Origin of the sequence: Sanguibacteroides justesenii (genome assembly GCF_003204205.1) — a bacterium.
In the GTDB taxonomy this organism is placed as follows: domain Bacteria; phylum Bacteroidota; class Bacteroidia; order Bacteroidales; family Marinifilaceae; genus Gabonibacter; species Gabonibacter massiliensis.
In genome coordinates this window covers 519,043-576,713 of sequence record NZ_QJPL01000001.1, presented here as the reverse complement: position 1 = coordinate 576,713, position 57,671 = coordinate 519,043, and the positions used below count along the sequence as shown (strand labels likewise).

Genomic DNA, 57,671 nt, shown 5'->3' with positions numbered 1-57,671 from the left:
CTCCGTCCCCCATGGGTAGAGATATCGTTTCAATTCCGTTTCTCTTTAGAGATGTTGAAAGGATATGACACGCTTCAAAAGCTGAGAGACTTCCCTTGAAGGCGTTGGGTGCTAAGAGAATTTTTGGAGGAAAGGGGTTCATGAGCGGGTTCGTTTGCTAATAATTCTTGAGAGTTTTCTATCGTTTTACAATATTCCGAATCAAAAAGATCCCGTTCGGGCCAGGATTTTACCCGGTTTAGAGCCTGATGCATCATCCGTTCTATTTTGTTCGGGAATTTACTTCCGGTCCAACTGCTTGTATTCGTAATGAAAACCCAACTGAAACCGTCTTTTTGATGTTTCATCATAGCACTCGTTCCGGCTAAGGTCCCTGACCTCCACCAATCACCTCTGGAATTCGTGTTCATCCAGCCGATCGGCAGGGCATTGTAAATATTGGCCGTCATCGTCTTGACGCTTTCGGGAGTTAATACATCGGGATAATTGTCATTTCCGTCTATCGCGGACAGGAATCGTAGTAACTCGGTCGGAGAAGCTACCCATCCTCCGGCGCCGTAAAGTTCTTCGATATTATTTCCCCCGTTGGATCGAAGTACCAATGTATCCCTTCCATCGCATGCCCGTACTAATTCGGCGTTGGTGGGTTCGTAGTATTTTACTTCGTTCGGGTAGCGCCTTTCGCGTAAATTGTTACCCAGGTGCATATCGAAACAGCCGGCAGGGATCAGTATGCTGTCCTGAATGTATTTTTCATAAGATTGTCCGCTTATCTTTTCAATTACTTTGGAAAGAATCCCGTATCCTACATTCGAGTAGCAAGTACTGGTCCCCGGACGGAATCCTAAACGCTTTGATAATACAAACCTGATTATCGTATTCAAATCGGCAGGAGGGGGAACGCCCATTTTTTTAGCAATTTCTACCGGATGAAACATGGGATCTCCGTACCTTAAAGAGAATCCTCCTTTGTGTCGCAGCAACTGTTCTACCGTTATCTCCTTCACCCGCTTGTCCCTGATCGCTTGGTATACGGTATCGTTCAATATTCCGTTTTCTCCGAAAACTTTATCTTCTAAGGATAATTTATCACTTTCTACCAGCTTCATAATACCGGTTGCCGTAATTAATTTAGAAATAGAAGCGATTCTAAAGATATGACTCACATCAACCTTGGTCTGAGATTCCTCGTCGGCATACCCGTATCCCTTGCTGTAAATCAATTTTCCATCCTTCATTATAGCCAAAGAGGCTCCTTTTATTTCCCATTGATTCATAAATCGTTCGATAGTTGCATCTAAACGTTTTGTTTCGGATAAATCGGAATAATAATTATGAATGATATCGTGAATAGGTATAAGGGTATCTTCCATAGGCCGCTCTTCTGTCGTTTCCATCATATCGGCCTGAGTACGGTTGATATTCCAAGGCCTGAACAAAAGAACACCTGATAAAATGATCAAACTTATAATATATTTCATAGGCTCTGTTTCGTAATAAAAAAACGCATTGTATTTCTTTAGATAACAGAAGTATACAATACGTTCGCAATATTAAGAAAAAGATATTCTTATTCAAAGTAAAGCATGTGAAATCAGGTTAAAAATTTAAAGTTAATAATGAAAAATAGCGTTCCATGACTTTTCTCAATAAGGGGTGTGCGGGATTGAAAAACAGGTGATCGATTTTACGTATCGGTAATACGAGAGGAGAAGTTCCTGTAATAAAAGCGGTGTCGTAGTTTTCCAAGTCCGCACAGGACACGCGTTTTTCCACGACAGGGAAATTTTCTTGCCGGCAAATCTCAAGTACCCGTTTTCTGCTTGTACCCGGTAAAACATAAGGTACAGGAGTTGTATAAAAAATGTTGTCGCGTATAAAAAATACGTTGGAACGAGATCCTTCCGTGATACATTCGTCCTGATCTATCAGTAAGATTTCGTAAACTCCATGCGAACGAATGAGTTCGTTGGTCGTTTCGCGCAAGTGAGGATTAATGTATTTTATTTCGGCGTTATCCCTCATGGCATGATAAGTAATCGTATCAACTCCCGAGCGATAAGCTTCTTCTGTAGGATAGGAGTGCCGGATCTGATATATGTATTCGTCAATCGCGTCGGAAGTGATGTGTAGGACATATTTAAGATTACCCTCTTTGATCCCTTCCAAACGAATTAAGTGGTCCAGTTTGTCTTTTATATGGAGCGCATGGATATCGATATTTACGTTCGATTTACGTATGGAATTCTCCAGTCTTAAGAGATTGTCTTCGAGAAAAATGACACTTCCTCTAAAAACCCTGCATACTTCGTAAAGGCTTAGTCCCGTGTTTAAAATATCCTCGGAAAACGACCGTTTCTCTATAGGAACGTTATTGTATAGCATCATATTCGTATTCATTTAACCTGACGCAAAGTTACAGGATAAAACGAATAAGTGATCGTTAAAGTTCTTAAACTTTATATTCTCTTGCATCCATTTTCAACTTTCAATTATTTGCCTTAATTTTGGCTGGAATTATGGAAACAAGCGAACAAATCAATCGGATAGAATATTTCTTGCGGAATGTCATGATAAAAGAGCTCTCGAAGGTAGTGGAACTTGAATTATCGTATATGCAGTTTGTTATTATGGGACAAGCTGTTGAGGTGCTGGGAAGTTTTTTGGATACGAAACCGATGAAGGCTAAAGGGCAGTCTGCTAAAAGATTTGCCTCCGGTGTTACAAAATTGTTCGGAGGACGCTACCGTTTGTTAAATGAGAATTATTACTTGTACGATAAACTACGCAACCAAATGACTCATACCTTTATTCCTGGGGGAGATTTACTGCTAATAAACCGGAATGAAAATAAAAATGGATATAAGCATTTGGAGGTTACGGAGGGAAAGTTGGTATTGATTTCTGAGTTTTTTTATGAAGATATTTGCAAAGCTGTCGATCGTCTTTGCGAGGCGTTGAAAACGGGGAAAATAAAACCGAAAAATATAGGATATCAGGAATGAGACAAGATAAAATCATATTAGTCGGGGCCGGTAACGTGGCACATCATTTAGCCGCCGCTTTATTGAAAGCGGGAGCTAATTTATGTCAGATATACAGCCGTACCATCGAATCCGCAAGAGAATTAGGTCGCAAAACAGGTATCTCTTATACATCTGATCTTTCACAAATTTATCCGGATGGGGATATATATTTTTTTTGTGTAAGTGACGACGTGTTACATCCTCTTTTGAAGTCAATTAGAATACATGATGATGCACTCTTACTGCATACGTCAGGAAGTCTTCCTATGGAGATTCTCAAACCTTTTTCGAAGCAATACGGGGTTATTTATCCTGTTCAGACTTTTTCTAAAGGAAGAGATTTGAATTTCAAGGAAATTCCCCTGTGTATAGAAGGGAATTCTCCTGTTGCAATGGAGAGAATAAGGGAGTTGGCAACTGATTTATCGGATAATATATATCCCGTCCATTCGGATCAGCGTAAAGAGCTACACTTGGCAGCCGTTTTTGCTTGTAATTTTCCTAATTACTTGTATCATATAGCTGAAAAAATGTTGGAAAATAGTGGGTTGCCTTTTTCGGTCTTACGGCCTTTGATCTTCGAAACGGCACACAAAGTCATGTTAATGACTCCTATGGAGGCTCAAACCGGACCGGCTAAACGGGGAGATGAATCTATCCTGAACGGGCATAAGAGTATGTTGAAAGAGAATAAAAATTTATTAAAGCTGTATGCTTTATTGTCGGAAATGATTAAAGAGAGTCAGACGAAAGAGGATAATCCGACGAAGCAAGATGAAATAGCGGATATGCCAACACTTTGGTAAAAAATGAATAATATGAATTTTTTTAAAGAAGAACTTAAAACGATAAAGGCATTTGCCTTTGATGTGGATGGTGTTTTTTCCCGTCACGAGATGAATATTACCCCTGAAGGGGAATTGGTAAGGACATCGTGTACAAAAGACGGCTATGCCATGATGTATTGTATCAAAAAAGGCTATCCGGTATGTATTATATCGGGAGGGTGCGCTCCCGGAATAAGGGAACGTTTTCAAAAACTGGGTATTCAGGATATTTATCTCGGTATCGCAAATAAGGTGGAGGCATTGGACGAATTTCTACAAAAGTATTGTTTGAAAAGGGAAGAGGTGATGTATATGGGGGATGATATACCGGATTACAACGTAATGACTCAAGTCGGTATACCTGTATGTCCCGCTGATGCCTGTGAAGAAATAAAGTCGATTTCCCGTTATATTTCCGATATCCCCGGGGGATTGGGTTGTGTGAGGGATGTAGTATCTCAAGTATTGAAGGCCAAAGGGGAGTGGATGGATACGCAATGTTATGTAAAGTGCATGTAATAAAATGGGCGAAAGTCAGTAACGATCTTAGCGTTTAACTACAAGAATTTATAGATGTTGGAAATTTTTAAATTAATCCGTTTACGAACAATTGCCTTTGCTGCTTTTACCATGTATGCAATGCGTTACTTCGTTATCGTACCGATCTTGGCGCGGGGAGGATTTTCCTTGCAGTTGTCGGATGGAGATTTTTCGTTCCTTGTAGTTTCTGTCTGTTGCCTTGTTTCAGCAGCGTACGTGATCAATGACTATTTTGACACGAAGACAGACCGACTTTCGGGAAACCGGGAGATTATTGTCGGAAAAACGATAAGCAGGCGTATGGCTATCATCTTGCATACTTTTTTAAATATAGTAGCCGTTGTCATTGCATTTTACATGGGAGAACGAGTCGGCCATTGGGAATTCGGGATTTTATTTTTGGCCGTTTCGCTTTTGCTTTGGTTCTACTCTTCACGCTATAAAAAACGTTTTGTTTGGGGAAATCTGATCGTGGCTTTTTTGGCCGGTTGCATTCCGTTGTCCGCGGTATTGTTTGAAATCCCTCTTTTGACTCATACTTATTCGGATGTTATCGCAAAAACGGGAATAAACTTCAATGCCGTATTGTATTGGACGGGATGGTTCTCTTATTTTCTTTTTTTCAACATGTGGATTTATGAAGTCAATAAAGATATATACAGTATAGAGGGAGACCGGGATGACGGAGTGATGACTTTTCCGGTAAAATTGGGAATCAGAAAGACTAAAATTTTTATCTCTATTCTCGTATGCTGGTGCATTGTATCCATGTTCGTACTTTATGCCATAGAATTTTCACATTCGTGGGTCGTATTAGGATATTTTGCAGTTGGTCTATTCATACCCTATTTGTTCTATGTCTATTCGGTTTTAAGGGATGATCGTAAAAAATTTCAATTCTATTTGATACGCCTTATTATGGTTCTGTGTGTGGGATTTAGCTTGTTGTTACAATACTTCTTTAATAGTGTAGCGTGAACATGGATATTATTAACAATTATAAATTGATTTTGGCGTCGTCTTCCCCCCGGAGACAGCAATTAATGAGGGATGCCGGATTCACGTTTGAGGTCCGGACGAAAAACATCGAAGAAAAATATCCGGAGGGTATACCTGTTACGCGGGTACCGGAATTTCTTTCCCGTTTGAAAGCGGAAGCTTTTCGACATGAATTGGAAAAGAATGAATTATTGGTTACTGCAGACACGGTGGTATGCCTCCATGACAAAATTATTGGTAAGCCTCAAAATCGGGATATGGCCATCCGTATGTTGAAGGAATTATCCGGACGTCGACACGTGGTTGTAACAGGTGTTACTTTGACCACGACGATGCGACAACACTCGTTCTCGGTTTTTACGAACGTCTATTTCAACACTCTATCGGATGAAGAGATCATATTTTACGTGGATACGTTTCAACCTTATGATAAGGCGGGAGCCTACGGTATTCAGGAGTGGATCGGGTATATCGGGATTGAGAGAGTAGAAGGATCGTTCTATAATGTAATGGGGTTACCTACGCAGAAGCTTTACGAGACCTTAAAGAATCTGGATTGGTAAATTCGATAAAAATCATTTTAAATCGTTATATATGAGAAAAATTACAGTATGTTTTTTGGCCTTTGTCCTATTGGCCCTGCCCAGTATGGCAGACGAGGGAATGTGGATTCCTATGTTATTAAAGAAGTATAATATCGAAGATATGCAAAAAGCCGGTTTTAAACTTACCGCGGAAGATATTTACGATATTAATCACGCCTCCTTGAAAGATGCAGTTATCGGTTTGGGGCGGGAAGATTCACCGTTCCATCACTTTTGTACGGGGGAAATAGTGAGTAACGAAGGACTCGTTATTACGAACCACCATTGCTCTTTTGGAATGATTCAGGCTCATTCCAGTCTGGAACACAATTACTTGAAAGATGGTTTTTGGGCGCAGGATAAAAAAGCGGAATTGGCCAATCCCAAGATTACGGCTTCTATCCTGGTGCGAATGGAAGACGTTACGGATAAAATCAATGCGGCCGTAAAACCCGGAATGACAGAAGAAGAGAGAATCGAAGCCGTTACGCAAACAGCCCGGAGATTAGAGTCGGAAGCGGTAAAAGGAACGAATTTGAAAGCTAATATTAAACCTTATTTCAACGGGAACCAATATTTTTTGTCGGTATTTAAAATCTATCGGGATGTACGCTTGGTGGGAGCTCCGGCTTCTGCAATAGGTAAGTTCGGAGGAGACACGGATAATTGGGTATGGCCTCGCCATACGGGGGATTTTTCCGTTTTACGGATATATGCCGGAAAAGACAACGAACCGGCCGATTATTCACAAGATAACATACCCTATACTCCGGCCAAATATTTTAAGATTTCAACAGGAGGAGTAAAGGAAGGTGATTTTACCATGGTTTTCGGTTATCCGGGAACTACGCAGGAATACTTAACCTCGTATGCTATCGAACAGATCGCAAACATAGAAGATCCTCATAAAATAAAAATCCGGACGGCGAAATTGAATGTCATTAATGCCGCTATGAATTCGGATGAATTATTACGTATTAAATATGCCGCCAAAGCCGCGAATGTGGCTAATGCCTGGAAAAAGTGGCAGGGTGAGATTAAAGGACTGGAACGTTTCAAAACGGCAGAACAAAAGAAAAAATTGGAACAGCTATTCGATCGATGGGCGCGTGGCGAACAGAAAACGCAATATATCGGATTAACAGACCGCTACCGCGATCTGTACGAGAGAAGAAAGGATTTTGCATTAGCCGGAGCCTATGCCATGGAAGCCGGTTTGCGCGGTGCCGAAATCGTTGGTTTGGCATCCTCTTTATCCAAACTCTTTGATCTTTATGATAAAATTGACGACAAAGAGGAGTATAAAAAATTACTTACGGAAAAGATTGAGGCGTTTTATAAAGATTATGATGTGGCTACCGATCAGAAAATCATGGCAGAGATGCTTCGGTTGTATAATAATGAGGAGTTGGGAGAGGAGTGGATCCCTGGCATGGTCAAATTAAATTCCAAATATATCAAACACGGAGAGAAGAGTTACGATCATTATGCGGCGGATATCTTTAAAAAATCCTTATTCACGCATCGGGAGGCTCTTCTTGATTTTGTAAAACATGTGACGCCTAAGGGTTTGCAGAAAATTAAGAAAGATCCGATATATCAATTCATGAACGGGATTCAGGAGTTGGTCAAAGAAAAGATAAAACCGGAATTAACCCGGATACAGAATGAATTAATAACGCTGGATCGCTTATGGATGGCCGGTTTAATGGAGATGCAACCGGATAAAACGTTTTATCCGGATGCCAATTCAACTTTGCGAATCGCTTATGGTAAGGTTGCAGGGTATACGCCGGGAGATGCCGTGTATTATAAGCATTATACGACTTTAGAGGGAATTATGGAAAAAAACAATCCCGCAATCTATGATTACGATGTTCCTCAGAAATTAAAAGAGTTGTACGAATCCAAAGATTACGGTTCGTATGCTCAGGATGGAGAGATGCCGGTTTGCTTTATTGCAACCAATCATACGACAGGTGGAAATTCCGGAAGCCCCGTGTTGAACGCGGATGGAAATCTGATCGGTCTGAATTTCGACAGGGCTTGGGAAGGGGTAATGTCCGATATGCAATACAGTCCGGAAATATGCCGAAATATTGCGGTAGATATACGTTATGTATTATTTATTATCGATAAGTACGCGGGAGCTAAACATCTGATCGAAGAGATGGAGATTGTACCCTAAAAAAAATCGGGAGATATTCTCCCGATTTTTTATTTTAACCGCTGATTGACAACGTTCCAATCAATGATATTCCAAAAATTTTCTATGTACTTCGGACGGGCGTTTTGAGTGTCCAAATAGTAAGCGTGTTCCCATACGTCTATGGTTAAGATCGGTTTTTTACCGCGTTTCAACGGATTGTCCGCATTTCCGGTTTGTTCGATTTCGAGTTTTCCTTCTTTCGTAAGTATCACCCAAGCCCATCCGGAACCAAATAAGGTCGTGGCGGCTTTTGTGAATGCTTCTTTAAAAGCTTCGAAGCTACCGAAAGATTTATCAATCAACTCTTTTATTTTTCCGGTTGGAACCACTTTGGCCGAATCGTAAGGTTTGAATGCCTCAAAATAAAACGCGTGATTATAAGATTGGGCGGCGTTGTTAAATAAACCGCCTTCCGATTTCATCACGATCCCTTCTAAACACATGTTTTCGTATTCGGTACCGGCAATCAGATTGTTCATATTATTGATGTAAGTAGCCATGTGTTTTCCGTAATGGAATTGAATGGTTTTCTCGCTGATATAAGGCTCCAAACCGTTTTCTTTATAAGGAAGAGGGGGTAATTTGAATTTTTTGTCCTCACCTCTGGCATTTATTACGTTCGATGAAATCAACACATCTAACTCTTTAAATTCTTCTGTTTTCATAATGTATCTTTTTTAATTTGACAGGCTACTGTTATACGTCCGATTCCAAACGAAAGTTGCAATTCAAGCCTTATAAAGTTATACAATTTAAATCTTTTTTTGCCAAATTAGTATCATATATTTGCAATATAATCATTTTTAGAGGGAAACGGATTCCATTACGACACCGATCTCTAAGTCTTCTGTCTTTGATTTAACTTCGTTAAAGATCTGTTTCAGCTGATTGACCACGGCCTGTTGGGCTTGTTCCGGCATAAATTGCCACTGGTCTTTCAGAAGCGTTGCGGCCAACGTGGGAAATAATTGATCTAACATACCGGATACATAGGGTGTATTTAAAAAGCCTTTCAGATAGCTCCAGTTCAAATAGGCCGTCAACTGGTTGTTGATAATTTTATAATCGAAAGAGAGTTGAGGAATATTCAATTCTTTTCCGGTAATCTCTTTTAAACTCTCTTTATCCAATAAGATACCCAACTTGGTTCCTTGAGTTTCATAAGTGGCTTTTAATGTCTTTTGTGTCTGGTCTTTAAATTTCATATTGATATTCATTTCCGATTCGGAAACAAATTGTATACCGACAAAATATTCTCCCATTTTAGTTCCTGCCATGGACTTGAACATCGTCGTTAACTCTTCGGGTTTAAATTGAAGTGTTTGTCCTCCCCAATTCACATCTATGTTTTCCTCGCTATATTCGAACACGAAATAAGGAGCTTTGTAAGCCCATGTTCCTTGCAAAAAGGGTTCCGGTTCTTTGTTGTCATTGCAAGAAACGATAACGAATAACAGGGATAATATCGAAATGATAGAAGTCAATTTGTTTTTCATGATGATTGTTTTATTTAAATTTTAAACGTAATGGAAGCTCCGAATCTTGAAGGGGCTCCGGATTGCCCTGAATGGCGATAAGCGGGTAAATTGGCTCCTACCGGACTGGTAAACATATAGCTGAAAAACGCTTTGTTCAATATGTTTTTTCCCCATATTCTGAAGTCAATGTACTTCCCTGATATACCCCAATCCATGTTCCAGAGGAAATAAGGATTCTGCTTCAAGCGATTTGCTTCGTCAAAATATTGTGTCCCGAAACCGGTTACCGAAGTAGAAGCTGTCAAAGTATTAAAACAGAAAAATTTTATGCGTTTATAGTAAGAGAATCCCGTATTCATCGTGAAGTCGGGGGCCATAACGATTTTATTTCCTTCATACTCTTTGTTCAGGTGATGGTAATACTCCGAATCGCTGTATCCTGCAGATAAGAAATAGGTTAGGCGAGACACAAATTCCCATTTCATATCCATTTCGCCTCCTATGCTTCGGGCATCTCCGGCGTTCTTGATACTTGGTCCCATCATGCCCATGACGAATATCTGCTGATCCTTCCAATCGATATAAAAAAGAGAAGCGTTCAGGTTGAATTTACTGTTTCGGCTAAAATATTTTACTCCCGTCTCGTAATTCCACAGGCTCTCTTTATCATAGCCCAACTTGACTATTTGAGACGTCATTTCATTAGAAATAATATTATAACCTCCCGCTTTATAGCCTTTGGATACACTCGCGTAAACGGACAATTGGTCGCTCCACCTCTGTAAAATAGAAAATTGGGGTAACCACTCCTTGTAATCTTTGGACTCTTTCCAATCATGATAACCGGTAAATTTTTGCTCTCCGTGATAGAGTAGACTGTCGCGATACGACAGTTTTACCTTTTCATAGTCGTATCTCAATCCGATGGTGAGCATTAGTCCGGGAAGTAAATCTTTTACGGTAATCTGACCGTATCCGGCAGCTCCCCAGGTTTTTGTACTGTTATAATACAAAGCCTTGTCCAAATCAATCGGAAGCAACAATTGCCGGTCTTCTCCGAATAATGCCAAATAATTATTCGTTAAGTCTTTGTAAAAACCGAAAGTCCCGACAGTCCAATCTATGCGTTTTGCCTGAGTCGATTGATAATTGATCTCTTGCGTAATCAGATTTTGTTTAGAGCTTTTTTCATTCTGAAAAACATCATAACGAGTGAAATCGGCATCTAATAGCTGCTTGTCTTCCGACCAGGAGTAAGAAGTCACCCACAGGAAAGACGTTCGTTCGAAATTTCTTTTCAGGTTAACGTAAGTAGATACCAGATCTCTTTCATAGGAAGAGGTCGCGTTGTAATTCACGGTATAGCGATGTCGTTTTAACGAATCGATCGCGTGGTAGGCGTATCCGTCGTCGAAGCTATGGTTGTAATTCATACCCAAAGCTATCTTCCAGGTGTTGTTCGTATGTACTAATCCCTGATAACGCAGATTATAAGAGTCGGATTGATTAGGCTTACCTCCCGTATACCTGTTTTTAAAGTATCCGTCCGTGCGGTTATAAGTAAAAGACAGCTTGTTATAAATAACGTTACGGAGAGGCAGATTCGTTAATATCATGTAGTTTTGTGAATTATAACTGGCCACTCCGGCTTTCGCTTCCATGGAAAAAACATTTGAAGGTATATTGGTTGTGATATTGATCAATCCGATAATACTGTTTCTTCCGTAAAGTGTTGTTTGCGGTCCCCGTAAAACCTCAATCTGTTTGACATCGTACAGATCAAAAATAAAAGCATTTTTATCGAAAACGGGAACTCCGTCCACGTATAACCCGACAGGAGGAGTACCGGAAACGGTACCTATTCCGCGTATATACAAGGGGGTTGATAATTTGAGACCGTCCTCCTGTATGTAAAAGTTGGGAACGATTCCCGATAGATTCCTTAAATCCAGATTATTTTCGTTCGGCAGGTTCTTCCCCGTGATGACAGTTAAGGCTATGGGAATACTGTTTATAGGCAATATCCTTTTCTCGGCAGATACGACGACCTCTTTTAATTGTTCAATTATGCTGTAAGTTGAATCTTGCTCGCGAATGGCCGTACTGCTTTGCCCTTTTAGGGCTTTGGATAGGATGCAAAATAGTATTATACAAATAGTTATTCGCATTATAATAAATTTTAGTAAGGTAAATCAGTTCAAAGTGCATTACAAACGGATGTCGTAATAGCGGAAAGCGAAAAAGCTAATTAAGCAGCAGGAGGGGCTCGAAGGGTTTTACTCGACGAAAGAGGATCTTTGTAATTTATGATGTAGGGTAAAACTTTTTTCTTTAAAACTAAAAATTCTGCCGCCTCCGGCTCCTTATGAATCGTATTTTTTATAAAATCTACTATTTTACACGCGGATAATGTCTCGAAAGTCCCTTGGGAGAGAGTAATAATTTTCTCTTCCGGTAAGTTTTCCCGAATTCTTGTTTCGCTTTTTGTATAAAAACAGATAAAGAAAAAGGCTGAAACAAGCAGATATACAAATATATGTACCGATGGGCCTATAAAAAACATGCTACAAAGCTATTAAAAATATAGATACGCTTCATGCTAATATCAAAATTAATCGAAAAATACAATTAATTAGAAACATTCTAAATTTTAAAGAATTATACTTGTAAATAAATTGTTAAAGAAACAATTTTTATATATTTGTACAAGTTTAAAAAATGTAATTATTACAAATAAATAATGAATAAAATACAGGAGATTCAGGCGTATTTAGGTAAATATCATATAAAGCCTTCGGTGCAGAGGATCGCCATAATGGATTATATGATTTCCCATAGAATACATCCTACCGTAGAGGAGATTTATGATGCGTTATCTCCGGAATACCCGACTTTATCCAAAACGACGGTATATAATACGTTGAAATTATTTGTCGGGCAAAAAGCCGTTACTCCGATAGTTATTGACGAGAAAAATATTCGGTTCGATATCCATACCATGCCTCACGCCCATTTCATGTGTATGGGGTGTGGAAAAGTACACGACCTTTCCGTAGAAGATATGGAAAAGTTTTCTTTTAAGGGGGAGGAGGGGTTTGTCGTCACGGAAATTCATCTGTATTATAAAGGATTTTGTAAAAATTGTATAGAGAGAAAAGATAAGTAGTAATTTATTAAAATGAGCGTTATGAAAAAATTTATTTGTACCGTATGTGGTTATGTTCACGAAGGAGATGAAGCTCCTGAATTTTGTCCTCAATGTAAGCAACCGAAAAGTAAATTCAAGGAGTTGGTTGAAACCGAAGGTGCATTGACCTTTGTCGACGAGCACCGGATTGGAGTGGCAAAAGGAGTTGATGCTGAAGTGCTTGAAGGATTAAGAGCTCACTTCAACGGCGAATGTACGGAGGTCGGAATGTACTTGGCCATGAGCCGTCAGGCTGACCGCGAGGGATATCCGGAAATAGCCGAAGCCTTCAAACGCTATGCCTGGGAAGAAGCAGAACATGCTTCGAAATTTGCAGAATTGTTAGGAGAATGCGTGTGGGATACCGAGACAAACTTGAGAAAACGCATGGAAGCTGAAGCCGGAGCATGTGAAGACAAAAAACGTATTGCCACGTTAGCTAAAAAGTTGGATTTAGACGCGATTCACGATACCGTTCACGAAATGTGCAAGGACGAGGCTCGCCACGGTAAAGGTTTTGAAGGGCTTTATAATCGTTATTTTAAAAAATAATTAGATATAACTCTTTTTTTATGAAGGACTTCCCGGTTTAAGGAGGTCCTTTCTTCATTTTTTTTCGATAAAAGTGTAACCTTTGCTTTTGTTTTCCGTAAACGAATCAGGTAATAATATTAAAACAAAGAAGATGATGAGAAGTTATACATGTGAAGACGTGATTTTATCTAATGAAAATACAATAAAAGGATGGTTATGCAATCCTGAAGAGGCAGGAAAAAAGCCGGCCGTGATCGTGTTAGGGCCGCAGAACTCAAAAGATGATAAAATTTCTATGCGATATGCCACGAGACTGGCTAATTACGGTTATGTTACCTTATGCTTGGAAGAGACCGAAAACATTAAAGCCGCCATTGATTACCTGAGCTTCAAAGAAGAGGTAGATGCAGACAAAATGTATGCGGTCGGTATTTGTCACGGAACGAACGAGGTCATTAATCGTAGCGAAGAAGAGCAACGGTTGAGAGCTATTGCTCTCGTATCCGGTTGTTACAAGAAGAAAGAAGCTTCTCAACTGAAAACACCTACGATCATTATCCATGGCGGAGAAAACGAAAGTTTGGAATCGGCACGGGAGATATACGCGACCATTAAGGCGGAAGACAAAATGGCCATTTGGGAAGATTCGGTTTCTCGTGTGCAATACTATGAAGATCCTTTAGTGTTAGATAAAACGGTAAAGAATGTTTACCGGTGGTTCAATACTCACTAAATATTTGAAAAAGAGACTTTATCTTATAGGAGGCTGTCCCGATTTTACGATCGACAGCCTTTTTTACATTCATTCATTCCCGCGTACACGATGAATATGGTCGGTCGTTTATGTATATCGGGTTTTTCATTTTTCCACTCTTTCACCGATCGTGTTTTGACGTACTCGTTCGCCGTTGTTAAATCACAGGCAATGGTCAGTTTCGTTGTCGGAGAGAGAACGGATAACATATCTTCCAATAACGTCAGATTCCGGTAAGGTGTTTCAATAAATATTTGAGTCCTGTTTTCTTGTAAGGATTGCTTCTCGAATATTTTCAACGCTTTGGCCCGGTCTTGTCTGTTTACCGGCAGATAACCGTTAAATGAAAAATTTTGTCCGTTGCAGCCCGAAGCCATTAAAGCTAAAAGGATGGACGAAGGACCGACCAACGGGACGACTTGAAACTGGTGTTGATGAGCTAATGCCACGAGCTCCGCACCCGGATCGGCAATACCCGGACATCCGGCTTCTGAAATAATACCTACATCCTGCACGGCCAAGTAAGGAAGATAAGATTCGATCTCTTCCCGTGTCGAGTGCTCGTTCAGATCCAAAAAAATCAATTCGTCGATGCAAATATTTTTATCTATTTTTTTTAAAAACCGTCTGGTGTTTTTGACGTTTTCCGTTGCGAATACCCTTAGTTTTTTTAAAATGTCGGTCACGTGTTCGGGAAGTACCTGCCGAACTTCCGTATCTCCAAGTAAATTGGGGAGTAAATATAATTTTCCCATGATAAAATGTTTGCTGCAAATATATAGGATTATTTTTATCTTATTAATTTTGTCCGTATTAAAAGAGGCTGACGGGGGAGATTTCCGGAGATTCTTTTATGATATTAAATGCTTAACCGATGAAAATAACGATTTTAGGAAGTGGGACTTCGCAAGGGATACCCGTTATCGGATGCGAATGTGAAGTGTGTCGATCCAGTGATACCCGCGATAAACGATTGAGAAGTTCTGCTCTGATTGAAATAGAAGGGAAAAAATTGTTGATCGATGCCGGTCCTGATTTCAGGTACCAAATGTTAAGGGCACACGTAAAGGACGTGAGGGCCATTCTTTTGACACATGAACACAAAGATCATACCGGGGGACTGGATGATGTAAGAGCTTTTAATTGGATAAAAGGAGGATATGTTGATATCTATTGCGATCAACGAACCTGTGATGCCGTCCATAAGGATTACGATTACGCTTTCATGCCCGTTAAGTATCCGGGTGTCCCCGATATGAGCATGCATGTCATCGATAATCGTCCTTTTTATGTGGACGATATAAAAATTATCCCGCTCACGGTCATGCATTACAAATTGCCCGTTACCGCTTTCAGGATCGGTAATTTTGCGTATGTTACGGATGCAAATTTCATATCTGAAGAGAACAAGAAAAAACTGAAAGGAGTGGAGTATTTGATTATCAATGCACTAAGGAAAGAGCCTCATATATCTCATTTTTCATTGGATCAGGCTTTGGAGGTTATTCGGGAATTACAAGTTAAACAAGCTTATATCACACATATCGGGCATCAGATGGGATTGAGTACCCAAGTCTCTGCAGAATTACCTTCGAACGTACGGTTAGCCCATGATATGCTGACATTTGAAATTTGAATCTCGTCTCGCAAATGTTAATAAAAAAGAGGATAAAATTTCAATTAATCGGTCGTTTTTATTACATTTGTGAAATTTTGGGACAGAAAGGGTTATTTTATACATAATAACTTTATTGCCAATTTGTTAATAGAGTAATTAGATCATATTAAATGGAAAACATCGGAGAAAAAATTATTAAAATCAACATCGAGGAGGAGATGAAATCTTCGTACATTGATTATTCAATGTCGGTGATTGTATCCCGCGCATTACCAGATGTTCGGGACGGCTTAAAGCCGGTGCACAGAAGGGTGTTGTATGGAATGAGTGAATTGGGGGTGACCTCTGGTAAACCATTCAAGAAATCAGCCAGAATAGTTGGAGAAGTATTGGGAAAATATCATCCTCATGGAGATAGTTCCGTGTACATGGCAATGGTACGTATGGCTCAGGAGTGGTCTCTACGATACAGATTGGTAGAAGGGCAGGGTAATTTCGGATCGGTCGACGGGGATAGTCCGGCTGCTATGCGTTATACAGAAGCACGTCTGATGAAGGTTGCCGAAGAGACTTTGGCAGATTTGGAGAAGGATACGGTCGATATGATACCTAATTTTGACGAATCCTTAAAAGAACCGAGTGTATTACCGACCAGGATTCCTATTTTATTAGTAAACGGCGCATCCGGTATCGCCGTCGGGATGGCGACCAATATGCCGCCTCACAATCTTAGAGATACCATCGATGCCATATGCGCGTACATTGACAATAATGATATTGAGATCGATGATCTGATCCGGATCATCAAAGCTCCTGATTTTCCGACAGGAGGTACGATTTACGGATATAGTGGAGTAAAAGAGGCATATCACACGGGAAGAGGACGGGTTATCGTCCGTTCTAAAACTTCCGTAGAAACGACACCTCACGGAAGAGAGAAGATCATTGTGCATGAAATTCCTTATATGGTTAATAAAGCCGAGTTGATCGTTAAGATTGCAGACTTGGTGAATGAAAAAAAGATAGACGGAATTTCAAACATCAATGATGAATCGGATCGTAATGGAATGCGAATCGTTATCGATCTGAAAAAAGATGCGATTGCCAATGTCGTTTTAAATACATTATTGAAACACACGGCATTGCAGACCTCTTTCGGGGTCAATAACATCGCGTTGGTCGGTGGAAGACCCCGGTTGCTGAATTTGAAGGATTTGATTCGGTTATTCGTGGATCACCGTCATGATGTCGTTACCCGTCGTACCCGTTTTGAATTGAAGCAAGCGGAGGATCGTGCCCATATCCTGGAAGGTCTGATTATTGCTTCCGATCACATCGACGAAGTCATTCGTATTATTCGTGCCTCGAAAACCCCCGATGAAGCTAAAAACGGATTGATAGAACGTTTCTCTCTAAGCGAGGTTCAGGCCAGAGCTATTGTCGAAATGAGGTTACGTCAGTTAACAGGCCTGGAACAGGATAAACTAAGGACGGAATACGGAGAGATCATGAAATTGATCGAGCATCTGAAAGCTATTTTGGAAAGCGTGGAACTGAGGATGCAAATCATTAAAGATGAGTTATTGCAGATAAAGGCGCAATACGGAGACGAGCGGCGAACGGATATCGTATACGCATCTGAAGAATTCAACCCCGAAGACTTTTATGCCGACGAAGAGATGGTGATCACCATCTCGCATATGGGATATATCAAACGTACTCCTTTAAGTGAATACAAGGTTCAAAATCGGGGAGGAGTAGGATCAAAAGGATCCGCAACTCGCGATGAAGACTTCCTGGAACACATGATTACGGCAACCATGCATAATACGATGCTGTTCTTCACCGAAAAAGGAAAATGTTTCTGGTTGAAAGTATGGGAAATTCCGGAAGGTACGAAACAATCCAAAGGTAGAGCCATACAGAATCTGTTAAATATTGAACCGGACGATAAAGTCAAAGCTTATATTAACATTTTGGATCTGAAAGATACGGATTATATAAACAGCAACTATATCGTTTTATGTTCCAAACAAGGTATCGTGAAGAAAACGACCTTAGAAGCCTATTCGCGTCCTCGTGCGAATGGTGTAAATGCAATTACGATAAAAGAGGGGGACCAACTTTTGGATGCCAAATTGACAAACGGAGAAAACGATATCATGATAGCCGTCAAATCGGGTAAAGCCATTCGTTTCCCTGAAAATAAGGTTCGTCCGATGGGAAGAACGGCTTCAGGTGTCAGAGGTATAACGCTGGGTAGTGAAGACGATGAGGTTATAGGTATGATATGCGTTGAACCGGGAAAAGCAGATATTTTGGTCGTTTCGGAAAACGGATACGGAAAACGCTCCGATATTGAAGATTATCGTATTACCAATAGGGGAGGAAAAGGTGTGAAGACCATTAATCTAACGGAGAAAACTGGTAACCTGATTTCTTTAATCGATGTAACAGACGATGACAATCTAATGATTATCAATAGATCAGGCCTGACAATACGTCTTGATATATCGACATTAAGGGTAATGGGAAGGAATACGCAGGGTGTGAAATTGATTAATTTAAGAAACGATGATGCTATTGCCGCTGTTGCTAAGGTCTCTTCCGCTAAAGAAGAAGAGGTGGAAGGAGAGAAGCAGGGGGATATCGAAGACGGAACAGAGTAAAACGAAAATAACTGACGATTTGAAAAAACATCTAAATGTAAAACAAATTTTATAACGTATGAGAAAACTATCTTTTATCATTGCACTTCTACTTTGTGCGAATTTCACATTTGCACAAAAGGGGAAAGTTACTTCTGCGGTTAGCTTTTTCACGCAAGGAAAGTTAGACAAAGCCAAAGAATTAATAGATGAAGCTATCGTTCACGAGAATTGTGTAAGCTGGCCCAAAGCCTATTTTGTAAAAGGACAGATTTACCAAGCCATTTACGAGTCTCAAAATCCGGATTATTTGAAGTTGGTAAAAGACCCTCTGAATATCGCGTGGGAAGCTTTTCAACAAGTCATTAAACTGGATGATAAGGGAAAATTTAAAAAAGATTTGATCAATCAATATGCCAACCTGGTTGCTGATTTTCAAAATTATGGTGTCGAAAATTATAATAAAGGAGTGGATAATGATAATAAAGCAAATCCTGACGCCGCAAAAAAAGATTTTGCCCTCGCTTTAGATAATTTTAAACGCGTGTTGGAAATCAATGCCTCGGAATACGGAAGCCAAAGAGTTGATACGGCTATTATTTACAATGCAGGTATTACGGCCCAACGGGCAGGAGACTTGGAACAGGCGTTGGATTTTTATAAAAAATCACTGGAATTGAACTATGACGCCTCAAAAGTATATCCGATGATTATCAGCATCCTGTTTACTCAAAGCAAGAATGCAAATGATGCAGGGGATAGCGTTTTAGGAAAAAATTACCAGGAAGAAGCTGTTCAGTATCTGCTGAAAGGACACGAATTGTTCCCGAATGAATCTTATTTGCTGATTCAGTTGATCAACTATTACCTGCAAGGAGATACCCCGGAAAAAGCAGAACAATTCTTAGATGCGGCTATTGAACAAACACCCGACAATTCGGAGCTCTATCGTGCTAAAGGTGATATGTACGAGATTTTGAAGCAAACGGATAAAGCCGAAGCGATGTATCTTAAAACGTTGGAATTAAATCCGGATGATTTCAGAGCCCAGTACAACTTGGGAAATATTCAGTTGAACAAAGTTATCGAAAAACATAACAAAATAGACGAACTGGATGACGCTAAGTATAAAGTGGCTTATGAACAGATATTGAAAGAATACGAGTCGGTTATTCCTTATTTTGAAAGAGCCTTGGAATTGGAACCGGGAGAGAAAAATACGTTGACCACGTTGAAAGAGTTATATTACCGGTTGAGGGAAAAACCCAATACGGACTACATGAAGAAATATGAAAAAACAAAAGAGATGCTGGAAAGTTTATAAAAGTCCGGTTTCTTCTAAAAAGACGAGATTCAAAAAGTCTCGTCTTTTTTATTGCGGTAGAAGGTATTTTAATTCTTTTTACATATTACACTTAACATAATATAAATTATAGGACAAATTATACAAGCAATTCCCACGAGGCAATTTTTCATTTTTATCGATAAACGATCTGTTTTTCAAATCCACTTTTTATTCTTATTTTTGTAAGTCAAAGTAATGAATAAAATTATCTCATGCGAAATAAAGTGGTAATCATTACCGGAGCTTCTTCCGGAATCGGTAAGGCGTTAGTATATGAATTTACAAAATTCGGGAGTAAAATCGTAATGGCAGCCCGCAATTTGGCGGAACTTCAGCAAATGGAAAAAGAGCTGAACGATAAAGGTATTGAGGTTCTTGCGGTTCAAACGGATGTGACCCGCGAAGACGATTGTAAACATTTGATCGAGCAAACCGTCCAGAAATTCGGGAAAATTGATATTTTAATCAATAATGCCGGGATTTCCATGAGGGCATTATTTGACGAGTTGGATGTGGATGTCATTCGGCGCGTTATGGATGTTAATTTTTGGGGAACTGTCTATTGTTCAAGATATGCTATCCCCTATTTACTTCATTCCAAGGGCAGTTTGGTCGGAATTATCTCTGTGGCCGGTTTTGTAGGTTTACCGGGGAGAACCGGGTATGCAGCAAGTAAATTCGCCGTAAGAGGTTTTTTGAACACCTTGAGGGTAGAAAATTTGAAAAAAGGGTTGCATGTATTGGTTGCAGCTCCCGGTTTTACGGCTTCCAATATTCGTAAAACCGCACTGGTTGCAGATGGAAACCAGCAAGGAGAAAGTCCCCGGGAAGAAAGTAAGATGATGTCTGCAGAGGAGTGTGCTGCAATCATCGTGAAAGGAATAAGAAAACGGAAACGGGAAATTATTATGACATTAGTGGAGGGAAAAATATCCGTATTCTTAAGTAAATGGTGGCCCAGCTTGTTGGATAAACTGGCTTATAATCATATGGCCAAGGAACCTGATTCTCCTTTTAAATAATTGTGAATCGATGAGATTTTATGTATTTGTTTTTATACTGAATTTCCTCTCTTTTTCTCTTTTCGCTCAGGAAAAGGGAATACTGAAAATCATGAAATCTTATCCCATTCCGATAACTGTTTTAAAAATCAGTCGGACGGACTCACTCCGTTTTACCCGTATTCCCGATTTGGTTTATCGATCGGCACAATTAAAAAATGAACATATAGAAAATCCCGCCGTTCGTTACGCGTTGGAAAAACTTACCCGAGACAGATCAAAATATTACGAGTTGAAACAAGCCATAAATACGTTGAGGGGATACGCTGAAAATGAACATATAAAATACATGATAAATTATCTTCGGGCCTATTTTGCAACCATTGAAGAAAAAGAAAAAGCCATTCAACAAATACGGGAACGAATCAAAAAAGATAGCCTGGAATACCGTAAGAGAAATCCTATGGATTCGGCACGTTACGATATACTTTTGAATCAAGATTTGCAATCTCTTCTAACTTTTATGGAAAAAGATGAGAATTATCAATGGATGCGTGAAAAAAGCAGGGATTCCATTCCACTAATCATACTGAACGCTTCGGATAAACCCAATCAGGTTTGGTTGAATAGAGGAAAAACCTATTACTACTATTTTTCGACCAAAAGCGTCGCGGGAGATTCCGTGGGATCCTGGTTAAGAGTCTCTTCCCGTGGAAATCGGGTGAAGTTTTTTGTGGATGAAAACATGTATCAGAAGTACAGTCAAGCCGATAAAATTTCAAAAGATATCAGCTTGAAGATACAGGACTCGGCCTATTTAAAATTAAAACCCCTGACACCTCTTCCGATAAAAAGAAACTACTGGCGGTATTACTGGGATATCAGTTTCGCATTCGGACAAGGATATTTTAGTGACAGTTGGGCTTCTGGGGGTGAAAATTCACTTTCTATTCTTTCCGATTTGAAGTATTTTTTAAATTACAAGAAGAACAGTTTATCCTGGGAGAATGCATTCCGGTATAGATTAGGGGCGCTAAAGAGCGGAAAGGAAGAGTTAAGTAAAAACGAAGATAAATTTGAAGTATTATCCAAATTAGGAGTAAAAGCTTTTAAACACTGGAATTACGCGGCTCAGTTCGATATGAATACGGTACTGTTCAGGACTCACAATTATCCTAAAAACGACCAAATTATCGCTAATTTTCTCTCTCCGGGTTACTTCACCATCTCCTTAGGTCTTGATTATAAACCTAAAAACAATATCTCTCTTTACCTCTCGCCTATTGCCGGACAATGGATCTATGTTCGGGATACGGCCAGAGTTGATCCGACACGTTATGGTGTCGAAAAGGGAAAAAGGTACAGGAGCGATGCCGGAGCCAAAGTGGAATTAAGGAATGAGCATGAATTTTTTAAGTTTTTGAAAATAGATAACCGGTTGATTATTTTTTCCAGTTATTATGAGAAACCGGAATACATAACCGTTGATTGGCGTTTGAGTCTCGATTTCAAAATAAATTATTTTATGAAGACATCCGTTTATATGAATGCCATATACGATCAAAATTATTCGAAAAAAATACAGTTCAAAGAGACGCTGAATCTCGGTATATATTTTAGATTTTAATCTTATGATGAATTTTGAAAATTGTGAAATTGGTAATATCGTTATTCACGATATAGGAAATAAGTATGAAGAAGGAGACATCCGGTTTTCCGAATCTAATTTTGTTCCGGACGAACAGGAAGTTCATAATTTGCTGAAAACTTATTTTCTGACTCCTTTCAAAAGAGATGCCTTTTATCGTTTTTCCGCTTACGAGGGAGAACTTTCCCGCAATCCCGTGTACGCGGCGATACGTTCTGTGTTCGAGGACCCTGCCTCTTTCTATAAGGCATCCATCGACATCGCCCGGCATTTGTTCGAACAATCCAACCATCCGAATATCAAATCCGGAGAACTCTATTTGGTGCATTTTAAAAACTGTTTATTGGAAGACGGAACTTGCGATGCGATCGGTATTTTTAAATCGGAAAATAAAGATACTTTTTTGAAAATCATTGTTAATCAAAATAGTTATCAACTAACCAGTGAGTCCGGTATTAACATTAAAAAGTTAGATAAGGCTTGTCTGATATTTAACATGAACGAGGAGAGCGGCTATCGGGTTACTGTTTTGGATAAAACTAATCATACGGAAGCGGTATATTGGACAACTGATTTTTTGGGATTGGAACAGCAGGAGGATGACTATTTTCAGACTTCCAATTACTTGAAGTTATGTAAAGATTTCGTACAAGAGGTTTATAATCAGGAAAACGATATTCCTAAAGCCGATCAGATCGATATGTTGAATAGATCCATCGATTATTTCAAAAAAGCAGACACTTTTGATGAAGATCGATTTAAAGAAGAGATTGTCATGGATCCGCAAGTCATTCGCGCGTTTGAAGATTTTAAAAATTTCTACGAGGAGAAAAATGAAATAGCCTTGAAGGACTCTTTCGACGTGTCGGATAGCGCCGTAAAAGATGAAAAACGTTATTTTAAACACGTTTTAAAATTGGATAAGAATTTTCATGTTTACATTCACGGCCAAAAAAAATACATCGAGAAAGGATACGATTCGGCCAAAGATATGAATTATTATAAATTATTTTTCCGGGAAGAAAATTGAACCTCCATGATTAAAGCAACGAAAAGAATTATCATACTCTTTGCGGCCTTGTGTATTGCGGGATTAATGGGAGCAGGAATCGGATATTACTATGTATTTTATCCGAATATTACGGTAAAAGACGACGGAATCATTTATGTTCGAAGCTCCGGTTCGATAACGGAGGTGCTGGACACCTTGCGAAGCCGGGGATATGTCAAACATCCCTCTACCCTGCTGCAGGTTGCCCGGTTGAAAAAAGCAAAAGCAAAATCCGGACGTTACCGGATCAGAGAAGGTATGAACAATAACGAATTGATCAATATGTTACGTTCGGGAAATCAATCTCCGGTACAACTGACATTTAATAATATACGTACGTTAGAAGAATTTGCCGGAACGGTATCTCTTCAATTGGCCGTATCGTCCGATGATTTACTCTCTCGGCTTCGTAATCCTGATACGACTATCCGATACGGTTTTTCCCCGGCAACCGTGATCGGTATGTTTATTCCCAATACTTACGAGATATATTGGAATATTTCAACTACTGATTTTTTGAATAGAATGTATAAGGAGTACCAGCGTTTTTGGAATAAACAGCGTCAGAAAAAAGCGGAAGAGATAGGACTTTCTCCACTTGAAGTGACCATATTGGCCTCGATTATTGAAGAAGAGACCGTAAAAAAGGAAGAGTATCCCGTCATCGCCGGGGTTTACCTGAACCGGTTGAAAAAGGGCATCAAGCTGGATGCTTGCCCGACCCTTAAATTCGTGTTGGGAGATTTTACGATTACCCGGATTTTGGATCGCTATTTGGAAATAGATTCTCCCTATAATACTTACAAGTATGCCGGCTTACCCCCCGGTCCTATCCGAATGGCCTCTATTCAGGTTATTGATGGCGTGTTGAATTATCAGAAACATGATTACCTCTATTTCTGTGCCAAAAGCGACTTTTCCGGTTACCATTATTTCTCCAGAACATTGCGACAGCATAACGCTCATGCGCGGGAATACCACCGGGAATTGGATAGAAGGAAAATTTGGAGATAATTAAGAACGATGTCCAAGCAGAGAGGATAAAACAAATGGCAAAAAACTCAAAATTAAATACTTACTTTCTTTGCAAATTCGGAGTAAAGTAGTAACTTTGCGGGCGATAAAATAATTTTTATTATTTAATTTATTAATAAACAAACAGTTATGTTGAATCATTACGAAACCGTTTTCATCACAACTCCCGTTTTATCTGAAATACAGGTAAAGGAAGCGGTAGAAAAATTCAAAAACGTTATTACCCAGAATGGAGGTAATATCGAGCATGAAGAGGCTTGGGGACTGCGCAAGCTGGCTTATCCTATCCAAAAGAAAACTACAGGTTTTTATCACTTGCTTCAATTCGAGGCTGAAGGTACTTTAGTGGACAAATTAGAGACCGCTTACAGACGCGATGAGAAAGTGATCCGTTTTCTGACCTTTAGATTAGACAAGTATGCTTACGAGTATGCGTTAAAAAGAAGAGCTAAAAATCAAGTAAAACAAGAGGAGAAATAAGCCATGGCACAGAACGAAAGCGAAATTAGATATTTGACCCCTCCTACGGTTGAAGTCAAAAAGAAAAAGTACTGTCGGTTCAAAAAAGCAAGAATCAAATTCATCGATTACAAAGATCCTGAATTTTTGAAGAAATTCTTGAACGAGCAAGGGAAAATTCTTCCCAGAAGAATTACCGGAACTTCTGTGAAATTCCAAAAGAAAGTAGCAACCGCCGTGAAAAGAGCAAGACACCTTGCTTTGTTGCCCTACTTAACCGACTTGATGAAATAATTTTAAGGAAGGAGGACACAAATGGAGATTATACTATTGACAGACATAGCGAACTTAGGTCATAAGGATGACATTGTAAATGTTAAACAAGGTTACGGTCGTAACTACCTTATTCCCCAAGGTTATGCTATTTTAGCAACAGAGTCAGCAAAAAAAGTAGTTGCTGAGAATTTGAAACAAAGAGCTCACAAAGAAGCAAAATTGAGAGCTGAAGCTGAGGAACTTGCAGCAAAATTGGCTGAAGTAAAACTTACTGTCGGAGCTAAAACCAGTTCTACCGGTAAGATTTTCGGTTCCGTTAACAGCATCATGATTTCTGAATGTCTGAAAGAGAAAGGATTCGATATCGACAGAAAGAAGATCATGCTGAAAGATGTGAAAGAGATTGGAACTTACAGCGCAATCATCAAACTTCACAGGGAAGTGAAAGTCGATGTAGAATTCGAAGTAGTTTCAGAATAATTAAAAACAAGTCATAAACAAGACTTAAACGTATTTCCAAACATATTCCAAACGAAAAGCACCCGTAAAGGTGCTTTTTTTTATGTACATTTCACATTCATGTAAATAGAAAATGAAGTGAAAATCTTATCTTTGCAAGAATTGGAGGATAGATTTTATGAGCGAACAATATATTGAGTTGAAGGGTATACGGGTTCATAATCTGAAGAACATCGACCTGAAAATCAAACTGAATCGGCTGATCGTGATTACCGGTGTATCGGGAAGCGGCAAGTCATCTTTGGCTTTTGATACTTTGTACGCGGAAGGACAACGTCGTTACGTGGAGAGCCTATCCGCTTATGCCCGTCAATTCTTGGGACGTCTGAATAAACCGGAATGCGATTATATAAAGGGGATTCCCCCGGCAGTGGCGATAGAACAGAAGGTAAATACTTCCAATCCGCGTTCAACGGTAGGTACCTCTACCGAATTATACGACTACATCAAGTTGTTGTATGCCCGTATCGGTAAAACCATCTCTCCCGTTTCCGGTGAAGAGGTAAAACGGCATAGCGTAGACGATATTTGTGATTATATTATTCAGGGGCACGCGGATAAAAGCGTCGTCATTATGGCCAAGCCTGTTTCGGTGACGAAAGAGAGTTTGGGACTTTTGATGAATCAAGGGTTTAGCCGTATCAAGTATGGTCATGAATTTACGCGTATATCCGATTTTTTAGAGAGCAATGAAGAGGTTAAAACGGATGTTCCCCTGTTTTTGGTTATCGATCGGGTTACCGTGCATGAAGAGAAGGATACCATCTCCCGGATTAACGATTCCGTTGAAACGGCTTTATATGAAGGACAAGGAGTATGCTACATCGAATTGGACGGAGAGATTCGTTCTTTTTCCAACAGATTTGAGGCTGACGGTATAACCTTTGAAATTCCCTCCGTCAATATGTTTAGTTTTAACTCCCCGATCGGGGCATGCAACAAATGCGAGGGATACGGTAAAATTTTAGGTATAGACGAGGATCTCGTTGTTCCCAATAAATCATTGAGCCTGTATGACGATGCCGTCATGTGTTGGCGCGGAGAGAAGATGAGCGAATGGAAGCACTATTTCATTCGTCAGGCTCATCATACGAATTTTCCCGTACATAAGCCTTATTACGAATTGACTAAAGCGGAAAAAGAGCTTCTTTGGAACAGTCCGATGGGAATTTATGCTTTTTTTGAACATTTGGAATCCAAAAAATACAAGATTCAGAACCGGGTGATGATTGCACGTTATACCGGAAAGACCAAATGCCCGGTCTGTCATGGAACACGTTTGAAGAAAGAGGCTTCTTACGTGCAAGTAGGACATAAAGCCATCACCGATTTGGTCGATATGCCGATCTCGGAGCTGAAGTATTTTTTTGAACGACTGTCTCTTTCAGAGCCGGATCAACAAATAGCCGATCGGGTTCTTCCGGATATTCATAATCGAATTGAATTTCTGTTGGACGTGGGCTTGGGATATTTGACCTTGAACCGTCTCTCTTCTTCCCTCTCCGGAGGAGAATCGCAGCGTATCAATTTGGCCACTTCTCTCGGGTCGGCTTTAGTGGGTTCTTTGTACATATTGGATGAACCCAGTATCGGATTACATTCCAGAGACACGGATCGTCTGATTCAGGTTCTGAAAAGATTAAGAGATTTGGGTAATACCGTGGTTGTCGTTGAACACGACGAAGATATTATGTTGGCGGCGGATGAGATTATCGACGTGGGTCCCTTGGCAGGCAGACTGGGAGGAGAAATCGTATACCAGGGAACTTTAGATAAGATACGGGAAGCAGATACGCTGACGGCAGATTATCTGTCCGGCAAAAAATACATTCCCGTACCGGATCATCGTCGGACTTCTCCCTATCGGATCGAACTGAAAGGAGCGACCGAAAACAACTTAAAAAACATAGACGTAAGGATTCCTCTCGGCATTATGACAGCGGTAACCGGTGTAAGCGGTTCTGGAAAAAGTACCCTGATCAGAACGATTCTGGTTCCCGCTTTGAAAAAATACTACGGGGATTATTCGGATAGAACCGGAAGTTTCAATCGTCTTTCCGGTGACTTAGACCGGATTTTCGGTGTCGAATTTATTGACCAGAACCCTATCGGCAAATCTTCCCGCTCGAATCCGGTAACTTACATTAAAGCCTGGGACGATATACGAAAAATTTTCGCGGAAGAAAAACTATCCAAGACGAATGGTTTCAAACCGGCTTTTTTCTCTTTCAATGTCCCGGGTGGAAGGTGTGAAGAGTGCCAGGGGGAAGGTATTATAAAAGTGGAGATGCAATTCATGGCCGATGTATACCTGGAGTGTGAACATTGTAAAGGACGTCGTTTCAGAGAGGAGATACTGGAAGTAAAATACAAGGATAAAAATATATACGATATTCTGGAGATGACGGTCAATCAGGCGGTCGAGTTTTTCGGTACCGGTAGTAGTCACAGTGAACGGAGCATTGTTAGCAAATTGCAAAAACTGGTAGACGTGGGGCTGGGATATATAAAACTGGGGCAAGCCTCCAGTACGTTAAGCGGAGGAGAGAGTCAGCGCGTAAAACTTGCTTACCATTTAAGCCAGGAAAACGCGGACCCTACCCTATTCGTGTTCGATGAACCTACGACAGGTTTACATTTTCACGATATCCACAAATTGATGGAATCCTTAAATGCTTTGATTGACCGAGGACACACCGTTTTAATCATAGAACACAATATGGACGTAATCAAATGTGCCGATTACATCATAGATTTAGGACCCGAAGGAGGTAACGAGGGAGGTTATTTGGTTTTCGAGGGAACTCCCGAAGAGTTGTCCAAATGCCAGAATTCCTACACGGGAAAATATTTAAAAGAAAAATTAGAGATGTACCAATAAGCGTTTGAAACATACAGATATGAAGAAAATTATTGATTTTACAGTAAAAGAAAATCAGCTATTAAATCAGGATACCGTTCTGCTGGTACTTCATTCCGATGAATTACCCCCCATTCTACCGGGACAATTCGTAAACGTGAGAGTGGACAAATCCCCTTCCACCTTGTTGAGACGTCCCATATCGGTTCATGATGTGGATGGAGAGAAAGGCCTTCTCTATCTCTATATTAAAGTAGTGGGATGCGGAACGGCAACCTTGGGAGAACTTAAACCGGGAGAAAAGTTGAATATTATCCTTCCTTTAGGAAACAGCTTTAAAATACCACAGGATGGCAAATGTTTGCTAATCGGAGGCGGTTGTGGGGTGGCACCCATGCTCCACCTTTCGCGTGTCATGCGATCCGGGGGAATGGATCCCGTTCTTTTGATCGGAACCCGCACGCAAAAAGAGATTTTACGCCGGGAAGAGTTTGAAAAATATGCAAAAGTATACTACACAACTGAAGACGGTTCCTACGGAGAAAAGGGATACCCCACGCAACATTCGATATTGAAAGAGCACTTCGACCATATCTTCTGTTGCGGACCGGAAGTGATGATGAAAGCAGTTGCATCTTATGCTAACAAGAATAATATTGATTGTCAGGTATCTCTCGAGAACACGATGGCATGCGGGATCGGCGCTTGTCTCTGTTGCGTAACGGAAACGACGACAGGCCATAAATGTGTATGCACGGAAGGTCCTATTTTTAATATAAAAGATTTAACATGGCAGATTTAAGTATCAATATCAACGGGTTACAGCTGAAAAATCCGGTTTTGACTGCTTCCGGGACATTCGGATACGGGATAGAGTTTCAGGATTTCATCGACTTAAGCGCATTGGGCGGTTTTATCGTGAAAGGTACCACCTTAAAACACCGGGAAGGAAATCCCTATCCCCGTATGGCCGAAACGCCTTCCGGAATGTTAAATGCGGTAGGCCTTCAAAATAAGGGTGTGGATTATTTTATCGAACACATTTATCCGGAGATACAAGCGATAAAAAGTAATATTTTGGTAAATGTTTCCGGATCTACCGTGGCCGATTACGTAATGACGGCGGAAAAAATCAATGAACTGGAAAATATACCGGCCATTGAACTTAATATTTCTTGCCCTAACGTGAAAGAAGGCGGTATGGCTTTCGGAACCAGTTGTGCTTCTGCCCGAGAAGTGATAAAAGAAGTTAGAAAGGCATACAAAAAACACCTGATGGTGAAATTATCTCCCAATGTGACCAATATTCAGGAGATCGCCCTTACCGCCGAAGAGGCTGGGGCTGATTCCGTCTCCCTGATCAACACGTTAATGGGAATGGCTATCGATACAAAAAGTCGAAAACCTGTTCTGAGTACGGTAACCGGAGGGTTAAGCGGCCCCTGTGTAAAACCGGTAGCTCTTCGAATGGTATGGCAGGTTGCCAAGGTCGTAAAAATACCGGTTGTAGGTTTAGGAGGAATAACTTCTGCTAACGATGCCATCGAATTTTTATTGGCTGGAGCATCGGCAATCCAAATCGGTACGGCCAACTTTATAGATCCGGCTATTACGCTAAAAGTGATACGGGGTATCAATGAATATTTGGATCAGAACGGTTTTAAATCCGTTAAAGATATCATTGGTTTGATTTAAAAGAGAGACCGGGAGAAAATGAATTTTCTCCCGGTCTCTTATTCTTTATTGTAATCTTCGAAACTTCCGTCATCGAAAAAGAGCAGAATACGCTTTAAGTTTTTGCTTTTCTCGGACGATACCCGAAAAGAGGTGCTCCATTCTGGAAGTTCTTTTTCAACCTGCTTGGTTTTAAGGATCTCCTCCTCCTTGAACAACAATGGTTCTTCTATCGGCTTCTTCATGGGCTGTTCCGGAACACTTCCGGTATACATGGGACCTTTTCCTGTTATTAACCAGGTAAGACTAATATCCGGAAATACCTCCGCTATGCTGTTGATGATATCAAAACCGGGTTTGTTTCTCCCGGCTAATATATGAGAAATGGTAGAAGCGCTCACGCCGATCATCGCCGCAAATTTCGTAGCAGTGAGCTCTTTTTGTGCAAATAATTGATTCAACCGATCCTGCATTTGATTATCATTTTGTAAATATTATGCATTACAAATGTAATGATTCGAAGGGGGAAAAGCAAATTACATTTGTAATTCTTTCTATTTACATATGTAAAACAGAAAGAGAGGTATATCGAAAGTGAAAATAGTATCTTACTTAAGTACCAAGTAGTTAAATATGATCCCCCTCCTTTTTTCTATTATGATAAAATAATACATTGTTTATTAGTGTATTAAAATAAAAATACCTCTTTTGATATTATAAATAAAAACATGATATAAACACTAATATATTACTGGTAATTAGATGCTTAAGTATTAAAAACATCTCAATTTTGTGTGTTTTCATGTAAAAATCATCTTCAGATACTCTTTCAATCTAAAGTAAAAGATGAATTTATTTATATAAATCATTGATAATTAGAAGTAAAAATATAATTGTATCAAAGTGTTAAATACTTTCTGTCTCTTATTTCTTTACATTCGTAAACCCTTTCTTTACCGGAAGAAACCTTGTCCGAACGCAACGTGTTTTTTACAAATGTAAATTCATTTTTGACTCAAACATTATGACAAATGTAAATAATTAACGCCTTGTTATCTTCGTGAAATTCTTTTACATTTGAAAAAAATTAAACACGTTAATCATGACAATCGCGGAAAAAATAGCAGAACTCAGAAGAATTATGGATCGGGAAAATATAGCCGCTTACGTTATTTCCGGAACGGATCCTCATAATAGTGAATATTTACCCGCTCCCTGGCAACAACGGAAATGGATTTCCGGTTTTACAGGGTCTTTCGGTACGGTCGTTGTTACCAGGGATCATGTGGGCTTGTGGACGGATACCCGTTATTTTATTCAAGCAGAACAGGAATTGAGCGAAACAGAGATAGAACTACATAAACTACGTATTCCCGGAGCCGTTGATTATCCCCAATGGTTGTGCGAACATTTGCAACAGGGTGAGAACGTCGGCATAGACGGTTTTTGTATGTCTGTCAACGATGTCCGCACCTTAAAAGATACTTTGGCCCTTAAAAACATAGCCGTTTGTGAAAAAACGGATCTTTTGGGTGAGATATGGCTGGATCGTCCGGCTTTTCCTCAAGGAGCCATAACCGTATTACCCGATCGATATGCCGGAGAAACGGTCAGAAACAAAATTAAGAAAATAAGAGAGTTTATTATTAGTAATAACGGCAACCATATTCTATTCTCTGCTTTGGACGAAATAGCCTGGCTTTACAATATCCGTTGTAACGATATCTCTTATAATCCGGTTGCCATCGCTTATGCCTTAATCGATAAAGAGAAAGCCCATTTATTTGTAAAACAGGATAAAATCACACCGGAAACCGGTAGCCGACTGTGTGCGGACGGCGTAGAGATACACGATTATCATCATCTTTTTCTTTACTTGGATGAATTGAAGTCCCCTGCCGATTTTATTTTGGACACGACTACTTGTAATTACGCCGTGTATCATCGGATTTGTCAGAAATTCAAGGTGAAGGAGATCGTTTCTCCCATACCTTTGCTGAAAACAGTGAAAAACGAAACGGAATTAGCTGGATTTCGTTTGGCGTGCCGCAAAGATGCCGTTGCCTTGACAAAATTTTTCTATTGGCTCGAAAATACATTAGCCACCCGCTCCGTTGCCGAACTGGAAGCTGCCGCGGTGTTACAAAAATTCCGGAGTGCGGATTCCGAATACGTTTCCGACAGTTTCGAATGTATTTCCGCTTATGGAAAAAATGCCGCGTTACCCCATTATTCCGCCACGAAAGAACATCAATCCGAGATTCAAGCCAAAGGTTTGTATTTGGTTGATTCCGGTGCGCAATACCTGCACGGTACAACCGACATTACACGTACTATGCCCGTAGGGGAATTAACGCATTTGGAAAAAGAGGACTATACCCTGGTCCTTAAAGGTATGATCAATTTAAGCAGATTGATATTTCCCAAAGGCTCCAGAGGGTGCAATATCGATATAGTTGCAAGGTTGCCTTTATATATGAATCACAGAAACTTCGGTCATGGAACAGGACATGGTGTCGGTTATTTCTTAAACGTGCACGAGGGGCCGCAATCCATTCGTCCCGACTTAAAGGACCAGGAGATACTTCCGGGAATGGTGACCTCTAACGAACCGGGATTATACAGGGAAGGTCTTCACGGTATTCGCCACGAAAATTTGATCGTTTGCCGGACGGATACGATTAACGAATTCGGAGAATTTTATAAGTTTGAAACGATAACGCTTTGTTATTTCGACACTTCGGCTATTTTACCTGAACTTTTGGAACAGGAAGAAACAGAGTGGCTAAATCTTTATAACGAGCGGGTGTACCGGGAGACGTCTCCCTATTTGTCAGCGGAGGAGGCAAAATGGTTACGGGATAAAACCAATCCTCTGAAGAGCTGAAAATCGCGACATCAAAATCTTCGACCGGGGCGAATATAGAAACAGAAAAATGGAGTTCATAAAATGAACTCCATTTTTCTGTTTCGAGCGATTATACTACGCTGATGATTAGTCCAAAGTAATTATAACGCTTTCGCTATCCAACACGATACCTGCCTCCGACTGAACGGCACGCACCACCAATTGATATTCGCCTTTGGTAAAACCTGCGCTGATATCGCTAATAGCGAAATCCACTCCGCTTTCGGGACTGTCCGTAAATTTTTTACCGTTAATCAAAGAGTACGGTTCTCCTTTCGTTCCGATTCCGACAAGATAAAAACTAGCGTTTTCCACCTTGTTCCATTTGGCTTTTACTCTTCCGTTTTCATATGATATCGTTGCTTCGATCGTCCCCAATACTTTCTCGGTATCTTTGATATCGACGGACCATCCGGCTATCTCTTGCTTAGCATTCTTTACGGAAACCCTGTAATTCCCTTTGGGGAAAGTAGTGGAAAATTGACTGTTCAATATTTTACTTTGAGCTCCCTGGCCATATGAATCGGGCATCGACTCCATGCTGAGAATCCCCTCGGGTCCCTGACAGGTATAAGATTCCATCACCTCGTTGGCTATAATTTGAATATGAGGGAGGAATCTTTTCTCGACTTGATCCCCGTCGATTATATTTTTTTGAAGCACTACGCAACTCGCGTAGGTAATCGCAAAATCAGGATCATCGCTCTTTAGGCAAGAGTTCAATAAGGTGACACTCAATAATACAAAGATAAATTGCTTTAATCTTAAAATAGTTCTCATTTTTAGTTGTTTTTATTGTTTAAAATAATTAAATAGCACACTAATTCTGTGTTTCATGGTGCGAATATTCGCAAAAAAACAATACGATGCAAAAAAAAGGAGTGCTTTTTCTCTGATCGTGAAGTTTTTTTATTTTTTCGCCAAATCAACGCAACCTTTAGCAAATTACAGCATCTTAGCGTTAGTTATCGATGTATACTTTGGACAAAATAATAGAGAAATGCAAAAAAGGCAATCGACAAGCCGGAGAACAACTTTACCGCATGTTCTCCTCCAAGATGTTTGCAGTTTGCATTCAGTATTCCAAAACGCGCGAAGAGGCGGAAGATAACTTACAGGACGGTTTTATTAAAACTTTGGAGTGTATAGGTCAATATTCGGGCAAAGGTTCTTTCGAGGGATGGATGAAACGTATTTTTATCAATATCGCTCTCGAAAAGTACCGTAAAAATAATCCCGTACAACCCGTGGAAGAGATTCCCGAGATCGAAATGGAAGATGTCGATGCGGGTTTGAACATTCCTTCGGAAGTGTTGTTTGGTTTTGTAAGTCAATTGCCGGAAAAATACCGGTTGGTATTTAACTTGTACGTAATGGAAGAGTTATCTCATAAAGAGATTGCTTCCATGCTCGGCATTTCGGACGGAACTTCAAAATCGAATTTAGCGAGAGCAAAAGAGATTTTAAAGAAAAAAATTAATACATACCTAAGTTATGGACAATAATTTAGAAAAACTATTTAAGACAGCCCTGGAAGAGGTTACGGTCGATCCCCCGGCAAGGGTGTGGACCGGCATAAATTCTCGCCTGGGTGGCAAACAAAACAGGTTTAGGCAGTTATTTATATATAGTGGAGCGGCGGCAGCAATAGTCTTGCTTCTCTCCTCGCTTTTTATGCTTCAACAAGAAAAGAAAAAGACATCTTATCCTCCGTTGGTAAAAACTCAGTCTTTAAAGCCACCGGCCCCCTATCTCTTGGCATATCACTCGCCAGTCCCGAACATTCCTCCGGCTGCCCACCGAAAAATCGAAGAATCCGGAACACCGGAATTCGTCAAGGTCGATCCGATGACGGTTCAATTTTTCGATTCCGGTCTGTTGCCGGTATCGCACCCGGTAGCCGAGCTGGAAAAGACGGCTATTCGCGAGGATTTTATCCCTTTAATAAATAAAGAAGCGTTGGAAAATCAACGCCGATATCTCAAATTAATTCATGAACAGCCGGTGGTGAAAAAGAAGAAAATGAACCTGAAGTATACCCTCGGCGGTTATGTTTCTCCGGGATACTCTTCGGGTAGCTACCACATGGAAAACAAACAGAGCCGACTTGTTAGCTACACGGACGATCAGTTAAGCGGCATCTTCAATATGAACGGGGGGATTACTTTTGCCGTATCGCCGGGAAGCCGGATCTCTATCGAAACGGGTATCGGATACACCCGTATCGGCCAAAAAACGAGCGATTCTAAGGTTTTCGTTCCCCAGACAAATGCCATGATGAGCAGCTACAACAACCAAACACGGGTACTTACCCCGCTTGGAAACGTAAAAAGCCGGTCTAACGCGGCCGTATTCGTTTCCAATTCCCAGTTATTGAGAAGCAATAGCGAAACAACGGGAAGCATTGAGCAGGAGTTCGACGCGATAGAAGTTCCTCTTTCCCTCCGCTATTATCTGAATAACAACAAACTGAAATTCAGTATCTTGGGAGGATTTGGCGCAAGTTTTTTAGTACGTAACATGACCTATTTGCGCTATGAGGGTGTAAAAGAAAAGATGGGAGAAACGGATAATATTCGCCGTATTAACATGAGTACTCATGTCGGTTTGGGCGTTGAATATCCGATTGGTAAATCGATTCATTTTAAAATAGAACCCGGCTTCAGGTATTACTTGCAATCTTTAAGTAAAGATCCGGATATCCGGTACAATCCTTATACTTTTACTTTTTCCACCGGTTTCGGAATATCTTTTTAGAAGAGGTTAATACTTGCGATTCAATATTTCACTCGCGATAACCGCTTCCGGCAAATCGAAACGGATTGTATTACCGGAATTCGATTCGCTCGTATCGCTTTCTTGCATGTCATTTTCGTGCAGTCGGAATAAAGCGGCAAAGCGTTTGTCTCTCATATCTTTTCGGGCCCGTTGATCGCTCTTTAATATTTCCATCCTCTCTTCATCGGATTTTCCGAAATGAGCGATGGCTTCCGTCTCTTTCCTTTTTAAAAAATCGGGTATAATTTGTTTTTCCGTTCCGACTTCCGGCTTCTCTATTTCGTCTTCCTGTTGCGGGACCTCTACCCGTTTACCAAAAATTTGATCGAAAAAATCTCCTTCTGTCCCATCTTCTGCCGGAACGTAAATTTCCGGACGAACAGTTTCGTGTGGCGCAGAGGGTTGCCTCTTTTTGTTTTTATCCTTAGAAGACTTTAGAACTCCCAATAAGCTGGCTCCGATGGTCAATGCTATATATACTATAATATCCAAAGCGTTGTCACTCATAAAAATATCATTTTTAGTGTTGACCAAATATAACTATTTTTTATAACCCCACGTTTCCGATGTAAGAAAAATATTTTTCCTATATATTTTTTCTATGAAATTATATACTCAACATGTAAAATAACTATCTTTTTTTTACCTTTGTCAACGAGTATAATTGATTTCGTTTAAAAAAATAAAATAAATCCGGATGAGAACGAAAAAAGCATTGATTAGTGTATTTGACAAAAGTGGAATTGTTGACTTTGCTAAATCTCTAAATTCTATGGGGTGGGAAATTATTTCTACCGGAGGAACATCAAAAATATTAAAGGAAGAGGGTATTCAGGTGAAAGATATCGCTGACCTGACAAAATTTCCGGAATGTTTCGACGGAAGAGTGAAAACGCTGCATCCCAATGTCGAAGGGGGTATCTTGGCAATCAGGGACAATGAAAAACATAAACAACAAATGGCCGAATTGGGTATAGAGCCCATCGATATGGTGGTTTGTAATTTGTATCCTTTCAAACAGACGATTTTGAAAGAAGGAGTCTCGCACGAGGAGATCATAGAAAATATAGACATTGGCGGGCCTACCATGATCCGGGCCGCGGCTAAAAATTATCCTTTCGTGACGGTTGTTACTGATCCGGAAGATTACGAGCGGGTTATTGCTGAAATAAGGGAAAACGGAGAAACCTTGCCGGAGACGAAAGAGCAATTGGCTGCCAAAGTATTTATTCATACCTCGCATTACGACGCTTTGATCGCCAACTACTTCTCGAAACGTCTGCATATCACCTCTCCCAAAACCATAACCTTAACTTATGAAAAGAAACAAGATTTAAGATATGGCGAGAATCCGCATCAGGAAGCAACTTTTTATAGTTGTATCCAGGAGACGGAAGGGACATTAACGGGAGCGATCCAATTACAAGGCAAGGAGTTATCATACAATAACATCGGGGATACGGACGGGGCGTTAGAGGCATTGAAAGAGTTTGATGAACCTACGATTGTAGCGGCGAAACACGCTAATCCTTGTGGTGTCGGGAGTGCCGCAACCTTGGCGGATGCTTTCCAGAAAGCGTATGACGCGGATCCGGTTTCCATATATGGAGGGATTGTAGCCGCCAACCGGGAAATAGACAAGGCTACCGCTGAAAAAATGGCTCCCGTTTTTTTAGAGGTGATCGTCGCTCCCTCTTTTTCCGAAGAAGCATTGTCCGTTTTCTCCAAAAAGAAAAATTTAAGATTATTGCAAGTAAAAGATATCGATCGGAGGACATATACCACGCCTAAAGCTAAAACCGTTTTAGGCGGTTTATTGATACAGGACATGGATCACCGATTGACCGAAGGAGAACTTAAAGTGGTAACCCAGCGTCACCCGACGGAAGAAGAGTTGAAGGACTTACTTTTTGCATGGAAAGTTGTAAAGCATACTAAGTCTAATGCTATTGTGATTGCAAAGGATAAGTGTACGACAGGCGTAGGCCCGGGACAGGTCAGCCGGATTTGGGCATTAGAAAATGCGATTCGTCAGGGAGCAGAGCGTATCCCCGGTAGCGTTATGGCATCCGATGCGTTTTTCCCCTTTGCCGATTGCGTGGAAGCAGCCCATAAGGCTGGTATCACGGCTATAATCCAGCCCGGAGGTTCTATCCGGGATCAGGAATCCATTGATGCTGCCGACAAATACGGGATAGCTATGATTTTTACAGGTATGAGACATTTTAAACATTAATGACTATGAGTTTATTTTCTTTTTTAACACAAGATATCGCGATAGACTTGGGGACGGCAAACACCATTATCATCATGAACGATAAGATGGTGGTGAATGAACCCTCTATCGTAGCCATAGATAAAAAATCGGAAAAGGTAATTGCAATTGGGGAAAAAGCCCGGCAAATGCAAGGAAAAACCCATGATTATATCAAAACGATCCGCCCGTTGCGCGATGGAGTTATTGCAGACTTTAACGCTGCCGAACAGATGATCAGGGGAATGATTAAAATGGCTAACGGAAAAGGTAAATTCTTCTCCCCTTCTTTACGGATCGTCGTATGTATCCCTTCCGGAAGTACGGAGGTCGAAATTAGAGCCGTACGCGATTCCGCCGAGCATGCGGGAGGACGGGACGTATACATGATCTATGAGCCGATGGCCGCGGCATTAGGTATCGGTTTGGACGTGGAGGCTCCGGAAGGAAATATGATTGTTGACATAGGTGGCGGAACAACAGAAATCGCAGTTATTTCTTTGGGTGGTATAGTTAGCAACAAATCGATTCGTATCGCAGGTGACGATTTGACGGACGATATTCAGGAATACATGCGTCACCAACACAATATAAAGATCGGAGAAAGAACGGCGGAGGAGATAAAAATTCATGTGGGATCGGCTCTATCCGAATTGGACGAACCGCCTGCGGACTTCGTGGTACAAGGTCCGAACCAAATGACTTCCCTGCCTGTAGAAGTTCCGGTCTCCTATCAGGAAATCGCTCATTGTATAGAAAAATCGATTTCTAAGATAGAGATAGCTATTTTGGGTGCTTTGGAACAAACCCCGCCTGAATTGTATGCCGATATTGTGAATAAAGGCATTTACTTGGCCGGAGGCGGAGCCTTGTTGCGAGGATTGGACAAACGGTTATCAGATAAATTGAACATACCGTTCCATATCGCAGAGGATCCTCTTCGTGCTGTGGCACGCGGAACCGGAATCGCACTAAAAAATGTAGATAAATTCTCATTCCTTATCCGATAAGAGGTGAAAGAAATTATAAGACTGATACTTAAGTATCATTTTACTATAATTTTTATATTATTGGAAGTTTTATGCTTTTCTCTGATAGTCAATAATAACGACTATCAGAGAGTTGTATTCTCCCAATACTCTTCTTCTGTCTTTAATTACATCTCTTCCGTTGTTACGGAAACCGAAAATTATTTTTGGTTGGCCGAACGAAATGAAAACTTGGTAAAAGAGAATGTAGCTTTAAAAAATCGATTGGAGATTTTAAATTCAAAAAAAGATAGTTCAGAAGTAAAATCGTTTATCCTTGACAGTTGCATACTGTACAACTATGTGGATGCGAAAGTTGTAAATGCAACTTTCAACAGGACTAAAAATTATTTGACGTTAAACCGGGGAGGTCAGGACGGCGTCCGGAAAGAGATGGCGGTATGTTCCCCGGAGGGAGTAGTCGGCTTAATACAGGACACGAGCGAACATTATTCTTTTGTAATTCCGTTGATCAATGTGAATTCGAGGGTATCGGCTAAAATAAAGAAAAACGGGTATTACGGTTCGTTGCAATGGGACGGAAGTGATTATCGTTACTCTAATTTGAACGATATACCCTACCACGTGGAGATCAGTCCGGGAGATACGGTGGTCACCTCCGGCTTCTCCTCTATTTTTCCGGAAGGATTGCTGATCGGTTTCGTCGAATCGACTACTCGGGAAACGGCTAACTTTTTAGCTATAAAAGTGCGCTTGGCCGTAGACTTTAAAAAACTCTATCATGTCTACATCGTGAATGATTATTGGAAGGATGAGAAAAAAAGATTAGAAGGAAACAATTATCATGAATAATATAAATTATTTTATCCATTTGTTCATATTGTGTATTATCCAAATTTTTATTTTGGATAACATTCATCTCGGATCTTATTTCTATATCAATATTTATATTCTGGCCATTTATATTCTTCCTTACAAATTCAAAGGAATCTCCCTATTGTTTTTTGGTTTTCTATTGGGATTCGTAATGGACCTGGCCGACAAGACCGTGGGAATCCATGCGGCGGCTTCCACCTTTACTGCCTATATCCGTCCCTGGCTGTTGCAATCGACATCTAACCGGGAGAAATTGGATGATATTCATGGAGCCCAACGATTGACGGAATTCAACTGGTTTCTAAAATATTCGGGTGTGTCAACCCTCCTGTTCAATGTCGTTCTTATTTTTGCCGAAGCTTTTACTTTTAGCGATCCGTTTATCACTTTAATCCGGATAATTTTCAGTACTTTTATCTCCTGGTTGTTGATCTTGCTTTATTACTTTATCGGATTGAAAAAGGTAAACAGGTAAGTATTTCTTCGAATTGAAAAAGATTCATTCAAATGAATAAATTTGGATATAGAAAAGGAATTATCGCGGGTATTATCGTATGCGTCTGCGTTATTTATATCATCAGGCTATTCGTTTATCAGGTAGTCGATGATCAATTCAAACAAATGGCAGACAATAATTCACAGAGGATCGAGACAGTATACCCTGCACGCGGTCTGATATACGACCGTAATCATAAACTATTGGTCGATAATCAAGCGGCATACGACTTGATGATTATTCCGAGACAGGTAAAAGAATTCGACACGACGGACTTAATTTCCATACTTGGCATATCGAAAGAATTTTTAGACAGAAACATTCAAAAATGCAAAACTTACTCCAGGTATAAGCCTTCTATTTTGGTTTCCCAAATTACCGGAGATAAATATGCCGTACTTCAGGAAAAGCTGTATCGCTATCCGGGATTCTATATTCAAACGAGAACATTAAGAAAATACAATGTTCAACATTCTGCAGATGTATTCGGTTATATCGGAGAAGTCAGTTTGGATCAAGTGAAAAAAGACACCTGTTACGAACCGGGAGATTATATCGGTATTAACGGATTGGAAAGAACTTACGAGACCACACTTCGGGGAGAAAAAGGAAAAAAAATCGTCTTGGTCGATAATCATAACCGGGTAAAAGGCTCCTTTCAGGACGGAAAATACGACAAGGAAGCGATTGTAGGGCAAGATTTGGAAACGACACTGGATATAGATTTACAGGAATACGCTTATCAGCTAATGCGTAACAAAAAAGGAGGTATCGTGGCAATCGAACCGGAAACCGGGGAGATTTTAGCAAAGGTATCGAGTCCGGGTTACGATCCCCAACTGATGGTTGGACTGGACAGAGGCAGGAATTACTTGAAACTGGAACAGGACAGTTTACGTCCTCTGTTCGATCGTACGACAATGGCTCAGTATCCTCCCGGATCTATTTTCAAAACGATTCAAGCCCTGATCGGACTGCAGACGAAAGCGATAACTACCGAAAGCAAATTTTCCTGTTCAGGAGGAGCTTATATTGGCGGTAAACGTTTTATGAAATGTCATTTCCACGACTCCCCTACCGATTTGCGGGCATCTATTCAAAATTCCTGTAATCCTTATTACGTGAATGTATTTCGGCGCGTATTGGAGTTACCGCAATATGAAAATGTACGAAATGCCTATAATGAATGGAGAAAATACGTAATCTCCTTCGGGTTGGGAAGCAAATTATGTCCTGATTTCCAAAACGAGGTGAACGGCTCCATTCCGACACAAGCCTATTATGACCGGGTACACCGCACCAAAAATTGGCATCCTCTCTATATCATATCATTGTCGATCGGACAGGGCGAACTGTTGATAACCCCTATACAGATGGCAAATATCGCCGCAATTCTGGCAAACCGCGGATATTACATGACTCCCCATATCGTGCGGCCTGACGAGACCGCCCCCCGGAACCGGATAGAAAAACATACCGTCGATATCAATAAGGCCTATTTTAAGCCGATCATAGAAGGGATGGAATTAGTAGTGAAAAAAGGTACCGGAAGAAATGCTCAGGTCGATTCCATAGCGATTGCCGGAAAAACAGGAACCGTACAAAATCCGCAAGGGGACGATCACTCCGTTTTTATCGCTTTTGCACCCGTGGACCGCCCTAAAATCGCACTTATCGTCTACGTGGAAAACGGAGTGTGGGGATCTACTTATGCCGCCCCTATTGCCGGCTTGTTGATTGAAAAATATTTGAAAGGTAAGATATCGGATAAGAAAAAAGAGTTAGAAAAAAGAATGCTTGAAAGCGATTTAATTCGCCAAACAAATAAAAACAGAAAAGGCGATGAATAGACAAACGAACCTGATTGCTAATATCGACTGGATCTCTATCCTACTTTATATTTTGCTTGTCTTTATGGGCTGGATCAACATATATGCCGCCGTATACGACGAGAATCACAACAGTATATTTGATTTTTCGCAACAATACGGGAAACAACTGATATGGATAGGTGCTTCTTTCCTATTGGCTTTTTTAGTGTTACTGACCGATAGTAAATTTTTTACCGCTTTTTCTTTTATCATTTACGGGATTACCATATGTCTTCTGCTCTGTGTGCTAATCTTCGGTAAAGAGGTACATGGGGCTCGTTCCTGGTTCGAAATTCAGGGTATTCGCATTCAGCCGGCTGAATTCGCTAAATTTGCGACCAATTTGGCATTGGCCAACGTGATGAGCAGACATAATTTCAAGGTGATGAAAATAAGTAATTTATTGTTGATCGGGATTATTTTGTTCATACCTGCCGCTCTCATTATTTTACAAAACGACACGGGTTCCGCTCTGGTATACAGCTCTTTTATTCTGGTATTATTCAGGGAAGGGCTGCACGGTTCCATTCTTTTACTTTGTTTTGTTGCCGTGGCGCTTTTTGTTCTCAGTATTTTGTACTCTCCGTTTACCGTATTGGTTATAATACTGATAGGAACCTTAGCTGCCTATTATTATTACCGACATAATCTCAGGGAACTAATCAAAATCATCGGAATATTGACCCTGCTCTTTTTTCTCTTCTTTTTGGTCAACTGGGCCATTCAAGGAAATTTATCTGATTACTATCTGTTGCTGTTGTCTTATCTGATTTGCAACCTGGCCGGATTGATCTATATCTACCAAAAGAAGATAAAGCATATCGCATTACTGATATTCGTTTCTTGGTTATGCATCGGAGCCACGGTATCTGTCGACTACATGTTCGAGAAACTTCAACCCCACCAAAGGGACCGTATTAATAATCTGTTAGGTATAACCATGGACAAAAAAGGAACGGGATATAACGTCTATCAATCCAAAATTGCCATTGGTTCAGGGGGTTTTTGGGGAAAAGGTTTTTTACAAGGAACGCAGACAAAATTTAATTTCGTTCCGGAACAAAGCACGGATTTCATCTTTTGTACCGTCGGGGAAGAGTGGGGGTTCGTGGGAAGTGCCCTGGTCATACTATTACTTATGACATTTATTTTACGTATTATCTATTTGGCAGAGCGCCAACGTTCCAATTTTTCCCGGATATACGGGTATGGCGTAGCCTCTATCCTATTCTTCCATATGGCAGTGAACATCGGGATGACCATCGGGATGGCTCCCGTTATCGGGATTCCTCTTCCTTTTTTCAGTTACGGGGGATCTTCGCTGTGGGCCTTTACGATACTCATATTCATATTTTTACGGCTCGACTCCAATCGTTTACAAGTATTTAGATAGTAGATATTTTAATTGGAGTATACTGGAGCCTATAAATCGTAAATGTTTTAAATTGTAGATTAAATTTTATACTTTCGCTCCCGAATAATTTAAAACGATAAACATGAAAACATTAGTTATAAATATAAAACAACTTGTTCAAGTTGAGAAAGAACCGAGAACGAGGGTTGCAGGTGCGGACATGGCCCGTTTGGGAATGATCGACAATGCCTATTTGTTGGTGGAAGACGGTTACATACAAGCTTTCGGTAAAATGAGCGAATTGGACCAGCACGCCGTGTACGAAGGAGGCGATACCATTCAAGAGATTGATGCCACCGGCCGTTTGGTTCTCCCCGCTTTTTGCGATTCACACACGCACATTGTATATGCAGGCAGCCGGGAGATCGAGTACATCGACAAGATCAAAGGGCTCTCTTATGAAGAGATTGCTCGAAGAGGAGGAGGAATTTTAAATTCTGCAGAACGTATTCGAAAGGCCAGTGAAGAGGAATTGTACGATTCGGCTTTCGAACGTCTCCAAGAGATTGCCATGTTAGGAACGGGAGCCGTTGAAATTAAAAGCGGTTACGGTCTTAGTACGGAAAGCGAACTAAAGATGCTGCGGGTAATCAAACGATTAAAAGAGGATACACCCCTGACCATAAAATCAACGTTTTTAGGAGCACATGCTGTTCCGACCGAATACAAAGGACGCCAGACGGAATACGTGGATTTGATTATCAACGAAATGATTCCGGCTGTCGCTTCCGAGGAGTTGGCCGACTATATCGATGTGTTCTGCGATAAAGGATTTTTTACGGTCGAAGATACGGATCGTATGTTGAATGCCGGAATGAAACACGGATTACGCGCGAAGATACATGCTAACGAACTGGACTACTCGGGTGGTATCCAGGTAGGTGTAAAATACAACGCACTTTCCGTCGATCATTTAGAATATGTGGGGGAAAAAGAGATCGAAGCATTGAAAGGCAGTGAGACGATGCCGACGGTATTACCGGGAGCGGCATTCTTTTTGAATATGCCTTATTCTCCCGTGCGGGAAATGATCAACGCGGGGCTTCCCGTCGCATTGGCTTCCGACTATAATCCCGGCTCCTCTCCTTCCGGCAACATGAAATTCGTCATGTCTCTGGGATGTGTGAATTATAAAATGCTTCCGGAGGAGGTAATTAACGCCACGACGATTAATTCCGCATATGCTATGGGAGTTGAAAACGAACTGGGAAGTATCGCTGTCGGCAAAAAAGCTAATTTCTATATCACAACACCCGTTAGCGGGATCGAATTTCTTCCATATGCTTACGGGAGTAATCTGATCGAAGCCGTGTTTTTGAACGGAGAACAAATTTAATAACGGTATGCCTTATTCACATTATAAAAAAGTATGGATTCGCAAAGCCTATCGGATCCGTTATCCGTAGCCCATTGGCATTCTCGGATTACAAATTGTAAGCTTTTTTTGAATAGATTAGAGTGTTAGAGACAGAATAAACATCAGTTGTTATAACAATATCGCAATAGAATATGAAAAAACTAATTGAATGCGTTCCCAATTTCAGCGAGGGAAACGATATGCATATCATCGATCAGATTACAGCAGAGATTAAAGCCGTGGAAGGAGTCAGCCTCATTGACGTAGACCCGGGAAAAGCGACCAACCGTACGGTTGTCACCTTGGTCGGTACTCCTGAAGAAGTTTGCGAAGCTGCTTTTCGTGCCGTAAAGAAAGCCTCCGAACTTATCGATATGAAGAAACACAAAGGAGCACATCCCCGTTTCGGTGCCACGGATGTTTGTCCGTTGGTTCCGGTAGCTAATATTACCATGGAAGAGACGGTCGAGTATGCTCGTAAATTGGCAAAACGTATCGGAGAAGAATTGAATATACCCGTGTATTGTTACGAAAATGCAGCCTTCGTGCCGGAAAGAAAGAATTTGGCAACCTGCCGGGCTGGAGAATACGAAGCATTGGGAGAACGATTGAGCAGTGAGCAATGGCATCCCGATTTCGGTCCCCGGGAATTAAACGAATGGACAGCCAAGACCGGGGCCACGGCCGTAGGAGCCCGAAACTTCCTGGTGGCTTACAATGTCAATCTGAACACCACTTCTACCCGACGGGCAAACTCCATAGCCTTCGACGTACGTGAACGCGGGCGGGTTAAACGGGAAGGAAATCCCATCACGGGGAAAAAAGTGCTGGACGAAAAAGGGAAACCCGTTATGATTCCCGGAACGTTGAAATCGGTCAAAGCGATCGGTTGGTTTATAGAAGAATACGGTATTGCCCAGATCTCCATGAACTTGACAGATATATCGGTAACCTCCGTACACGAGGCGTTCGATGAAGTTTGTCGTAAGGCCAATGATCGGGGAGTAAGAGTAACCGGTTCCGAATTAGTCGGTGTTATTCCATTAAAGGCCATGCTGGATGCCGGACGCTATTTCTTACGGAAACAACAACGTTCTACCGGCGTTTCGGATAAAGAATTGATAAAGATCGCTGTCAAATCTTTGGGATTAGACGAACTTTATCCTTTTGAACCGCGGAAAAAAATCATCGAGTACATATTAGAAGACGAAATGAATAACGGCAAGAAGCATTTGGTGGATATGACATTAGCCGAATTTGCCGATGAAACGGCTTCGGAATCTCCCGCTCCCGGGGGCGGTTCGATTTCCGCTTATATGGGAGCCTTGGGCTCCTCCTTGGCCGCGATGGTAGCAAACCTCTCCTCTCATAAACGGGGTTGGGACGATCGTTGGGAAGAATTTAGCAATTGGGCAGAAAGGGGGAAAGCGTATCAGGTGGAATTAATCAAAATGGTTGACGAGGATACTAACGCATTCAATCGTATTATGGATGCATTCGGCCTACCCAAGAAGAGCGAAGAAGAAAAAGCAGCCCGTCATCGGGCGATTCAGGATGCAACCCGGTTTGCCACGGAAGTGCCTTTCAGAACGATGATGTTATGTTACGAATGTATGGAAGTGGTGAAAGCCATGGCTGAAATCGGAAACCCGAATTCGGTAACCGATGCTGGAGTAGGTGCTTTGGCCGCCCGCTCCGGAGTAATCGGCGCATTTTTAAACGTGAAAATAAACGCCGCGGGATTAGACGACAAAGCGTACGCAAACGACATCATCAGCCGAGGAGAAAAAGTGGTTGAGATGGCAAAACAAATGGAAACGGAGATCTTAGAGATCGTCAATTCTAAAATATAATATAGAATCGATATAAAAAATCCACGATGAATATCATCGTGGATTTTTTTATTTCACCCCACCCGTTTCACAGCAAACTGAAAGCACAGGTAACGCCTGCCATCACGATAGCGACCATACTCATCAGCTTGATCAAAATATTCAAACTCGGACCGGAAGTATCTTTAAACGGGTCTCCTACCGTATCACCGATGACCGTCGCCTTGTGATTGTCGGATCCTTTGCCCCCTAAATTTCCTTCTTCTATAAACTTTTTGGCATTATCCCAAGCCCCTCCCGAGTTGGCCATAAAGATCGCCAATACGAACCCGGCTCCCAATCCACCCGCCAAGAGGCCGATGACTCCCGCGACACCGAAGATCAATCCCATAACAACCGGAACAATGATGGCTAACAAGGAAGGAAAAATCATTTCTTGTTGAGCTCCTTTCGTGGATATCTCGACGCACTTGGCGTAATCAGGCTCTTCCTCTCCCGTCATGATTCCTTTGATTTCCCTGAATTGACGGCGGACTTCGTTTACCATCTTTTGGGCCGCTCTCCCCACGGCATTCATGGTTAACCCGCAGAATAAGAAAGCCATCATAGCTCCGATAAATATACCTGCCAACACCTTCGGATTCATCAATGTCACATCGTAATAATACATGAAATCCGTCAAAGAAGCATCAGCCGTTTTAACGGTCTCGCTACCGATAGTCAATATCTCTTCTCCCATACGGAGCAATCCGATTTTAATCTCTTCGAGATAAGAGGCGATCAAAGCTAATCCGGTAAGAGCGGCAGAACCGATCGCAAACCCTTTTCCCGTGGCGGCCGTCGTATTTCCCAAAGCATCTAAAGCATCCGTACGATGACGTACCTCCTTTCCCAGATTGCTCATTTCGGCATTTCCCCCCGCATTGTCCGCAATAGGACCGTATGCATCGGTCGCCAGCGTGATTCCTAAAGTAGAAAGCATTCCGACGGCTGCAATACCTATACCGTACAGGCCTACCGATACGTTTGAAAAATCAAATTCCGAAGCAAAAAGGAAAGAGAGAATAATACCCGCAACGATAGCGAGTACAGGAATCGATGTAGAGATCATACCTGTTCCGATACCCTTGATTATCACCGTGGCAGGTCCTGTTTCTGAACTTTTAGCTATATCCTGCGTCGGTTTATAAGCATGTGACGTGTAATACTCGGTTGCCTTTCCGATGACGATTCCCGTGAGTAGTCCCACGATGACGGAACCGCATATCCAGTAACTTAAACCCAACAAATGAAAAACTAAAAAACTGGAGGCTATAATTAAAACGGAACTGATATTAATACCCCGGTCCAAGGCCCTCAGAAGTTGTTGTTGTGAAGCTCCTTCTTTCGTTTTTACCATAAATATACCCAATAATGAAAGTACGACTCCGAAAGCGGCTATCAACATCGGGGCCAAAATAGCATTGAACTGTATATCGGGATCCAACCGATAGGCTGCGGCCCCCAATGCTGCCGTTGCCAGGATAGAACCGCAATAGGATTCATACAAATCGGCTCCCATACCAGCGACATCCCCCACGTTATCCCCCACGTTATCGGCTATTGTCGCCGGATTTCGAGGATCATCTTCCGGTATACCGGCCTCTACCTTTCCCACCAGATCCGCTCCGACATCGGCAGCCTTGGTAAAAATACCCCCTCCCACTCTCGCGAAAAGAGCTTGCGTCGAAGCTCCCATGCCGAAAGTGAGCATGGTCGTCGTAATCACGATCGCCTTTTCTGATGTCGTCGGTTCTTCAACGAAATAATCCAATAAAAGCCACCACAACGAGATATCCAACAGAGCCAATCCGACAACTACCAATCCCATCACGGCTCCTGAACGAAATGCTATTTTCAATCCGTCGTTTAAATTCCTGCGTGCCGCATTAGCCGTACGGGCAGACGCATAGGTAGCTGTTTTCATGCCTATATACCCGGCTAACCCCGAGAAAAAACCACCAGTCAAAAAGGCGAACCACACCCATTCGTTTTGCAAACCGGGTCCGTACGCCATCCAGGCAAAAAGGATACACAATACTACGAATACAATACCGACTACTTTATATTGTTGACTTAAATAAGCCATAGCTCCTTTACGCACGTGTCCTGCAATACGTTTCATCGTATCCGTACCTTCGGATTCTTTCATCATATGACTAAAAAAGATTCTTGCGAAAAGCAGCGCGATAATAGCACAAACAGGTACTATCCAGAATAGATCGTTTAACATAGTTCTTATATTTGGCAGTTAATATTAAATACAAAAAACTCATCAAGCAGTAAACGAACCTGATGAGTAAAAGTAAACATAAATAACTGAAAATATCTATCTCTTTTCTGTTTTTTTTAAATTATCTTCATTTCGGCATATAAGTCATAGTCATCCGCACCTGTAACAATTACCTCGTAAAAACGACCGGGGTAAAGTTTTTTATCACTTGTGACAAAGATTTCCGGGTCCACCTCGGGAGAATCGTGTTCGGAACGCCCCACGTAAAATTCATCTTCAACCCGATCGATCAATACGTTCAATTTTTGACCGATCAAACGGGTATTCAATTCGGCCGATATCCTTCTTTGCCTCTCCATGATCTCCTCCGCCCTCCCGCGTTTTATATCTTCGGGAACATCATCCCGGTAATGTTTATCGCAGTAGGTATCCTCTTCATGAGAATAGGGAAATACCCCCAAACGCTCGAACCGCATCTCTTCCACAAATTCAAGCAACTCTCTAAAATCCTCTTCCGTCTCTCCCGGATGTCCCGTCATTAGTGTCGTACGAATAAATATCCCCGGAACCTCTCTTCTGATGCGGGCTACGAGATCCCTGGTCTGTTGTTTCGTCACCCCCCTTCGCATCAATTTCAACATGTGATCGCTACAATGTTGCAAAGCAATGTCCAAGTAAGCGCATACATTTTTCCGCTCCCGCATGACCGGTAACAACTCCATGGGAAATCCCGCCGGATAGGCATAATGCAGCTTGATCCATTCTATTCCCGGTATACCCGACAAACGATCGACTAATTCGGCCAAACGGTTCTTACCGTATTTATCGATTCCGTAATAAGTTATATCCTGTGCCAACACTAAAATCTCTTTCACTCCTTGCCGGGCCAAGAGTCCGGCTTCCTCCACGATCTCCTCGAAATCCCTCGACTTGTATTCGCCCGTCATAATGGGAATGGCGCAATAGGAACATCCCCGATTACACCCTTCCGAGATCTTCAGGTAAGCATAATGTTTCGGGGTTGTCAAATGTCTTTCGTTTTTTATCCCTTCGTCGAAATCCTTTCCCAATGCCGTTAAAACTCCTTTCCAATCGAATTTCCCGAAATAACCGTCTACTTCCGGAATTTCATGGGCCAGTTCGGCATGATAGCGTTGTGACAAACACCCCATCACGTATACCCGTTCGATAACACCTTCTTTTTTCCGTTCTATCTGCTCCAATATCGTATTGACCGACTCCTCTTTCGCATCTCCGATGAAGCCGCAAGTATTGATAACTACGATCTCTGCCTCCGAATGATCGCCATCAACCTCTACGCTATACCCGGAGGTCTCCAGTTGCTTCATCAATAACTCGGTATCCACCAAGTTTTTCGAACACCCCAGGCTGATAATATTCACTTTTTTCATTCGTTCCAAATTTGGGCACAAAGGTAGTAAAATAGGAATTATCTTTCATATCTTTGCACAATTATATAAAAAACATGGGAATGGAAAGAGAATTCAGGTGGTTGCCAACGACCCGAAAGGAAGTAGAACAACGGGGATGGAAAAGTATTGATGTCATTCTTTTCTCCGGAGATGCCTATGTGGATCACCCCTCATTCGGTGCTGCCGTTATCGGAAGGGTACTTGAATCCATGGGTTTAAACGTGGCTATCGTTCCGCAACCCAATTGGCAAGACGATTTAAGAGATTTTAAAAAATTGGGAAAACCCGATCTTTTTTTCGGGATCAGTCCCGGAAGCATGGATTCCATGGTTAACCATTACACGGCAGCCCGTAGAAAACGCTCTGACGATGCCTATACCCCCGGAGGACACAGCGGAGCCCGTCCCGACATGCCGACTATCGTCTACACCCGGATTCTGAAAGAGTTGTACCCCGATACTCCTGTTATTATCGGGGGAATAGAAGCCTCTCTACGCCGTTTCACTCATTACGATTATTGGAAAGACATGCTAAAGCCCCCTATCCTTTGGGAGAGTCATGCGGATATGCTCGTATACGGTATGGGCGAAAAACCGATGATGGAAATTTGTCGGATGTTACGCCGGGGAGTTCCTTTTGCCAATCTTACCAATATTCCACAGACTGCGGTTATCCGGGGGAAAAATGAAAAATACGCTACAAACAAAAAATGGGAGAGTATCACGTTGCACTCTCACGAAGAGTGTTTGCAAAGCAAACGATTATTTGCCGTAAATTTCCGCCACATCGAGGAAGAATCCAATAGTATCCATGCGGCACGACTGATACAGCCTGTCGGAGAACAACAAGTGATCGTCAATCCTCCTTATCCTCCATTGACCACGGATGAACTCGATGCGATATACGATTTGCCGTTTACCCGTTTGCCCCATCCGAAATACAAAGGCAAAGAGATCAGTGCTTATAATATGATACGGCACTCCATAACCATGCACAGGGGATGTTTCGGGGGATGTGCTTTTTGCACGATTTCCGCCCATCAGGGCAAATTCATATCTTCCCGTTCGAAAACCTCTATCCTGCGGGAAGTCGAGCGAATATGCGAGATGCCGGACTTTAAAGGAACTATTTCAGATATGGGAGGTCCTTCGGCTAACATGTACGCGATGAGAGGAAAAGATAAGGATCTTTGCGAACGTTGTAAACGCCCCTCCTGTCTTTTTCCTATCGTATGTAAAAACCTCGATACCGACCACTCCTCCTTGTTGGAGTTGTACGGTCATGTCCGAAAGCACCCCCGCGTGAAACACGCTTTCATCGGTTCCGGTATTCGTTACGACTTAGCAATGCATCGCACGGGCAATAAGGAGGTGGACAACGTAAATCGAGATTATCTTGAAACCGTCATCAAGTATCATGTTTCCGGAAGGTTAAAGGTGGCTCCGGAACACTCCTCCGATCAAGTCCTGCATTTGATGCGGAAACCTTCGTTTCAGCTTTTTCGAGAACTTACCCATCGTTTCAACGCCATAAATAAGCGAGAACATCTCAACCAGCAGCTAATTCCTTATTTCATCTCATCCCACCCGGGCTGCAGGCTGGAAGACATGGCGGAATTAGCCATCTTGACTAAGGAATTGAATTTTCACTTAGAACAGGTTCAAGACTTTACGCCGACACCCATGACATTGGCCACGGATATCTACTATTCCGGAATTCATCCCTATTCCACGCGTGAAATTAAATCTGCCAAGAGTGAAAAAGAGAAGAAACAACAGAATATTTTTTTCTTCTGGTATAAAAAAGAATTTCGGAACGAGATCGCTAATCTCTTGAATAAAATACGTCGTCCGGACCTTTTAAAACGCCTCTATTCGAATAAAAGCCGATGAAATATTTATTTTTCCGTATCAAATCATTAACTTTGAAGTGAATATTAAAAAGACGGATATGCGATATACGCTTTGGGTTATTCTCGTATTATGTTTTGTATCCTGTGATCGTTATCAGGCGCAGGAAAATAACAAACGGGGCATGGATTACATCAACCGTAATCTATACGAAAAAGCATTGGAGGAATTTAACAACGCTATATCGCTTGCGCCCGATTTTTTGCCGGCTTATTACAACAGGGCCATTGTTCAGGCTAACCTGAAACAGCCCGGGAAAGCGTTGGAAGATATGAATTACGTGATTGCCAATGATCCCACGAATGCTCTTGCATTCTATAACCGGGGAATTATACACGAGAACCTCGGAAAAGGCACAGAAGCCATCCGTGATTACAGCCAAGCGATTAATTTAAAACCCGATCTCGCAAACGCATACCATTACCGGGGAATTGTCCGCTTTAAAATGAAAGACCTGGACGGGGCTCTTGTCGATTATGATAAAGCTCTCTCCCTGGGATTGCAATCGAGTGCCATTTATTTTAACAAAGGCGTTATCTATCATCAAAAAGATCGGTTAAGCGACGCCATCGAAAACTACTCCCGATCTATCCAAATAGATCCTTCCAATGCCAAAGCATATTATTACCGTGCCATTTCCAAACTGCGGGTAGATAATTACAACGAGGCTTTACAGGATCTGGAAGTATCACAACACTTAGGTTACTCGAAAGCTTCGGAAGTAATTTCCCGCTACTATCCGGAAAAGAAAAAATAGATATCTTTTTCTCCTTTCTCAATATAAAACTGATCCGGGTTCCTGCCGTCTAATTACGATTCATTAAATTTTTACCATATCCCGTTCCAAATACCGAACAATCCTTATTTTTCAGAGGAGAAATCTACCGTGATTTCCTTTTTTTACTAAGCCAAAAGAATCTGACAAGGTAATTCGACCTTAAACGTACTGCCTACTCCCTCCTGCGTATCTACCGAAATATGTCCATTCATCTTTTCAACGATGGATTTGCATATGGTTAGTCCCAATCCTACACCCGGTACAAACGGGTCTACCTTTTCAAAACGTTCGAATATTTTGTCTATTTTATCCCGAGGAATACCTCTTCCCGTATCGCTGACACTTAGTATTACGCCGCGATCGGTAACCTCGTAAGCGATTGCGATATGCCCACGCAGTGTATTTTTCAATGCGTTGGAGACAAGATTGTTCAAAATCTGTTTGATACGCATTTGATCGAGCTCTATCAGATAATTACGTTCGGGATACCGGGATAAGAGTTTCACATCAGTCGGCACATTCTCCTCGTACTCCGTCATGCACTCTTGAATCAGGCTCGACAGGTCGAACCAATTGGGATAAAGTTCCATGTTACCGGCTTCTATCTTGGAAAAATCGATAATATCATCTATGATACCGAGTAATAGATTGTTATTATGGCGAATCAATGCATTGTATTGCTCTTTTTCGGCTTCATCCTCCGTGTAGGAGAGTAAGCCGGAAAACCCTACAATAGCGTTCAAAGGTGTCCGGATCTCATGACTTATCGTGGCAAGGAAGGCAGACTTCATCCGATCGGATTCTTCGGCCTTATCCCTCGCTTTGGTAAGCATCTCTTCCGTTTTCTTCAGTTCGGTAATATCGTAATTAATGGATATTAGTTCGATAATGCCGCACTCCGGAGCATAATTCTTCAGCAAAAGATTAACATAAGTCCACGTGTAACTTCCATCTTCCCGAAATACCCGTACTTCACGACTGAATTCCTGAGCGATACCTTTTCCGGCTTTATTTATAAATTCGATCATAAAAGCCCGGTCCTCCGAATGAACATGGCTGTATATTCCCACGATTTCACTTAAAGGCGTCCCGTTTTTTTCTCCGATATTCCGGTACCAGCTTTTAGGAGCATCCCCTTTTTTCGTAAGTAAATTATAATAGGCATAGCCGACTTTTGAATAGTCCCCCACTAATTCGAAAAGATTTTCAAACTCGTGAAGCTTATTATAAGCGATAGTGGTTTCCGTCCTGTCCGCATTAATTAAAATATAGTTGATCGGGTTCCGGTTTTCATCATATAAAGTCGTGACTTTCGTCATCAGGTCGATGGTCCCTTCTTTCCTTAACGAATTATAATAGGTTCCTATTTTTGAAAAATCATAACGGAAGGTAAAATCCGCATCTTCATTTCTCCGTAACTTCTCCTTCATCTCTTCGGGAAAAATAGGATTATCGAAGATATTGATCCCCAAAGCATCCTCCTTGCGGGACAGACCGAACATATCCAACTCTTTATCATTCAGATCTATCAGTACCCCATCCTTATCGTATAACTCAATGCCGACCGGCAAATTCTTATAAATATTATACAGGATACGCTCTTTATGTTGTAATACCTGATAAGCTGACACCATATCCGGGCCATCTTGAATTTCGGCAATACCGTAAATCATCGTTTTCCCGTTCTTATCCGTTTCTTGAAAACACACCTTGCTTCGGATCCAAACATTTCCTTTAACGCTTTTAAGCAGATAAACGGCTTCAGGTATTTGCTGGATACCCAAAGAGTGAACGGTTGTAGGCTGTTGCTCTTCGTTTACAATTCGTTTATTAAAATCCTCAAAACTGATATTGCCGTCTTCTCCTAACCCCAATAAAACAGAAATATATTCAGAGCAAGTATAATTTTCGCTCTCCAAATCCGCTTTCCACCATCCCATATTAGCGCTATTCATCAATTTTGAAAAGAATATAGAATCCGGTTGCTTGGTCATGATCAAATAATTTTATTGTCCTTCATTCGGTTCAGTTCCTTGGGTGTCTTTTTAACTCCCATAGCACAAAGACTTTAATATAACTGTTCCTTATTATGTCGACAAAAATAGAGAATAGCTCAAAGTTTTATTGTTAAAGAGTATTTTTTTTTGATTTCAAAGAACAGGTAATGTTACGAAAAATCACTAAAAAAAGTTATAAAAGGAAGCAGATAATCCATTAATCGATACTATTTTACAAAAATATAACTATTAACATTCTGACCTGCCTTTCCGTTACTGCAATAAAAAAAGGATGAACTTGGAGTTCATCCTTTTCCTTATAACTTATTCCATTTATTTGGTCAACGGAGCCATTGCCTCTTTCACGGCCTTCATTGCCTCTTTTACTTCCGGATTTTCCGGTGAGAGACTGGATGCCTGCACCAAATAATCCTGAGCTTTCTTAAAGCTGTTCAAAGCCTTTGTTTTTTCGGCATTGTATCGGTCTACTTCCGTTGTCGCATACTCGTGTGCTTTCTGAAGAATGGTCGCCCCGTTATTGAAATAAAGAGTTCCCAAACTTAAATAACCGTTGGTTTTCATTCCCTTATTGGCCATTTGGGTAATCTTTGCGTAACACTCGGCAGCTTGTTCCACTTTATTTTCTTTCTGGAATTTCTGCCCCTCTTTCAAATAATGAACGGCATACATTTTTTCCAATTTAGCACCTGCCTGACCGGGATTGGCTTTCATTCCCTCTTCCAGAGTTTTCAACATTTCCGGAATCTTTTTCTGATCTTGCAAAGCGTTGGCTTTTCCAAGATAGGCAGAAGCCAATTTATACTTATTTTGAATAGACATCGTAAAATATTTATCCGCTGCCGCGTAGTCTTTAATTTTATCCGCACAGAAAGCCGTATTGAACACGATAGCGGGATCCTTGTATTCGACAGCCTTAAGGTATTGTTCGTACTTCGCAAACGCTTCCTTGTAATTTTTCGCTCTCAGGGCTGCATTCCCTTCGTTTTTCAATTTACCATTTTCATCTTGTGCAGAAACGGTTCCCATAAACAGACCGCATAAAACAAATAAAAGTAATTTTTTCATACCTATGGTTTTAGTATTAACATGAATATTCTTTAGTTATTGAGACTAAGATAGCATACTCTTAAGAAAAATCAAAAATAACTTAACTTATTTTTTATATAAATGAGATCATTTTACTTTATCTTACTGAAAAAGAAGAGAAAGAATTTTTTTCAATCCGACCTCGTCCTCCCGGTCAAAGGCATCGTACCGATCACTATCCACATCCAAACAAGCGAAAATCTTTCCCTCCCGATCCCGTATAGGAATAACGATCTCACTCTTAGAAGCGGCATTGCACGCGATATGTCCCGGAAATTGGTTAACATCACCCACGATAACCGTCTCCCCGGAACGGATGGCACTCCAGCAAACTCCACCCTCTTTTAACTTTTGACAAGCGACAGGTCCTTGGTAAGAACGCACGATCAGCTCCCCGTCTACCAAGGCGTAAACACCCGTCCAGAAAAACGGTTGCATTTTATGATGTAGTACGGCTTCCATGGTTGCCAAACGGGCCCAAATATCCTCCGTCGACCGGACGTAGGTTTTGATTTGCTCGTAAAGCCTGTCGTATTTAGCCAATTTCTTAGAAGTTTCCAATGCTTTATAAATTTAGTATACGAACTCATTTTATAAAACTCAGATTCGCGGCTGAAGAGTAGGAAACATCCGATCTAACCTCAATCGTAAATCTGAGAATAAACGGTCATCGGATTACTTGACAGACTGTAAAATATCCACCAAATGAGACCACCACATTTCCACAGTCCTTATATTGATCTTCTCGTCGGGAGAGTGTACACCCCTTAATGTCGGTCCGAACGAAACCATATCCATTCGCGGGTATTTTTCCAGGAATAAGCCGCATTCCAAACCGGCATGGATAGAACGTACGACAGGTTCTTTCCCGAATAATTTCTTATAAGAATTTACCGCCACCTTCAGAATAGGAGAATCCGGATTGGGGGTCCATCCCGGATAACCCTCCCCGTGTTCCACCTTAGCTCCGGCCATCTTGAACACAGCCTCTACCATATTCGCGATGTTGTATTTCTCCGAATTCAAATCACTTCTCTGTGAAGTCGTGATAAGAATCGTATTATTTTCAATGAACCGAACGGCTGCCAAATTGGTTGAAGTTTCCACCAATCCTGGCATACGATAAC

The 57,671-nt window shown here is 41.2% G+C and carries 51 protein-coding genes (2 of these 51 only partly in view); 35 read left to right on the top strand and 16 right to left on the bottom strand.

Features of this window, described 5'->3' with window-relative positions:
* From DMB45_RS02595 to DMB45_RS02585, 3 genes are all read right to left on the bottom strand, one after another.
* Positions 1 to 142 carry the start of a glycerate kinase gene (locus DMB45_RS02595; protein ID WP_082032903.1) on the bottom strand. The gene continues 980 nt to the left of window position 1, outside the view, so only the first 142 of its 1,122 coding nucleotides appear in the window; it begins with the start codon at positions 140 to 142; its stop codon lies off the left edge, out of view.
* On the bottom strand, positions 75 to 1,481 hold the full coding sequence (locus DMB45_RS02590; RefSeq protein ID WP_110688400.1) for a serine hydrolase domain-containing protein: 1,407 nt from the start codon (positions 1,479 to 1,481) through the stop codon (positions 75 to 77). Before DMB45_RS02590 ends, DMB45_RS02595 begins: the two co-directional genes overlap by 68 nt.
* A gap of 118 nt (positions 1,482 to 1,599) precedes the next feature.
* On the bottom strand, positions 1,600 to 2,388 hold the full coding sequence (locus DMB45_RS02585; protein ID WP_052634657.1) for an aminotransferase class IV: 789 nt from the start codon (positions 2,386 to 2,388) through the stop codon (positions 1,600 to 1,602).
* Between the two features lie 131 nt (positions 2,389 to 2,519).
* Between DMB45_RS02585 and DMB45_RS02580 the strand changes: the two genes are divergently transcribed.
* The 6 genes from DMB45_RS02580 to DMB45_RS02555 are packed head-to-tail and all read left to right on the top strand — an operon-like array spanning position 2,520 to position 8,164.
* Positions 2,520 to 3,005: a hypothetical protein gene (locus DMB45_RS02580; RefSeq protein ID WP_041503624.1), complete on the top strand. Its 486-nt coding sequence runs from the start codon at positions 2,520 to 2,522 to the stop codon at positions 3,003 to 3,005.
* A complete protein-coding gene (locus DMB45_RS02575; RefSeq protein ID WP_041503625.1) occupies positions 3,002 to 3,832 on the top strand; it encodes a Rossmann-like and DUF2520 domain-containing protein in 831 nt (276 codons plus the stop codon). The genes DMB45_RS02580 and DMB45_RS02575 overlap by 4 nt, the downstream gene beginning before the upstream one ends.
* A 12-nt stretch (positions 3,833 to 3,844) precedes the next feature.
* Complete coding sequence (locus DMB45_RS02570) at positions 3,845 to 4,372, top strand: KdsC family phosphatase (RefSeq protein ID WP_041503626.1); 528 nt, start codon at positions 3,845 to 3,847, stop codon at positions 4,370 to 4,372.
* A gap of 54 nt (positions 4,373 to 4,426) precedes the next feature.
* On the top strand, positions 4,427 to 5,371 hold the full coding sequence (locus DMB45_RS02565; RefSeq protein WP_041503627.1) for a geranylgeranylglycerol-phosphate geranylgeranyltransferase: 945 nt from the start codon (positions 4,427 to 4,429) through the stop codon (positions 5,369 to 5,371).
* Between the two features lie 2 nt (positions 5,372 to 5,373).
* On the top strand, positions 5,374 to 5,955 hold the full coding sequence (locus tag DMB45_RS02560) for a Maf family nucleotide pyrophosphatase (protein ID WP_041503628.1): 582 nt from the start codon (positions 5,374 to 5,376) through the stop codon (positions 5,953 to 5,955).
* A gap of 31 nt (positions 5,956 to 5,986) precedes the next feature.
* The gene (locus DMB45_RS02555) at positions 5,987 to 8,164 is read left to right on the top strand and encodes a S46 family peptidase (protein ID WP_041503629.1); all 2,178 of its coding nucleotides are present in this window, start codon (positions 5,987 to 5,989) and stop codon (positions 8,162 to 8,164) included.
* A gap of 29 nt (positions 8,165 to 8,193) precedes the next feature.
* On the opposite strand, the gene DMB45_RS02550 is transcribed toward DMB45_RS02555, so the two are convergent.
* The 3 genes from DMB45_RS02550 to DMB45_RS02540 all read right to left on the bottom strand — a co-directional run bounded on the left by DMB45_RS02550 (position 8,194) and on the right by DMB45_RS02540 (position 11,831).
* Positions 8,194 to 8,850 (bottom strand): superoxide dismutase, encoded by a 657-nt coding sequence (locus DMB45_RS02550; RefSeq protein WP_082027475.1) that lies wholly within the window; start codon positions 8,848 to 8,850, stop codon positions 8,194 to 8,196.
* 138 nt (positions 8,851 to 8,988) lie between these two features.
* Positions 8,989 to 9,681, bottom strand: coding sequence for a hypothetical protein (locus tag DMB45_RS02545; RefSeq protein WP_041503630.1), 693 nt, complete (start codon positions 9,679 to 9,681; stop codon positions 8,989 to 8,991).
* Between the two features lie 14 nt (positions 9,682 to 9,695).
* Complete coding sequence (locus DMB45_RS02540) at positions 9,696 to 11,831, bottom strand: TonB-dependent receptor (protein WP_041503631.1); 2,136 nt, start codon at positions 11,829 to 11,831, stop codon at positions 9,696 to 9,698.
* A gap of 572 nt (positions 11,832 to 12,403) precedes the next feature.
* On the opposite strand from DMB45_RS02540, the gene DMB45_RS02530 reads away from it, so the two are divergent.
* The 3 genes from DMB45_RS02530 to DMB45_RS02520 all read left to right on the top strand — a co-directional run bounded on the left by DMB45_RS02530 (position 12,404) and on the right by DMB45_RS02520 (position 14,117).
* Positions 12,404 to 12,829, top strand: coding sequence for a Fur family transcriptional regulator (locus DMB45_RS02530; RefSeq protein WP_041503633.1), 426 nt, complete (start codon positions 12,404 to 12,406; stop codon positions 12,827 to 12,829).
* Positions 12,830 to 12,850: 21 nt separating this feature from the next.
* Positions 12,851 to 13,402 (top strand): NADH peroxidase, encoded by a 552-nt coding sequence (locus DMB45_RS02525; RefSeq protein WP_041503634.1) that lies wholly within the window; start codon positions 12,851 to 12,853, stop codon positions 13,400 to 13,402.
* Positions 13,403 to 13,535: 133 nt separating this feature from the next.
* On the top strand, positions 13,536 to 14,117 hold the full coding sequence (locus DMB45_RS02520) for a dienelactone hydrolase family protein (RefSeq protein WP_041503635.1): 582 nt from the start codon (positions 13,536 to 13,538) through the stop codon (positions 14,115 to 14,117).
* A gap of 44 nt (positions 14,118 to 14,161) precedes the next feature.
* Here the strand turns inward: DMB45_RS02520 and DMB45_RS02515 are convergent, their stop codons facing one another.
* The gene (locus tag DMB45_RS02515; RefSeq protein ID WP_041503636.1) at positions 14,162 to 14,893 is read right to left on the bottom strand and encodes an SAM-dependent methyltransferase; all 732 of its coding nucleotides are present in this window, start codon (positions 14,891 to 14,893) and stop codon (positions 14,162 to 14,164) included.
* Between the two features lie 119 nt (positions 14,894 to 15,012).
* Between DMB45_RS02515 and DMB45_RS02510 the strand changes: the two genes are divergently transcribed.
* From DMB45_RS02510 to DMB45_RS02450, 13 genes are all read left to right on the top strand, one after another.
* A complete protein-coding gene (locus tag DMB45_RS02510; RefSeq protein ID WP_041503637.1) occupies positions 15,013 to 15,774 on the top strand; it encodes an MBL fold metallo-hydrolase in 762 nt (253 codons plus the stop codon).
* Between the two features lie 152 nt (positions 15,775 to 15,926).
* Positions 15,927 to 18,425 (top strand): DNA gyrase subunit A, encoded by a 2,499-nt coding sequence (gene gyrA / locus DMB45_RS02505; protein ID WP_041503638.1) that lies wholly within the window; start codon positions 15,927 to 15,929, stop codon positions 18,423 to 18,425.
* A gap of 58 nt (positions 18,426 to 18,483) precedes the next feature.
* On the top strand, positions 18,484 to 19,728 hold the full coding sequence (locus DMB45_RS02500; RefSeq protein ID WP_041503639.1) for a tetratricopeptide repeat protein: 1,245 nt from the start codon (positions 18,484 to 18,486) through the stop codon (positions 19,726 to 19,728).
* Between the two features lie 233 nt (positions 19,729 to 19,961).
* Complete coding sequence (locus DMB45_RS02495; protein ID WP_110688397.1) at positions 19,962 to 20,771, top strand: SDR family oxidoreductase; 810 nt, start codon at positions 19,962 to 19,964, stop codon at positions 20,769 to 20,771.
* Positions 20,772 to 20,781: 10 nt separating this feature from the next.
* On the top strand, positions 20,782 to 22,377 hold the full coding sequence (locus DMB45_RS02490; protein ID WP_235375070.1) for a DUF3078 domain-containing protein: 1,596 nt from the start codon (positions 20,782 to 20,784) through the stop codon (positions 22,375 to 22,377).
* Positions 22,378 to 22,381: 4 nt separating this feature from the next.
* On the top strand, positions 22,382 to 23,428 hold the full coding sequence (locus DMB45_RS02485; protein ID WP_041503641.1) for a nucleoid-associated protein: 1,047 nt from the start codon (positions 22,382 to 22,384) through the stop codon (positions 23,426 to 23,428).
* A gap of 6 nt (positions 23,429 to 23,434) precedes the next feature.
* Positions 23,435 to 24,463 carry an endolytic transglycosylase MltG gene (gene mltG / locus DMB45_RS02480; RefSeq protein WP_041503642.1) on the top strand — a complete coding sequence of 343 codons (1,029 nt, stop codon included), beginning with the start codon at positions 23,435 to 23,437 and terminating at the stop codon, positions 24,461 to 24,463.
* 153 nt (positions 24,464 to 24,616) lie between these two features.
* Positions 24,617 to 24,964, top strand: a complete 348-nt coding sequence (rpsF, locus tag DMB45_RS02475; RefSeq protein ID WP_200889858.1) for a 30S ribosomal protein S6 — start codon at positions 24,617 to 24,619, stop codon at positions 24,962 to 24,964.
* 3 nt (positions 24,965 to 24,967) lie between these two features.
* Positions 24,968 to 25,237: a 30S ribosomal protein S18 gene (gene rpsR, locus DMB45_RS02470; RefSeq protein ID WP_041503644.1), complete on the top strand. Its 270-nt coding sequence runs from the start codon at positions 24,968 to 24,970 to the stop codon at positions 25,235 to 25,237.
* Positions 25,238 to 25,258: 21 nt separating this feature from the next.
* Positions 25,259 to 25,699, top strand: a complete 441-nt coding sequence (gene rplI, locus DMB45_RS02465) for a 50S ribosomal protein L9 (protein WP_041503645.1) — start codon at positions 25,259 to 25,261, stop codon at positions 25,697 to 25,699.
* A gap of 157 nt (positions 25,700 to 25,856) precedes the next feature.
* Complete coding sequence (gene uvrA / locus DMB45_RS02460; protein ID WP_041503646.1) at positions 25,857 to 28,619, top strand: excinuclease ABC subunit UvrA; 2,763 nt, start codon at positions 25,857 to 25,859, stop codon at positions 28,617 to 28,619.
* Between the two features lie 19 nt (positions 28,620 to 28,638).
* Entirely contained in the window at positions 28,639 to 29,400 is a 762-nt protein-coding gene (locus tag DMB45_RS02455; protein WP_041503647.1) for a dihydroorotate dehydrogenase electron transfer subunit, read from the top strand.
* Positions 29,388 to 30,293 carry a dihydroorotate dehydrogenase gene (locus DMB45_RS02450; protein ID WP_041503648.1) on the top strand — a complete coding sequence of 302 codons (906 nt, stop codon included), beginning with the start codon at positions 29,388 to 29,390 and terminating at the stop codon, positions 30,291 to 30,293. Before DMB45_RS02455 ends, DMB45_RS02450 begins: the two co-directional genes overlap by 13 nt.
* A gap of 38 nt (positions 30,294 to 30,331) precedes the next feature.
* Here DMB45_RS02450 and DMB45_RS02445 read toward each other — a convergent pair whose 3' ends face one another.
* Entirely contained in the window at positions 30,332 to 30,745 is a 414-nt protein-coding gene (locus DMB45_RS02445) for a helix-turn-helix domain-containing protein (RefSeq protein ID WP_052634659.1), read from the bottom strand.
* A 629-nt stretch (positions 30,746 to 31,374) separates the two neighbouring features.
* Between DMB45_RS02445 and DMB45_RS02440 the strand changes: the two genes are divergently transcribed.
* Complete coding sequence (locus DMB45_RS02440) at positions 31,375 to 33,159, top strand: aminopeptidase P family protein (RefSeq protein ID WP_041503649.1); 1,785 nt, start codon at positions 31,375 to 31,377, stop codon at positions 33,157 to 33,159.
* Positions 33,160 to 33,267: 108 nt separating this feature from the next.
* Here the strand turns inward: DMB45_RS02440 and DMB45_RS02435 are convergent, their stop codons facing one another.
* Complete coding sequence (locus DMB45_RS02435; protein WP_041503650.1) at positions 33,268 to 33,960, bottom strand: hypothetical protein; 693 nt, start codon at positions 33,958 to 33,960, stop codon at positions 33,268 to 33,270.
* Between the two features lie 191 nt (positions 33,961 to 34,151).
* Here DMB45_RS02435 and DMB45_RS02430 point away from each other — a divergent pair, with 191 nt between their 5' ends.
* Positions 34,152 to 34,685 carry an RNA polymerase sigma factor gene (locus tag DMB45_RS02430; protein ID WP_041503651.1) on the top strand — a complete coding sequence of 178 codons (534 nt, stop codon included), beginning with the start codon at positions 34,152 to 34,154 and terminating at the stop codon, positions 34,683 to 34,685.
* Positions 34,675 to 35,937 (top strand): outer membrane beta-barrel protein, encoded by a 1,263-nt coding sequence (locus tag DMB45_RS02425; RefSeq protein WP_041503652.1) that lies wholly within the window; start codon positions 34,675 to 34,677, stop codon positions 35,935 to 35,937. Before DMB45_RS02430 ends, DMB45_RS02425 begins: the two co-directional genes overlap by 11 nt.
* Positions 35,938 to 35,943: 6 nt before the next feature.
* Here DMB45_RS02425 and DMB45_RS02420 read toward each other — a convergent pair whose 3' ends face one another.
* Positions 35,944 to 36,465 carry a hypothetical protein gene (locus DMB45_RS02420; RefSeq protein ID WP_041503653.1) on the bottom strand — a complete coding sequence of 174 codons (522 nt, stop codon included), beginning with the start codon at positions 36,463 to 36,465 and terminating at the stop codon, positions 35,944 to 35,946.
* A gap of 190 nt (positions 36,466 to 36,655) precedes the next feature.
* Between DMB45_RS02420 and purH the strand changes: the two genes are divergently transcribed.
* The 8 genes from purH (at position 36,656) to ftcD (ending at position 47,068) form a co-directional block, all read left to right on the top strand.
* A complete protein-coding gene (purH, locus tag DMB45_RS02415) occupies positions 36,656 to 38,194 on the top strand; it encodes a bifunctional phosphoribosylaminoimidazolecarboxamide formyltransferase/IMP cyclohydrolase (protein WP_041504899.1) in 1,539 nt (512 codons plus the stop codon).
* A gap of 5 nt (positions 38,195 to 38,199) precedes the next feature.
* On the top strand, positions 38,200 to 39,222 hold the full coding sequence (locus DMB45_RS02410) for a rod shape-determining protein (RefSeq protein WP_041504040.1): 1,023 nt from the start codon (positions 38,200 to 38,202) through the stop codon (positions 39,220 to 39,222).
* A gap of 3 nt (positions 39,223 to 39,225) precedes the next feature.
* Positions 39,226 to 40,053 carry a rod shape-determining protein MreC gene (mreC, locus tag DMB45_RS02405; protein ID WP_041504900.1) on the top strand — a complete coding sequence of 276 codons (828 nt, stop codon included), beginning with the start codon at positions 39,226 to 39,228 and terminating at the stop codon, positions 40,051 to 40,053.
* Between the two features lie 52 nt (positions 40,054 to 40,105).
* Complete coding sequence (locus DMB45_RS02400; RefSeq protein ID WP_236684946.1) at positions 40,106 to 40,552, top strand: rod shape-determining protein MreD; 447 nt, start codon at positions 40,106 to 40,108, stop codon at positions 40,550 to 40,552.
* 32 nt (positions 40,553 to 40,584) lie between these two features.
* Complete coding sequence (mrdA, locus tag DMB45_RS02395; protein WP_041504902.1) at positions 40,585 to 42,423, top strand: penicillin-binding protein 2; 1,839 nt, start codon at positions 40,585 to 40,587, stop codon at positions 42,421 to 42,423.
* Complete coding sequence (gene rodA, locus DMB45_RS02390; RefSeq protein ID WP_041503658.1) at positions 42,416 to 43,837, top strand: rod shape-determining protein RodA; 1,422 nt, start codon at positions 42,416 to 42,418, stop codon at positions 43,835 to 43,837. Before mrdA ends, rodA begins: the two co-directional genes overlap by 8 nt.
* A gap of 103 nt (positions 43,838 to 43,940) precedes the next feature.
* On the top strand, positions 43,941 to 45,194 hold the full coding sequence (gene hutI, locus DMB45_RS02385; protein ID WP_041503659.1) for an imidazolonepropionase: 1,254 nt from the start codon (positions 43,941 to 43,943) through the stop codon (positions 45,192 to 45,194).
* Between the two features lie 173 nt (positions 45,195 to 45,367).
* On the top strand, positions 45,368 to 47,068 hold the full coding sequence (ftcD, locus tag DMB45_RS02380) for a glutamate formimidoyltransferase (RefSeq protein WP_110688396.1): 1,701 nt from the start codon (positions 45,368 to 45,370) through the stop codon (positions 47,066 to 47,068).
* Positions 47,069 to 47,135: 67 nt separating this feature from the next.
* Here ftcD and DMB45_RS02375 read toward each other — a convergent pair whose 3' ends face one another.
* Positions 47,136 to 49,319, bottom strand: a complete 2,184-nt coding sequence (locus tag DMB45_RS02375; protein WP_110688395.1) for a sodium-translocating pyrophosphatase — start codon at positions 49,317 to 49,319, stop codon at positions 47,136 to 47,138.
* Positions 49,320 to 49,435: 116 nt separating this feature from the next.
* Complete coding sequence (rimO, locus tag DMB45_RS02370; RefSeq protein WP_041504905.1) at positions 49,436 to 50,731, bottom strand: 30S ribosomal protein S12 methylthiotransferase RimO; 1,296 nt, start codon at positions 50,729 to 50,731, stop codon at positions 49,436 to 49,438.
* 80 nt (positions 50,732 to 50,811) lie between these two features.
* On the opposite strand from rimO, the gene DMB45_RS02365 reads away from it, so the two are divergent.
* Entirely contained in the window at positions 50,812 to 52,644 is a 1,833-nt protein-coding gene (locus DMB45_RS02365; RefSeq protein WP_237143269.1) for a YgiQ family radical SAM protein, read from the top strand.
* A gap of 58 nt (positions 52,645 to 52,702) precedes the next feature.
* Entirely contained in the window at positions 52,703 to 53,419 is a 717-nt protein-coding gene (locus DMB45_RS02360) for a tetratricopeptide repeat protein (RefSeq protein ID WP_041503664.1), read from the top strand.
* 146 nt (positions 53,420 to 53,565) lie between these two features.
* Here DMB45_RS02360 and DMB45_RS02355 read toward each other — a convergent pair whose 3' ends face one another.
* The 4 genes from DMB45_RS02355 to DMB45_RS02340 all read right to left on the bottom strand — a co-directional run.
* A complete protein-coding gene (locus tag DMB45_RS02355; protein ID WP_110688393.1) occupies positions 53,566 to 55,434 on the bottom strand; it encodes a PAS domain-containing sensor histidine kinase in 1,869 nt (622 codons plus the stop codon).
* Positions 55,435 to 55,770: 336 nt separating this feature from the next.
* Positions 55,771 to 56,523 carry a tetratricopeptide repeat protein gene (locus tag DMB45_RS02350; protein ID WP_041503666.1) on the bottom strand — a complete coding sequence of 251 codons (753 nt, stop codon included), beginning with the start codon at positions 56,521 to 56,523 and terminating at the stop codon, positions 55,771 to 55,773.
* A 123-nt stretch (positions 56,524 to 56,646) separates the two neighbouring features.
* Positions 56,647 to 57,105, bottom strand: coding sequence for a GAF domain-containing protein (locus tag DMB45_RS02345; RefSeq protein ID WP_041503667.1), 459 nt, complete (start codon positions 57,103 to 57,105; stop codon positions 56,647 to 56,649).
* Positions 57,106 to 57,219: 114 nt separating this feature from the next.
* A protein-coding gene (locus tag DMB45_RS02340; RefSeq protein WP_041504908.1) for an aminoacyl-histidine dipeptidase crosses the window boundary here: on the bottom strand, positions 57,220 to 57,671 show its end. The gene runs 1,003 nt beyond the window's last position; only the last 452 of its 1,455 coding nucleotides appear in the window; its start codon lies off the right edge, out of view — the gene reads right to left on this strand; its stop codon occupies positions 57,220 to 57,222.

Excerpts from the sequence above, each read along its gene's own strand:
- rplI (WP_041503645.1), top strand. The coding sequence starts at position 25,259 with ATGGAGATTATACTATTGACAGACATAGCGAACTTAGGTCATAAGGAT.
- DMB45_RS02355 (WP_110688393.1), bottom strand. The coding sequence starts at position 55,434 with ATGACCAAGCAACCGGATTCTATATTCTTTTCAAAATTGATGAATAGC.
- DMB45_RS02565 (WP_041503627.1), top strand. The coding sequence starts at position 4,427 with ATGTTGGAAATTTTTAAATTAATCCGTTTACGAACAATTGCCTTTGCT.
- DMB45_RS02485 (WP_041503641.1), top strand. The coding sequence starts at position 22,382 with ATGATGAATTTTGAAAATTGTGAAATTGGTAATATCGTTATTCACGAT.
- rpsR (WP_041503644.1), top strand. The coding sequence starts at position 24,968 with ATGGCACAGAACGAAAGCGAAATTAGATATTTGACCCCTCCTACGGTT.
- DMB45_RS02540 (WP_041503631.1), bottom strand. The coding sequence starts at position 11,831 with ATGCGAATAACTATTTGTATAATACTATTTTGCATCCTATCCAAAGCC.
- rimO (WP_041504905.1), bottom strand. The coding sequence starts at position 50,731 with ATGAAAAAAGTGAATATTATCAGCCTGGGGTGTTCGAAAAACTTGGTG.
- DMB45_RS02560 (WP_041503628.1), top strand. The coding sequence starts at position 5,374 with ATGGATATTATTAACAATTATAAATTGATTTTGGCGTCGTCTTCCCCC.
- DMB45_RS02365 (WP_237143269.1), top strand. The coding sequence starts at position 50,812 with ATGGAAAGAGAATTCAGGTGGTTGCCAACGACCCGAAAGGAAGTAGAA.
- DMB45_RS02545 (WP_041503630.1), bottom strand. The coding sequence starts at position 9,681 with ATGAAAAACAAATTGACTTCTATCATTTCGATATTATCCCTGTTATTC.
- DMB45_RS02515 (WP_041503636.1), bottom strand. The coding sequence starts at position 14,893 with ATGGGAAAATTATATTTACTCCCCAATTTACTTGGAGATACGGAAGTT.
- DMB45_RS02350 (WP_041503666.1), bottom strand. The coding sequence starts at position 56,523 with ATGAAAAAATTACTTTTATTTGTTTTATGCGGTCTGTTTATGGGAACC.
- mrdA (WP_041504902.1), top strand. The coding sequence starts at position 40,585 with ATGAATAAATTTGGATATAGAAAAGGAATTATCGCGGGTATTATCGTA.
- DMB45_RS02590 (WP_110688400.1), bottom strand. The coding sequence starts at position 1,481 with ATGAAATATATTATAAGTTTGATCATTTTATCAGGTGTTCTTTTGTTC.
- ftcD (WP_110688396.1), top strand. The coding sequence starts at position 45,368 with ATGAAAAAACTAATTGAATGCGTTCCCAATTTCAGCGAGGGAAACGAT.
- DMB45_RS02360 (WP_041503664.1), top strand. The coding sequence starts at position 52,703 with ATGCGATATACGCTTTGGGTTATTCTCGTATTATGTTTTGTATCCTGT.
- DMB45_RS02490 (WP_235375070.1), top strand. The coding sequence starts at position 20,782 with ATGAGATTTTATGTATTTGTTTTTATACTGAATTTCCTCTCTTTTTCT.
- DMB45_RS02455 (WP_041503647.1), top strand. The coding sequence starts at position 28,639 with ATGAAGAAAATTATTGATTTTACAGTAAAAGAAAATCAGCTATTAAAT.
- DMB45_RS02495 (WP_110688397.1), top strand. The coding sequence starts at position 19,962 with ATGCGAAATAAAGTGGTAATCATTACCGGAGCTTCTTCCGGAATCGGT.
- DMB45_RS02520 (WP_041503635.1), top strand. The coding sequence starts at position 13,536 with ATGATGAGAAGTTATACATGTGAAGACGTGATTTTATCTAATGAAAAT.
- DMB45_RS02440 (WP_041503649.1), top strand. The coding sequence starts at position 31,375 with ATGACAATCGCGGAAAAAATAGCAGAACTCAGAAGAATTATGGATCGG.
- DMB45_RS02575 (WP_041503625.1), top strand. The coding sequence starts at position 3,002 with ATGAGACAAGATAAAATCATATTAGTCGGGGCCGGTAACGTGGCACAT.
- DMB45_RS02525 (WP_041503634.1), top strand. The coding sequence starts at position 12,851 with ATGAAAAAATTTATTTGTACCGTATGTGGTTATGTTCACGAAGGAGAT.
- mltG (WP_041503642.1), top strand. The coding sequence starts at position 23,435 with ATGATTAAAGCAACGAAAAGAATTATCATACTCTTTGCGGCCTTGTGT.
- DMB45_RS02420 (WP_041503653.1), bottom strand. The coding sequence starts at position 36,465 with ATGAGTGACAACGCTTTGGATATTATAGTATATATAGCATTGACCATC.
- DMB45_RS02445 (WP_052634659.1), bottom strand. The coding sequence starts at position 30,745 with ATGCAGGATCGGTTGAATCAATTATTTGCACAAAAAGAGCTCACTGCT.
- DMB45_RS02410 (WP_041504040.1), top strand. The coding sequence starts at position 38,200 with ATGAGTTTATTTTCTTTTTTAACACAAGATATCGCGATAGACTTGGGG.
- DMB45_RS02450 (WP_041503648.1), top strand. The coding sequence starts at position 29,388 with ATGGCAGATTTAAGTATCAATATCAACGGGTTACAGCTGAAAAATCCG.
- uvrA (WP_041503646.1), top strand. The coding sequence starts at position 25,857 with ATGAGCGAACAATATATTGAGTTGAAGGGTATACGGGTTCATAATCTG.
- hutI (WP_041503659.1), top strand. The coding sequence starts at position 43,941 with ATGAAAACATTAGTTATAAATATAAAACAACTTGTTCAAGTTGAGAAA.
- DMB45_RS02555 (WP_041503629.1), top strand. The coding sequence starts at position 5,987 with ATGAGAAAAATTACAGTATGTTTTTTGGCCTTTGTCCTATTGGCCCTG.
- DMB45_RS02500 (WP_041503639.1), top strand. The coding sequence starts at position 18,484 with ATGAGAAAACTATCTTTTATCATTGCACTTCTACTTTGTGCGAATTTC.
- DMB45_RS02510 (WP_041503637.1), top strand. The coding sequence starts at position 15,013 with ATGAAAATAACGATTTTAGGAAGTGGGACTTCGCAAGGGATACCCGTT.
- purH (WP_041504899.1), top strand. The coding sequence starts at position 36,656 with ATGAGAACGAAAAAAGCATTGATTAGTGTATTTGACAAAAGTGGAATT.
- DMB45_RS02375 (WP_110688395.1), bottom strand. The coding sequence starts at position 49,319 with ATGTTAAACGATCTATTCTGGATAGTACCTGTTTGTGCTATTATCGCG.
- DMB45_RS02580 (WP_041503624.1), top strand. The coding sequence starts at position 2,520 with ATGGAAACAAGCGAACAAATCAATCGGATAGAATATTTCTTGCGGAAT.
- DMB45_RS02530 (WP_041503633.1), top strand. The coding sequence starts at position 12,404 with ATGAATAAAATACAGGAGATTCAGGCGTATTTAGGTAAATATCATATA.
- DMB45_RS02550 (WP_082027475.1), bottom strand. The coding sequence starts at position 8,850 with ATGAAAACAGAAGAATTTAAAGAGTTAGATGTGTTGATTTCATCGAAC.
- DMB45_RS02435 (WP_041503650.1), bottom strand. The coding sequence starts at position 33,960 with ATGAGAACTATTTTAAGATTAAAGCAATTTATCTTTGTATTATTGAGT.
- gyrA (WP_041503638.1), top strand. The coding sequence starts at position 15,927 with ATGGAAAACATCGGAGAAAAAATTATTAAAATCAACATCGAGGAGGAG.
- DMB45_RS02585 (WP_052634657.1), bottom strand. The coding sequence starts at position 2,388 with ATGATGCTATACAATAACGTTCCTATAGAGAAACGGTCGTTTTCCGAG.
- DMB45_RS02425 (WP_041503652.1), top strand. The coding sequence starts at position 34,675 with ATGGACAATAATTTAGAAAAACTATTTAAGACAGCCCTGGAAGAGGTT.
- rodA (WP_041503658.1), top strand. The coding sequence starts at position 42,416 with ATGAATAGACAAACGAACCTGATTGCTAATATCGACTGGATCTCTATC.
- DMB45_RS02430 (WP_041503651.1), top strand. The coding sequence starts at position 34,152 with ATGTATACTTTGGACAAAATAATAGAGAAATGCAAAAAAGGCAATCGA.
- DMB45_RS02570 (WP_041503626.1), top strand. The coding sequence starts at position 3,845 with ATGAATTTTTTTAAAGAAGAACTTAAAACGATAAAGGCATTTGCCTTT.